Here is a 57,671-nt window from a genome sequence, read left to right on the forward strand (position 1 = left end):
TTCAGTGGTGAACGCAGTGATGATGCGGTACATGCGCTCATACAGCGACTGCATGATTATGCCCGTAGCCATCCTTGGCCAGAGCAGTGGCTTCGTGATACCGCAGCTGATTTCTCATTACCAGACACAGATAGCTTAGGTCGAACTCCTTGGGTGCTAAGTATTCTTGAAGAAGCGAAGCTGACCCTTGCGGGTGCAGCCAGTCAGCTTATCCAAGGCCGGGAAATCGCGCTACAGCCGGGTGGTCCTACGCCTTATGCCGAGAATTTGACGACTGACCTTGAGATGGTAAATGCATTGCAGGAGGCTGTGAATGAACGGCCATGGGCAGAATTATATGATATTTTCATGGAAGTATACTTTGGAAAATTGAAAGCTTGTAAGAAGGATTCGACAGATCCTGGACTGCAGGAAATGGTTAAAGAACTGCGCGATAGTGTGAAGAAGAGTATTTTAGATCTTCAGAAGGCATTGTTTGGCCGTCCTGCTGATGTTTTTTTGAGAGAACTGAACGAGGCGGCTCCTCTTATGGCAGAGCTTGCTGAGACGGTGATAGCGTTCGGTGAACGTTATAGAATCGAAAAAGCAGGACGGGGTCTCGTCGACTTTAGTGATTTGGAGCATTATTGTCTGCAAATTTTGCGCCATCCTGATTCCCTGCCGGGACATTCCCTGCCTTCTGATGCAGCGATGGAGTACCGTGCTCAATTCGATGAGGTTCTGTTAGATGAATATCAGGATACGAATAGTGTGCAAGAAGAGATTGTGCGGCTTATATCCCGCGAAACACCTGGTAACCGATTTATGGTCGGAGATATGAAGCAAAGTATTTATCGGTTCCGTCTGGCAGAGCCGGGGCTGTTCCTGGATAAATACCGTAGCTTTGGCTCTAAGAATGCCGGAGGTGGCAGCAATACAGTTGGCGAATCCGAGTTAAGCGAGTTATCTGAGAAGCCAAATGAATCGTCCGGCGGTTCGGTTATCGATCTAGCCCGTAATTTCCGTAGTCGTATGGAGGTTGTGAACGCCGTAAATATGATTTTTCGGCAGATTATGAACGAGACGGTGGCGGAGATTAATTATGACGAACGTGCTGAGCTTGTGTATGGTGCGAATTTCCCGGGTGCAGCAGAGAAGGGGCCAGATACTTTTTTTGCGCCAGAGCTATTGTTAATCGATCGCGGAGCGGCAGCGGGTAAAGTAGAAGAGGCTGCTGAGGACGGTGAGACTCCACTTCAGGAAAGTGAAGCCATTGAGAGTGAGACTGCGCAGCTGGAAGCACGGGCGATAGCTCGGCGTATATCACAGATGACTGGCCAGAATGGCGGATCTCCGCTGCTGATTTATGATAAGGGGCTTAAGATTATGCGCCCGGTGATTTATGGTGATATCGTGATTTTGCTTCGTTCGGCGAGAATATGGACCCCTTTAATCATTGAAGAGCTTCGTATGGAAGGAATCCCTGCTTACGGAGATCTGAATAAAGGATATTTTGAAGCCACAGAAGTAGAAATTGCACTCTCACTCTTAAAAATAGTCGATAATCCTCAGCAGGATATTCCACTCGCTGGTGTGCTTCGTTCACCTGTTGTTGGTCTAACTGAAGAGGAACTGGCTACAGTTCGGATGTACAGCCATGGTTCTTTCTATCGTGCTGTACAAGTGGCAGCGAACATACAAGATACAAAAGAAGCAGAGGAAGAATACGATCTTTTCTCGGCTCATGTGATAGAAACAGCAAGTGCGGCGGAAGAGAAAGTTACCTCAGATAATAATAACGATGAAATCATTAATGAGGTAGAAGCTGGAAGTGGAGCTTTACCGCAAATCAGCCTAAAGCTGAAGCATAAGCTTAAGAGTTTTCTAGAACGGCTTGAAAGCTGGAGAGATGCGGCTAGACAAGGCAGTCTCAGTGAGTTGATCTGGCGTATTTATGGTGAGAGCGGTTATCTGGAATGGGTTGGAGGCTTGCCTGGAGGCTCACAGCGACAGAACAATCTTAAGGCTTTGTATGATCGGGCTGTTCAATTTGAGAATGATACTGCGGCGCGTGGGTTGTTCCGTTTTCTGGTATTCATTTCACGGCTTCGTGAGAATGGCGGAGATCTTGGTGTAGCTGGTGGTGGCGGTGAAGAGGGGAATGGGGTCAGAATTATGACCATCCATAAATCCAAAGGCTTGGAATTTCCTGTTGTTTTTATAGCGGGTATGGCGAAGCAGTTTAACCGGCAGGATTTGCATTCTCCTTTCCTGATGCACAAAGAGCTTGGCTTCGGACCACGTTTTGTGGAGCGGGAAACACGGGTCAGCTACCCAACGCTTCCTTATTTGGCTATTAATCGTCGTACACGACTTGAATTATTGGCTGAGGAAATGCGGGTATTATATGTAGCTTTGACTCGTCCGAGAGATAAGATGATTCTAGTCGGTACCGTAAGAGATTTACCACGGAAAATTGCCAGCTGGAGCAGTGTGCAGAATCGTGATGAGCTACTGCTTGCTGATCATTTACTAGCCCGGGGTCGCAGCTATCTGGATTGGGTTGGTCCGGCATTGATCCGGCATCCGGCGGCGGCTATTCTTCGTAAGCTAGGCGGTTCTGAAGGTACCGTTTCGACAGTGCTGCACAGCGATGTCTCGAACTGGAGCATCAGTGTGCAGAATGCTTCCGAACTGAATTCCGGGGCGTTCCTTCCTTCGGATAACTCTGAGGACAAAGCAGAAGAACGTCAATCTGTCCTCAAGGCGCTGCAAAAAGGTGAATCTGTAAGTGTCTATGGATCAGAGAATAGCGATGAAATTGCTAGAAGACTAGAATGGCCTTATCCGTTTGCGGCTGCCTCTGGTATTCCTGCCAAAACCTCCGTTACGGAGTTAAAAGCTTTATTGTCGATGCAGGACCAGCCTTCTTATGATCTCCTAGAGGAAGGCAGCTATCCTGTTAAATCAACAGAAAACAATAAACGTCCAAATGTAGCAGGAGCAGACAGTCTTCATTTGCGGCGTCCGAAATTTATGGAAAAGCGCAGCCTAACCCCAGCGGAGCGCGGGACAGCTTACCATACGGTTATGCAGCATATTCCGCTGGAGGGTTCAGTTGATCCTAAAGTTGTGGAAGAAACATTAGCCCGCCTGCATAGAGTGGCTATTCTAACTGCTGAGCAGGTGGAGGCAGTGGCTCCCGAGCAGATCGAGGCTTTTTATACGAATGAACTTGGTCGTAGATTAATAGATTCTACTTGGAAGCTTAGAGAAATGCCGTTCAGTTATATGGTTTCCGCAGGGGAAGCTTATCGAGGGCTTGATTATATGAATAAAGCCATCTCAGAGCTAAGCCCTGAGAATAATAATGAAGGCTTTAGTGAAGCTGTGCTGATCCAAGGGGTGATTGACTGCCTGTTCCGTGAAGAAGACCGGATCATTCTGCTAGACTATAAGACGGACTCTGTTTTAGAACATCAGGGTGGGTTAGAAGCGCTTAAGGAAAAATATCGTTTTCAGCTAGAGTTATACAGCAAGGCATTACATGATATTTTGGGAGAACCGATCAGCGAGATTTGGCTGTACTTTTTTGACGGCGGACATGCTGTGAAATTATAAATCTATTCATTACCGCATAGGAGCGGGGAAAGAGGACGAAGATGCGGATATTGCATACGGGAGATTGGCACCTCGGCCGAACGCTGGAAGGAAGAAGCCGGCAGAAGGAGCAAGAGCAGTTCATAGATGAATTGGTGGAGATCGCCGATTTTCATAAAGTGGATTTGATAATGATGGCGGGAGATGTGTACGATTCCGTTAATCCACCAGCGGCTTCAGAACAACTATTCTATGAGGCTGCCGCAAGGCTGACTTCAGGGGGCAGGCCCCTTGTTGTGATCGCCGGAAATCATGATCAACCGGAGCGCGTATCTTCAGTTTCACCGCTTGTATTAAGGCAGGGGATTACATTAGTGGGGCTTCCTACCTCAGAGCCAGTGACTGTTCATGCTGCACGCACGGGTGAGATCGCTAAAATCGCAGCTCTTCCTTATCCCTCCGAGGCACGTCTCGGTGAACTACTTGCAGGAGATAGCGGAGAAGAGGAGCTTCGACTGGCTTACAGCGCACGGGTAGGCAAGCTCATGCAGCTGTTGGGACGGGAATTCACACCGCAGACCGTAAATTTAGCGATGAGCCATATTTATGTGCTCGGTGGGGTGGAAAGTGATTCAGAACGTCCGATTCAAGTAGGCGGAGCGTATACCGTTGATCCTTCTGCTTTGGCTTGTGGAGCGCAATATTCTGCACTTGGTCATCTTCATCGCGCTCAGCGTGTCAAAGGGGAAGGAATGATCCGTTACAGCGGCTCCCCGTTGGCATACAGTTTTTCTGAAGCAGGACAGGCCAAATCGGTAACGCTGATTGATGTTGCGCCGGGCGGTGAGCCAATCTTCGAAGAAATTTACCTCCGCTGTGGACGTCCGCTTGTAAGATGGAGCTCCACTGGTGGATTGCAGGAGGTATATAACTGGCTGGATGAAGGTAGAGATGCTTCTGCTTTTATAGATTTGGAGATTCGGCTTAGTGAAGCCATGTCGATGAATGATATACAGCGCCTGCGCAAGTCACGCGAGGGAATCATTCATATTCGTCCAATTTACCCGCAAATGGAGATGGAGCTTGAACAGACTTCCCGTTCGCGTATGCCGGTGCAAGAATTGTTCCGTAAATTCTATCAGCGTCAGACAGGTGGAGCGGAACCGGAAGATAGCTTGATAGAGCTGTTCTTACAACTAACTGAAGAAGAACGGCGTCAGCCAGAGGAAGGAGAGGAGAACTAAGGTGAAACCTATTCTATTAAAAGTAGCAGGATTACAGAGTTATAGAGAAATGCAAGAAATAGATTTTGAAAGTCTGTGTGAGACGGGTCTGTTTGGAATTTTTGGACCTACGGGCAGCGGCAAGTCTAGCTTGCTGGATGCTATTACTTTGGCGATGTACGGGAAAGTGGAACGTGCAGTTAATGGAACACAGGGGATTATGAACCACTCTGAAGATTCACTCAGCGTAGCGTTTACCTTTGAGCTCACTTCTTCCGCGGGAGCACACCGTTACCGGGTTGAACGTAAATTCAAACGTACAGGAGAGCAAACCGTCAGCAACACGATTAGCCGTTTCATCGAAATTACATCTGACGGAGATAACGTTATGGCGGATAAGCTCGCAGATGTTACGCGCTGCGTGGAGGAGCATATCGGTCTGAAAATGGATGACTTCACGCGAGCGGTTGTATTGCCGCAGGGGAAATTTGCCGAATTCTTATCACTTCGTGGCGTAGATCGACGGCAAATGCTGCAACGCCTGTTCCATCTGGAACAATATGGCGATCAGCTGGCAATTAAGCTTAGTCGCCGGGTGAAGGAAAATGAGGCTGCGCTCCGCGCGCTGGAAGCTGAGCAGCAGGGTCTTGGCAGCGCAGGCAAAGGGGATGTAGAGGCAGCGGCGGAGCGCCTCGAGCAGGCCACCCTTTATGCTGCGGAATGCCGCCGCAAACTGGAGGCGGCGCTGCAGGTCTCGGAGCGTTTCGCGCGTATACGCGAGCTCCAAGAGGAACGGACTCGCCGCGAGTTACAGCGGCAGGGGCTGCTCGCCAAGGAGGAGGAGATCCTCCTCCTTGAACGGAAGCTCGGCCAAGCTGACGAGGCCGAGGCAAGGCTTCCTGCACTGAAAGCATGGCGCAGCGCGGAAGAAGCCTTTAAGAGCCGATTGGCCCGCGCGGAGGGCCAAGAGGTGCTGGCCGCCGCCGCCGAGCAGGAGGCGGCGCGTGCCGCTGCCGCCGCGGCTGCTGCGCAGGCCGCGCTTGCGGCGGAAGAGCCGGCCCTCCGGGAGGGGGCCGGCACCTACCGCCGCGCGCTCGAGCTCGAGTTCGAGCTCGGGGCGCTGCGGCGCGAACTCGCGGCTCTGCGCGAGCGCCGCGAAGAGGCCTCCCGCAAGCTGGCGGAGCTGCGGGAGGGTATGGACCGGGAGCGTGAGCTTTTGGCCAAGGGCCAAAAGCGCCAGCAAGAGCTGCAGCTGAGCTTGCAGCCGCTCGGTGTCCGCTCCCAGGAGCGGCAGTCTCTGCAAGAAGCGATGCAGAGACTGCAAGGGCTGCACTCCGCCGAATCCCAGTGGGATAAGGCGGAGAAGGAGCGCCGCGAGCGTGCCGCTGCCCTCGCGGCTGCGCAGGCGCGGCTCGCGGAGGCCGAGGGCCGTCGCGAGCTGCAGGAAGCTGCTCGCGGGCAACTGATCCGCGAGGCGGCGCTGCATCAAGAGAAGCTGCTGGCGACAGAAGAAGATGCGCGTGCCGCAGCGGAGCGCCTGGAGCAACATGTCAGCACTTTGGAAGCGGCTATGAAGGATCAAGAGCTTCATAGACTGTCGTTAGCACTAGCTAAGGAGCTGGAAGAAGGACAACCCTGCCCTGTATGCGGCAGCGAGCATCATCCTGCACCTGCATTATTGCAGGATAGCTTAGAGCAACAAGAACTGGAAATGAAGCTTCAGCAAGTCCGGACATTGTCTAGACGGGCTTTGGAAGCTCGTCATCTGTTCCGTGGTCTTCGTGAACAGGATCAAGTATGGCTGGAGCAGGTATTTGGAAATGAAGTCATCGAAGCGGCAAATCACCCTGCAGCTGCAGGTTCAGAAGTAAGTAGTGCAGTTACTTCCACCGATTTAATCATTCCAGATGAAAAAGTCTTGGCAGAACTTGAAGCTGCACATTTGGCATTAAAAGGACAGTCAGGTGAACTACGCCGTACTGCGGTACAGTGGCAGCAATCGATGCAGGAGGTCCAGCAGCTGTGTCTCAAAGAAGCGGCAGGTGTCGCAGGTGAACGGAGCTGGGTAGAAGGAATTACTGCCAAAACTGAGGAACTCAGCGCCCAGCTGACGGCTCTACGGCAGAGCTGGACACAGCAGTTCCAGGATCTGGCACCGGGAGAAGTGGAACAAGCTTACCGTGATCTGTTAGCTAAGGATGCACAAGCTGAAGAAATTAGATCTCGTCTTGATATCAGTGTCAAGTTTCTGGAGGAGAAAAGTGCTTCAGTGCAGAACCTTCAAGAGACCATAACGGGGCTGGATAAAGAGCTGGCTCAGTGGATCACACAGATCGAAGGCAAGGAAGAATTGCAGCGTGAAAAAGATCAGCGTCTACTGGAGTGGACGAATGGTCGTGCTGCTGCTCCTCTTCTAGCGGAATGTGAAGGACGTCTGCAGGAATTGTTAACTGCTCTGGAGACAAGCAAGCAGTCACATCTTGCAGCGGCGGAGAAGGCTCAGCATGAGGTTAAGGAAGCAGCAATTACTCGCCAGGCTGCAGAATCTGCGCGTGAACATTACCTAGCAGCTACCAGTCATTGGGAACAAAGCTTGGCTTCTTCACCATTTAGTTCAGCCACTGAGATTGAAGGAGCAGCGCTCACATCCGAAGCAAGGGAAATGGCTTCTTCCCGCGTACGTGCTCATCGTGCCGAAGAAGCTGAGGTCTTGTTGCAACTGCGTAATATTGAGGAGAAGCTTGACGGAGCCAGCTTAAGTGAAGAAGAATGGCAAGAAAGTCAGGGGATCTTAAGAGAAAGCAGGGCTGAGGATGAAGTATCTCTTCAGGCAAGAGCACGTGCAGAGCGTGATCTGGAGGACCTGCGGCATCGACATATTCGCTGGATGGAGCTCGAAGCTAAGCGGATTGAGCACGCATCTATGCAAGATCAACTCTCCAAACTACAGACGGTCTTACGTGGGAACGCCTTTGTTGAGTACATTGCGGAGGAACAATTGATGCAGGTGTGTCAGTCCGCTTCCCAGCGGCTTCGATTCCTGAGTAAGCAGCGTTATGCATTGGAAGTTGATTCGGGTGGCGGCTTTGTGATCCGTGATGACGGGAACGGCGGGGTGAGAAGACCTGTCTCAACCCTGTCTGGTGGAGAGACCTTCCTAACATCCCTTTCGCTGGCACTTGCTCTTTCAGCTCAGATCCAACTGCGTGGGCAATATCCGTTGCAATTTTTCTTCCTAGATGAAGGGTTTGGTACTCTCGACCCAGAGCTGCTGGATACAGTGATTACTTCACTTGAAAGGTTGCATAATGACCAGCTGTCTGTCGGCATTATCAGTCACGTTCCAGAGCTTCGTGCAAGGTTGCCACGCAAGCTGGTGGTAGTTCCTGCTGAACAAGGTGGAGGGGGATCTCGTATCCTTTTGGAAAAAATGTGAAGCATTTTATACTGTGTGATCGATATCACAGATACAGCATCAACGCGCTGTTATAATACAGCTAAGCCGACATTACTTTAGAAACACCTCGGCGGACGTATGACCGGGAATGTACTCCTTTTCATACGTCCGCCGCCGAATCAGCTTTATAAGCTGTGAAGGGTGTTTCTCTTTTTTTTGCCTTTTTAGGCCCTACGGGTATATATATAGCTCAACTTCATTTGTAAACGGATTTCATTCTGTTATAGATACAGTTTTAGAGTGTGGATGTTGAATCTTCTAGCGTCTTTCGTAATTGGTGATTATCCTGTATGATTGTCTTATGATGAAGTGAAATTTCACCAATTTTTAGGAGGCAAGCACTCTATGGAGACCGTGTTTAGCAAAATTATTGAGGGTACTATTCCTTCCAAAAAAGTATTTGAGAACGAACGTATTCTTGCATTCTACGACATCGAGCCGGCTGCACCGGTACATGTGTTGATCATTCCAAAGAAGTTCATTGCTTCCATGAATGATGTCACACCTGAGGATCTTCCGCTAATTGCAGAAATTCACAGTGTAGCGCAACAGATCGCTATCGACCTTGGGATTGCCGAGTCTGGTTATCGTTTGATCAATAATTGTGGTCCAGATAGTGGACAAGCTGTGCCTCATCTTCATTATCACTTGCTTGGTGGGGCCAAGCTGGGAGCTCTCACAGGAAACTCAGCTTCTCACGCATAGTACAATCATTAAATGTTGAAGAACTTGCCAGAAAAAAAGAATAACACGAAGGTTGACACCCTATTTCCGTTTGACCTATAATGGAATTTGATAAACCGTGTTATGCTCTTGGACGGTATGGTCGGAGGGAGGGGAAACTGTGTCTGAAACGAAAGTTCGCAAAAACGAGACAATTGATGCTGCACTTCGTCGCTTTAAACGTTCCATCGCAAAAGATGGTGTCTTGGCTGAGGTGAAGAAACGCAAACATTACGAAAAGCCAAGCGTTAAGAAAAAGCTGAAGTCTGAGGCTGCTCGTAAGAGAAAGTTTTAGGAGGATTACCCACGCATGAATCTTAGCGAGAGATTGAACGAAGATATGAAGCAAGCGATGAAGAGTAAGGACAAGTTCACGCTCTCCACGATTCGAATGGTTCGTTCTACAATAAAGTATCTTGAAATAGATTTGAAGAGAACATTGGACGACAACGAAGTGCTTGATATCCTTAGTCGTGAAATCAAACAGCGCAAAGATGCCCTCCAAGAATTTGAATCAGCGGGTCGCGATGAGCTTGCCGCGAGTACGAAGGCAGAAATCGAGATTATTATTAAGTATCTTCCCGAGCAACTTTCCGAAGAAGAAATTAAAGCAATTGTACAGCAGACCATCCAGGAAACCGGTGCTTCTTCGAAAAGTGAAATGGGTAAGGTCATGAGCGCACTGATGCCTAAGGTCAAAGGTCGCGCCGATGGTAAACTCGTGAACCAAGCGGTTCAGCAATTTCTGCAATAATATAGCGCCAGCACCCCTTGTAAAAGGGGTGCTTTTCTTTGAATTATAAGAATTATTAGTTTCACACCACACTTTATCCTTATAATTCTCGCATAAACGCTTACCGTCCCTAATTGGACGTTGTAGGCGTTTTAGCTTGTTTTGAAACGTAATTACGCTTACAACGTAATAAAGTTTATGTGTCCCGGGTCAAGTTGAAGAAGGGAGGTAAAAACATTGAAAAGATTACGGAAAATTATGTTAGCCAGCATTCCCGTTGTTTTACTGTTACTGCTCTTAACACCGTTTATCCCGAATGTAAGCGCTGATGTAACAGCACCAAAAGCACCGAAAGCTACGAATGGCGAGATGAAGAAAGGCCCTGTGTTTATTATTCCGGTTGATCAGAAAATTGAAAGAGGTCTGCAAAGCTTTTTGGAAAGAGGGTTCGCAGAAGCTGCTAATTACGGAGCGGTTCTAATTTTACTGGAGGTGGATACACCGGGTGGACTGGTGAGTTCAGCAGAACAGATTGGGACGATGGTAAGAGATAGTGACATACCTACGGCTGCTTTTATTAAAGGTGATGCCGCTTCCGCAGGCAGTTACATAGCACTTAACGCAGGTGCAATCATCATGAAGCCGGGCAGCATGATCGGTTCTGCATCTCTAGTAGATAGTAGCGGCCAGAAAGTAGATGACGCGAAGATGGTGTCCTACTGGAAATCAAAAATGATTGGAGCCGCTGCTCTAAATGAGCGTGATCCTGATGTTGCTGCGGGAATGGTCGATAGTAATTTGGTTGTGGATAAGCCAGATCTTGGCGTATCTAAAGCGCAGGGCGAAATTATTGCCTTGTCTAGTGACGAAGCTTTAAAAGCTGGTTATGCTGATCAAATTACAACCACTCCAGAAGATGCAATTACTTGGCTAGGGTATACTACAGATGACATTTTTCGTGTGGAGCATACGGGTGCCGAGAAAATGTCGCAATTTCTGACGAATCCGATTATTATGACGATTCTGTTGTTCATCGGGATTACAGGCATTGTGATTGAGTTAATCGTTCCGGGCTTTGGTGCACCTGGGATTATTGGGACATTAGCCTTTGTTTTATATTTTTTCGGAAATTCTGTAGCAGGGTTTGCCGGATCAGAGACTTGGCTTTTGTTCATAATCGGACTTGTCATGCTTGTGCTGGAGCTATTCGTGCCGAGCTTTGGGATATTGGGGATACTCGGTTCCGTGAGCCTTGTGGCAGGTGTCGTACGCGCAGCATACAGCTTCACACATGCATTGTTTAGTCTCGGTATCGCATTCGCGGCTGCAACAGTAGTCATTGTGATTGTGGCTGTCGCATTTAAAGAACGTGGAATTTGGAATAGGTTTATTTTAAAGGATACGCTCTCTAAAGATCAGGGATTTGTACCTGTTGAAGAGAAGTTAAGTTTAGTTGGAGCTATAGGAAACAGTATTACTCCACTTCGTCCAGCCGGAACGGCTATGATTGGCGGCGAGCGAGTAGATGTCGTTACTGAAGGCAGCTTTATTAGCGTTAATGCACCGGTCTCTGTTGTAAAAGTTGAGGGCGGACGGATTGTAGTGAAGGAAATTAAGGAATAAGGTAAAAGATAAAGGGTATGGCGAATAGTAGCTCCACAATAATTTATTGGAGGTTGTAAAGTTATGGAAGCATCTTTAATTACTTTTTTGTTGATTGCGGTAGTCGTAGTCATTTTGTTGAGTGTCTTTTTAAGCTTCTTCCCGGTCATGCTCTGGATTTCTGCATTGGCGTCGGGCGTTAGAATTAGTATTATTACGCTGGTGGCGATGAGATTGCGTCGTGTAACACCAAGTCGAATCGTTAATCCAATGATTAAAGCGACTAAGGCAGGTCTTGGACTGAATATTAATCAACTGGAGAGTCACTATCTCGCAGGTGGTAACGTAGACCGGGTGGTTAATGCGCTTATTGCAGCACAACGTGCAGATATTCCTTTGGAATTTACACGCGCAGCGGCTATTGATCTTGCAGGACGCGATGTGCTTCAGGCTGTGCAAATGAGCGTTAACCCTCGTGTAATTGAAACACCAGTTGTTGCTGCTGTCGCTAAAAACGGGATTGAAGTCAAGGTAAAAGCACGTGTAACTGTACGTGCCAATATCGACCGTCTCGTGGGTGGTGCGGGTGAAGAAACGATCATTGCCCGTGTTGGTGAAGGGATTGTAACGACAGTAGGTTCAAGTGATTCACATAAAGATGTCTTGGAAAACCCGGATTTGATTTCTCGGACGGTATTGTCCAAAGGTCTGGATTCAGGTACTGCCTTTGAGATCCTCTCCATTGATATTGCGGATATTGATGTCGGCAAGAATATCGGTGCTTATCTGCAAACCGAACAAGCAGAAGCGGATAAACGTATTGCACAAGCCAAGGCTGAAGAGCGCAGAGCAATGGCTGTCGCTCATGAGCAAGAGATGAAGGCACGCGTAGTTGAAATGAAGGCGCTTGTTGTGGAAGCCGAGTCTCAGGTACCTATGGCGATGGCTGAGGCGCTCAGAAATGGTCAAATTGGTGTGATGGATTATATGAATATCAAAAACATCGAGGCCGATACTCAAATGCGCGGTTCCCTCGGTAAAATGAATGATCAGGACGACAATAACCGTCCAAACAATAATAAATAAAGGGGATGTGAATCTCCATGAGCTGGATCTATATTGTTGCGGTTATAATCTTCGCGATTGTATCCAATGTGAACAAGGCCACGAAGAACAAACCCAAAGGGACTACACGCGGAGGGATGCCGACTTTTGGTGGAGGTGAAGGGAATCCTCTCCGCCGTAATAAGGATGTAGACGGGAACAAAGAGCAACCAGAGCAATCTAGTAGTGGGTTTCCTACTCCAGTTACTACATCCTCCCGTGAGTATGATGCATCACCTGCCTTTCCAGAGCCTGCGTACATCCCAACACCAGATTATTCTACTGGAGAAGGTATGTCTTTGGAGTACGCTGATGACGGAGTTGAATTGCGCACGCAAAGAATGCAGGAAGAGGTGCGGCGTCTTCAAGCTGCTTTCGATGGAATTGCAGGAGCGGATTCCAAGTCGAAGAAGACGAAGAGTTCATCCTCTGACACAGCTGTTCAGTCAAATCGAACAGGGAATAGGGATGAGCTGCGCAATGGTGTGGTTTGGGCGGAAATTTTGGGACCTCCGCGCGCTCGCCAGCCGCATTCCAGCCGAAGATCGTAATTTTCGGTCATTGTAACAATTAAGTCTTGGCTTTCCTTTCTTTACGATAGGACGCCAAGGCTTTTTTTTGCATTTTTTATACCTGAAAGGTGCTCCTTTATGAGTTCTTCTCATAAACAAAAGCGTTGCCGCATAAGGTGTACAGAAGGCAGGAAGGGGGAGCGTCTACTTATGACCCGTATTGGCCGCAGGCTGCGGGGATGGACAAACGGGGTGTTGGATTTACCACAGGATTTACTACAGGAAATGCCCCGGATCACCCTGATCGGCAATAAGGAACTGTATATCGAGAATCATCGCGGCGTGCTGCATTTTTCCTCAGGCCAGCTTAAGCTCGCGTTAGCTAAAGGATCGCTTGAAATCACAGGCGAGGATCTTGTCATTCGCAATATTCTTGGTCAGGAGCTGGCAGTAGAAGGCATTATCGGAGAGATCAGATATAAAGAAAGCGAGGGGAAATCATGAAGGAACCACCTCTTTCATCACTGCGGGGATTCGTTACACTGCATGTGACGGGGCCTCAGGTGGAGAGATTCATTAATGTCATTTCTGAAGCAGGTATAGTGATTTGGGATGTGAGGCCCGCTGAGGGCGGCGCTTCCCTTAAGCTGCTTCTGAATGATTTTTATGTCCTCCGTCCGATTTTAAAGAAGACAGGCTGTCGGATGCACGTTACAGGAAGAAGCGGACTGCCTTTTTTGATGGCGCGGCTCTGGAAACGTAAATTTTTTGGCATGGGAATATTGATATTCGGGATTATGCTCTTTATGTTATCCACGATGGTATGGAGCATTAGAGTCGAGGGGAATGAAAAAATTGCCTCCGAGGATATATTGGCAGCTGCTCGCCAGGAGGGGGTGTATCCTTTTCAATGGATATGGCGTCTGGATGAGCCGGACAAGCTCTCTAAGGGGCTCCTAGCCCAATTACCTGGCGTTTCATGGATAGGGGTGCAGCGGACGGGGACGAGCATTAAAATTCAGGTGGTAGAATCTAAACAGCCGGATATCAAACCTCTACTTAGTCAGCGGCATTTGATTAGCAGAACAGATGCGGTGGTAACTGAAATATATGCGGAGCAGGGCAGACCGGTTGTAGCGCGTAACTCACGGGTTAAAAAAGGGGATATCCTGATCTCAGGTGCTTTAGGCGACGAAGAGAATGTACAGTATGTGGTGGCTAAAGGTGAGGTTAAGGGTCTAGTGTGGCATGAATACAATATAGAGGTGCCTCTTACAACAATAAATAGCTCATATACAGGGGAGCGTAAAGATCGAACCTATCTGGTGCTTGGTAAATGGGCTATCCAGCTATGGGGCTATGGCGATTCTCCTTTTGAGAAATCACGAACACTTACTGAGCAAGATCCGCTGTCCTGGCGGTCCATTAAGCTGCCGCTGGGCCTAATGACTGAGAAAGAAATGGAGATTAGTGAAACAAGTGAGACATTAACTCCAGAGGCTGGATTTGAAAAGGGAATAGAGCGAGCGAAGAATGATATTTTGGCGCGTTATGGCGTTGATAGCGTCATCAAAAGTCAAAAAGTTTTGCATGAGAAGAAAGAGAATGGTAAAGTTTATATGAAAGTGATCTTTGAAGTAGAAGAAAAAATTTCCGAAGAACTGCCAATAGTAAACAATTGAGGAGAATGAGGCTACTTGTCAGAACAGACTGCAAGCATTCGTATTACTTTGCAAAATGCGGGAGAAGCGCAATCGCTGTTCGGCCCGCAAGATGGATTCCTAAAAATCATCGAGAGTGAAATTCCTGCTATTATTGATTCCCGTGAAGCAGAGTTAACGATACGTGGTGCGGAGCGGGAAGTAGACATGCTGGGACAATTGTTTAATGTGTTGCTGTCCCTCATTCGGAGCGGTTACATACTTACTGAACGTGATGTGCAGTACGCTGTGGAGCTGGCGAAAGATTTTCGGGTCGATCAATTGCTCGATTTGTTCAAGGGAGAAATTACAACAACTTTTCGTGGAAAGCCTATCCGTGTCAAAACGATTGGCCAGAAGCATTATGTGACAACAATCAAGAAGCGTGATATTGTATTCGGAATCGGTCCTGCAGGAACGGGTAAGACCTACTTGGCGGTAGTGCTTGCAGTTACGGCACTTAAAGAAGGTTCTGTTAAGCGTATCATTCTTACGCGCCCAGCAGTAGAAGCAGGAGAGAGTCTAGGGTTCCTCCCAGGGGATTTGCAAGAAAAGGTAGATCCATACCTCCGTCCGTTATATGACGCCTTATACGACGTTATGGGGCCCGATCAGGTGGCTAAGGCACTTGAACGGGGATTGATTGAAATTGCTCCGCTCGCTTATATGCGTGGTCGTACGCTGGATGATTCATTTATTATTTTGGATGAAGCCCAGAATACAACGCCTGAGCAAATGAAAATGTTTTTGACTCGACTCGGCTTCGGGTCCAAAATGGTGATTACGGGTGACGTTACCCAGATTGACCTGCCTCGCGGCAAGAAATCCGGTTTGATTGAGGCTAAAGCGATTTTATCCGGCATAGAAGAACTCGGTTTTGTTTATTTTGCGGAGCAGGATGTAGTACGGCATTCCCTGGTGCAGAAAATTATCGTTGCCTATGACCGCTCTGCCGAAAACCTCCAATAAAGGGGATTGTCTTCATGGCTTCAAAGCAACCATCTAAATTAAGCGGATTTGTATATACGAACAACGGATGGAAGTATAGCGCGGTGACACGCTATGCTCTTTTCCTGTTACTCGGACTTGTGTTCTACTTCAGTCTGTCGCCCGATCTACTACCTAAGCGGTACGATATAAAAGAGAATACGCTCAGCGCGAAGGAGATTATTTCGCCTAAGCAAATTTTGGACAAGAAGGCAACGCTAAAGGCGGCGGAAGAAGCTGCTGAGAGAGTGGATCTGAAATACAAGATCATCCCCATGAGGGCGGATAACCTTGTGACTTCTTTACTGGATCGGATTGATCGTCTCAATCAGGATGATCTGATTTCACAAACGGATAAGACAACTATTTATCGTGAGGAAATTCCGCGTAGAGCCAGTGACTTTGTCTTGAACTTCGTAGCTTCTAATCGGGGAAATGGGACTTATTCTGATCATTTGTTGGAGGAAATGCAATCTGTCATCAAGGATCAGGCTTATGTCATTCCTGAGGAGACCTACATCAAGATTCCGCGTCTGACCTCTCAAGACATTATCGAAATGAAGCCGGTCGCTCGTGACATCGTAACCAGGCTTATGAATGATCAAATCATGGATGCTCAGACTGCGCGTGCCAAGGTAGCAGAGCAAGTCAGTATTAGCTCCCTCAGTCAGCGTACAGCACGTGAGGTTGTACAGGAGCTGGTGCGGTTAGTGATTTCAAGCAACAAGTTCTATGATGAGGATGCTACGAAGGAAGCTAAGGTGCAGGCTCGTGAGAACACACCTAATGTGTTCATTGAGCAAGGAGATGTGCTCGTCGCTAAAGGGCAGAAAATTACCCCGGAGCTATATACCCTTTTAGATGAAAATGGCCTTTTAAGTAATGTGGTCAATTATTGGCCTCAGGTTGGATTGCTATTACTTGCTACCATGCTATCTGCGGGTCTAATGGTGTTTATCCGTTACTCTGGCGGAACCGCCGGCTTCAAGTATAATAATTCCCAGTTATTAATGCTGGTGCTTGTGTTTGTTATTACGATCATCTCCATGCGGTTGACCGCAATTTTGCAGACGGATGTCCATTCCTATCTCGGGTATCTGGCTCCAGTAGCCATTGGTGCTATGCTGATTACCATGCTTCTGGATATGACATTAGCGTATTTCTGTTCTATTCTGATCAGTATACTCGCCAGTATCATTTTGAATGTTCAGCAGAATTCGGTGTTTGATTTTACCTTTGGCTTCTTTTCAATTGTTGTTTGTTATGTAGCTATTTTTGCCACTCATCGTGCAGGCCAGCGTTCCACATTATTAAAAGGCGGGATTATGGTATCCCTTTTTGGCTGTGTGACCGTCTTTATGCTGACCCTCTTAGCTGGTGGTGAATGGAAAGATGTAAGCACGCTGTATGCCGTTGGTTTTGCTTTTGCGAGTGGGCTTTTGACTGCAGTGCTTGTGATTGGTCTGATGCCTTTCTTTGAAGCTACCTTTGGTATTCTATCTGCCCTGAAGCTGGTAGAGTTGTCTAATCCGAACCATCCCTTATTGCGCAAGCTTCTTACGGAAACACCAGGAACCTATCACCATAGCGTAATGGTAGGTAACCTGTCAGAAGCGGCCGCAGAAGCGATTGGAGCAGATGGCCTATTGTGCCGGGTAGGATCGTATTATCATGATATTGGTAAAACAAAACGTCCGTTTTATTTTATTGAAAATCAGAATAATATGGAAAACCCACATGATTCTATTGAACCGAAGCTTAGTAAATCTATCATTGTAGCTCACGCCCGCGATGGGGTGGAAATGCAACGAGAATATAAGCTGCCCAAACCGATTCGTGATATTGCTGAGCAGCATCATGGGACGACGTTCCTGCATTATTTTTACCATAAAGCCCTGAAGCTGGCGGAAGAAAAAGGTGTAGAGCCTGATTTTACCGAGGAAGATTTCCGTTATCCTGGCCCGAAAGCTCAGTCGAAGGAATCGGCTGTTGTAGGAATTGCCGACAGTGTTGAAGCTGCGGTGCGATCCTTGCGCAAACCAACCGTCCTTCAGGTGGAAACGATGATTGAGAAAATAATTAAAAGTCGACTGGATGATCATCAGTTTGACGAATGTGATTTAACGATTAAAGAATTGGACATTATTGCACGGACGCTGAAAGAAACGGTCATGGGGATCTTCCATTCACGGATCGAATACCCAGAAGATGTGCGTAAGCCGAAAAAAGAGGAAGGGGCAGCTAACCCATGAGTTTGGAGATCGTTTGGGATAACGAGCAAGAAGAATACGAGATAAAGGACGATCTCATAGCACTGCTGGAGAGCATTTTGCAAAAAGCAGGTGAAGCGGAAGGGATCGATCAGGGAGAGGTTGCGCTTACTTTTGTCGATAACACTAGTATTCATGAGTTGAACTTGGAATACCGGGGAATTGACCGTCCGACGGACGTACTTTCTTTTGCGATGAATGAAAGCGGAGAGGACGAGATGGACATTATATACGAAGTAGAAGAAGGCGAAGCGCTGGAAGATGTTCCGGATGTACTGGGAGATATTATCATTTCCGTAACTCGTGCTCAGGAGCAAGCACAGGAATATGGTCATTCGCTGGAGCGTGAGCTTGGTTTCCTCTTTGTGCACGGATTTCTACATTTGTTAGGATATGATCATCAGGATGAAGCTTCAGAGGCTGAAATGATGTCTAAGCAAGAGAAAGTACTAGCTCAGGTTGGGTTGACTCGCTAATGGTGAAGAACACGGCGGTAGGACATAAGAAGTTCTGGCACTCTTTTCGGTTTGCATCGCAAGGCATCGTGTCGGCATTCAAATCCGAGCTTAACATGAAGGTGCATTGCTGTTTGGCTGTGGTTGTACTTCTTGCCGCTGCCGTGTTCAGACTTCCGCTGGCCAGTTGGATGTTGCTGCTCTTCTCCATCACGCTTGTCTTAACCGCCGAGTTGCTCAATACAGCAATTGAAGCGACGGTAGACCTGATCTCGCCGGAGATTCACCCACTGGCTAAGAGAGCAAAAGATACCGCCGCAGGAGCTGTGCTTCTTACGGCGGTGTTTGCTGTCTTAGTCGGGGTCTATGTTTTTTACCACCCGGTGATGGACTGGATTACCGGACTTATGTCATAATCAGGTTACAATTCAATTCAGGGGAGAGGCGGACCCGCGTTTTGCGATTCCGTCTCTTTGGTTACTGGATGTTTAGGAAGAAAGTTTTGTACGAAGAAAATTCAATGAAGTGATGCCAACAAAACTAAGTGGATGCTTCCGAAGTGAGTTTTGTACGAAGTGATTCCACGATGTAGCGCTAAACAAAACCTTAGGAGGACCCAAATATGGATTCCGCTCTTCTCATGCAAGAAGCGATAAAAGCACGTGCTAAGGCATATATTCCTTACTCCCGATTCGGAGTAGGAGCCGCCCTCCTTGATCAGGATGGTCATATTCATCACGGGTGTAATGTAGAAAACGCTGCTTTTGGCCCAACGAATTGTGCGGAGCGGACAGCTTTATTCCGTGCTATCGCCGACGGTCATGCTATCGGTTCTTTCAAGGCAATTGCCGTTGTTGCTGATTCCGATGGTCCCGTATCACCTTGCGGTGTGTGCCGCCAAGTTATGATTGAGTTGTGTTCACCCGACATGAAGGTTATCCTTGGAAACATGAAGGGCGATATAGTTGAGACCACGGTGGGAGAATTACTTCCCGGCGCTTTTGGTCCCGTAGATCTGAAGCAAGGACAAGCTCCAGAGTAAAATGAGAGTTTGATTTAATGCCTGTTTAAAGGCAAATCAGGTATAGTTAGACGAAGGTTGCTACTTTAATTGCACAGAATACAACTAAAACACCGAAACATAAACTCAAACTCAAACTCAAATTAGTTGTACAAAGTACAATTAAAAGTGTACAGTCATCATCAATTAAGGCAGAATGATGCAAATTATGTGTTGTTAGAGTAACATTACGAGGTAAGCGCCGCGGCAACGCCGCTAGCGATTCTTTGCACATCGTAACTTGAAACACTGCCTGTAAGCTGCATCTCAGTAATCTTTATCCATGGTGAGCTTAATGCGAACCGTGTTAATAAGCGACAGTGAAGCGTGTCCCCAACAGGGGACGAAAGCGCTCATGCAACATCGTCCCTCTAATCCCGCCAAACGTTGCAGGTACGCCTATTTCCGGGTGTCTAGAGGGCCGGGGCCCTTGGGGTCCCCCTTGGCTAAGGGGGATTTAGGGGGATCGATAAAGGTTTTAAAAAAAGATTGAATGATTGAAGAAGATTGTATGATTGAAAAGGATTGAACTAGAAGGAAAGTATGGAAGGAAGATAATATGAAATTCAAATCAGGCTTTGTCGCAATTATCGGCAGACCGAACGTAGGTAAATCGACACTCATGAACCAGGTTATTGGACAGAAGATTGCAATCATGTCGGATAAGCCACAGACCACTAGAAACAAAATCCATGGGGTCTATACAACGAATAATTCGCAAATCGTGTTCCTGGACACACCAGGTATTCATAAAAGACAGTCCAAGCTAGGCGACTACATGAACCAAACTGCAATGAGCACGCTGGGTGAAGTTGAGGCTGTGCTGTTCCTTGTGGATGCTGCAGATGGTTTGGGCGGTGGAGACCGATACATTGCTGAGCAATTAAACGGACTTAAGACGCCAGTTATTCTTGTACTCAACAAGATCGATAAAATAGAGCCGGAAGCATTGCTCCCACTTATGGCTCAGTATAACAAGCTGCATAACTTTGCTGAAATCATTCCAATTTCTGCTAAGATGGGTAGCAATGTTAACACGCTGTTAGAGCAAGTCGCTAAGTATTTACCAGAAGGTCCGCAATACTACCCAGAAGATCAAATTACGGATCACCCTGAGCAATTTGTGTGCGCAGAACTAATTCGTGAGAAGATTCTGCATTTGACGCGCGAAGAAGTACCGCATTCCATTGCTGTGGCTATCGAAGATATGAGGGTTGAGCCGAATGGTGTAGTGCATGTGTCTGCCGTTATTTTTGTTGAACGTGATTCTCAGAAGGGGATCATTATCGGTAAGCAAGGTGCGCTGCTTAAAGAGGTTGGTAGACGCGCTCGGACAGACATTGAGAATCTTTTGGGTTCGAAGATTTTTCTGGAGCTATGGGTAAAAGTGAAAAAAGACTGGCGTAATCAGGACCGCGTTCTGCGGGATTTGGGCTTCCATAAAGACCTTTAAGATTATCCGTCATTCCTTGTTTGGCAGGAATTGCAAGGATAGAACCTGGCTCATCGCACATCCTAATTCATGAAGAGACATCGTCTTTCCCAAGAAAGGATGAATACGAATGCGAAACTTTTCGTGGAAGTATTTTGCAATGACAGGAGACGTCGATGCTTACCTGCTATACAAGGAAGCTGGCTATCCACTTGAAGACAGTGGATTACAGCTAGTGGAAGAAGAGAAGGTCTGTGATGAAGAAGCGCAATAAGGACTGGTTGCTTGCCGAATGGTTGGGGGAAGAGGCATGCTACACAGGGTGGAAGGGATCGTCATCCGCAGCATGGACTACGGCGAGGGGAACGCAATTATTACGCTTTGCACCGAGAACGCCGGGAAAGTAGGAGTTCTGGTACGAGGTGCTAAGAAGGTTAAGAGCCGCCATGCTGCCCTGATCCAGCTGTTCACCGTCGGGGAATTTGTTTTTTTTAGAAATAACGGAGGTCTTGGAACGCTGAATTCCGGCGAGATCACGAAGTCTCACCACCCTCTGCGTGAGGATTTGATTAAAGCAGCATATGCATCATACGCTTGTGAACTGCTTGATAAAGTCCTGCATGATGAGGAGACGGGGAGCTTCTGGTTTCGCCAGCTTACGGCCTGCTTGAACGCACTTGAAGAAGATAAGGAACCTGGAGTTATCATAAATGTTTATGAAATGAAGATTTTGCAAGCAGCCGGTTATGGTCCAGAATTCGACACCTGTGTAATATGTGGAGCTGAAAAGCCTGATGAACAACTGCTGATAAGCCCTCGCCTTGGTGGAGCGCTCTGCCGCAGCTGTAAACATAATGATCCTCCAGCAATGGAGGTCTCTGCTCGTGCGTTGAAATTACTACGCTTATTCGCCAGACTTGATCTAACTAGATTAGGGAATGTCGATGTCAAAGAAAGTAGCCGTGATGAGCTGAAAAAAATTATGCGAGCCTTTATGGATGTGCAGCTTGGATTAAAGCTAAAATCACAGAATTTCCTGGATCAGCTCGACAAGTACAAGATTTGACGAAATCTGATTTTTCCGTTACTATAGGAACAGTTTAATTATAAGATTATCGCCGTTTTGCTCCACTTCGGGAGAACGTGCACTGATCGGGAAAGTAATGAGCGATATTGTCGCGATTCAGCGAGCTGGGGGTAGTGAGAGCCTGGCGTGACAATGTTCATGAATATGGCACCCGGGAGTACGGATACGGCGAATGAAAGTGGATTTCGTTCTTGTCTTTAGCAAGTGATATTGCTGAATCAAGGATTGGAATCAAGTAGGGTGGAACCGCGGGAGAATAAGTTAAGCTCTCGTCCCTATGTCTGTTAATCAGGCATGGGGGCGGGGGTTTTTTGTTGCTGTCAGAGCGAAAAATGCCGCCTCCATGGTAAGAAGTTTTAAGCAAGATGAACTAAAAAACTTGTAAAGCGAAGGAGACGGTATTATGAACTTTCAGCAGATGATTTTGACGCTGCAGCAGTTCTGGGCTGAACAGAACTGTATTATCGTACAGCCTTATGACACTGAAAAAGGCGCCGGCACGATGAACCCTATGACATTTTTACGCTCACTAGGTCCTGAACCATGGAGAGTTGCGTACGTAGAGCCTTCACGTCGTCCATCCGATGGACGTTATGGGGAGAATCCGAACCGTCTGTATCAGCATCATCAATTTCAAGTCATTATCAAACCATCGCCTGATAACATTCAAGAGATTTACTTGGATAGCTTGAAAGCACTCGGCATTGATCCGCTCTTGCATGATATCCGTTTTGTTGAGGATAACTGGGAGAACCCTTCACTGGGTTGTGCAGGTCTAGGATGGGAAGTATGGCTAGATGGTATGGAAATCACTCAGTTTACGTACTTCCAACAGGTCGGTGGAATTGAGGCCAATCCAGTTGCCGTAGAAATTACTTACGGAATGGAGAGGCTAGCATCCTACATTCAAGATAAAGAAAATGTATTTGATCTTGAATGGGTTAGCGGCATGACTTATGGTGATGTTTTTCATCAACCGGAGTTTGAACATTCTACTTACACCTTTGAAGTATCTGATGTAAAAATGCTATTTTCACTGTTCAACATGTACGAAGAAGAAGCGCGTAGAGCGATGGAGCAGCATCTTGTGTTCCCTGCCTATGATTACGTGTTGAAATGCTCACATAGCTTTAATCTGCTGGATGCACGTGGAGCCATCAGTGTTACTGAACGGACTGGATTTATTACCCGAGTGCGTAATCTTGCCCGCTCTGTAGCGGCAACATATCTTGAGGAACGCGAGAAGCTTGGCTTCCCGCTGCTGAAGAAAGAAGGTGCTGACCGTGTCTAAAGATATCCTGTTTGAGATCGGTCTGGAGGAAATTCCTGCACGTTTTATCCGCGCTGCGATGGAACAGCTGCAAGATAGAACATCCAAGTGGTTGGATTCTGCACGGATTACCCATGCTGGAGTTACTGCTTATGCAACGCCACGTCGTCTCGCTGTTTTTGTTAAGGATGCAGCTGAGAAGCAAGAGGATATCAGCGAAGAAGTCAAAGGACCATCACGCAAAATCGCACTGGATGCAAACGGAGACTGGAGCAAAGCTGCTTTAGGATTTGCCCGTAGTCAGGGTGTGTCTCCGGAGCAATTTACGTTCAAAGAGCTAGCTGGAGTAGAGTATATATATGCTACTAGAAATAGTGCTGGGGTAGAGACAGCTTCGCTTCTTTCAGAAGGGCTTTTAGGGATTGTAAATGCGATGACTTTTCCGAAAAACATGCGTTGGGGAGCTTACGATTTTAAATTCGTGCGTCCGATCCGCTGGTTAGTTGCTCTTTTCGGGAAAGATATTATTGATTTGGAAATTACGGATGTAAAAGCGGGTAATGTGAGCCGTGGACATCGTTTTCTGGGTACAGATACTGTAATTTCGGAGCCTGCACAATATGTTGAGAGCATGCGTGCGCAGCATGTCCTTGTAGACGTGAAGGAACGGGAAGAATTGATCCTGAAACAAATCAATCAATTGGCTGAAGAAAAAAGCTGGACGATTGCGATCAAAGAGGATCTTTTGGAGGAAGTACTGTTCCTAGTTGAAACACCAACCGTGTTATTCGGAACCTTCGACCCATCTTTCTTGAACATTCCACAGGATGTGCTGATTACTTCGATGCGTGAGCATCAGCGGTATTTCCCGGTATTTGATGCAGCGGGCAAACTTCTACCTTTCTTCGTAACGGTGCGTAACGGGAATGCAGTATCTTTGGATGTTATTGCTAAGGGTAATGAGAAGGTACTCCGTGCTCGTCTATCAGATGCCAAATTCTTCTATCAAGAAGATCAAAAAATGAAGATTGATGATGCACTAGCCAAATTGGAGAATATCGTCTACCATGAAGAGCTTGGCAGTGTTGGAGATAAAGTGCGTCGTATTCGCCAAATCTCTGATCGTCTTGCTGTAAAGTTGGGATTGTCTGATATAACCCTTTCTGAAGTAAGTCGGACTGCTGATATTTGCAAATTCGACCTTGTGACTCAAATGGTTTATGAATTCCCAGAACTTCAAGGCACCATGGGTGAAGATTATGCACGCAAAGCAGGAGAACCTGAAACTGTGGCAAAAGCAATCTTCGAGCATTATCAGCCAAGGTTCGCGGGTGATGCAGTACCATCGACGGATGCCGGTTCAGTTGTCAGCATTGCGGATAAGATCGATACGATTGTAGGTTGCTTCTCCATCGGTATTATCCCAACAGGCTCACAGGACCCTTACGCACTGCGTCGCCAGGCTGCTGGGATTGTTCAAATCGTGCTGGAGCATAAATTGCCGATTACGCTGCGCGAGATTTTTGAAGCAGCCATTGAAATTCATAAAAATTCAGGGAATTCGAAACATTCTGATGATGAACTACGTATAAACCTGTACGAGTTCTTCGGTCTGCGTGTTAAACGACTTTTATCCGACAATGTACGCTATGATGTTGTGGACGCTGTTACAGCAGCTGGCTTTGACAACGTGGTAGATGTTGTGGGCAGAAGCCGTGCGCTTATGGGTGCTGTGTTAGACCAAGCAGACTTTAAAATTACAGTAGATTCACTCACTCGTGTCAGTAACTTGGCAGCTAAAGCAACCAGTGAAGTGATTGATCCTTCTTTACTTAAAGAAGATGCTGAGCTGAAGCTGTACAATACATGGCAGGAATTACACACACCGTATCTTGAAGCGATGTCCGCGAATAATGCCGAAGAAGCACTCCGTATTCTCTCGGGTCTAAAAGATGCTGTTACAGCATTTTTCGATTCCGTTATGGTTATGGCAGAGGATGAGCAGGTACGTGCTAACCGTTTAGCTTTGCTAGCTGGTATTGATGCTGACTCCAAGGCGTTTGCTGATTTTGGTAAGCTCGTCTGGTAAAGGACTGAGCACCGCTGTTCCCGGCTGAATTCAAGATTCGACATCGATATTGCTTCTTAAGATTAGACTTCGTGATCAAAGGGCAGCTTTTTGAACAACATCTATAAAATTGAGGTTCAAAAAGATGACCTTTCAGCACCAAGAAGGTTGGATGAAGCTAGGGAGGGAGGAGCGGAGCGTAGGCATTATCTACGTGAGCACCGGAGATCCCGGCTGAATTCAAGATTCGACATCGATATTGCTTCTTAAGATTAGACTTCGTGATCAAAGGGCAGCTTTTTGAACAACATCTATAAGAAAAGTTTGTGTCTTATGGTATAGAACGTTGGTTTGGGGTATAAATATACGGAACGGTGCCAATGCGTCATTTGACATCCGTTCCGTATTTATGCATAGAAAGAAGGATTTCTTGCGGTAAGGGCGTATATATATTACACGGGAAATTGGTGATGATCATGGAGAAGAAGTCCCGGTCTAGAACTATAGTCGTGGATGGGGATGCTTGTCCGGTCAAAAAAGAGATTGCTGAAGTTGGCCGCGCCTTTGGTGTGCCGGTACTGATGGTATCTTCTTATGACCATCTACTTCAAGCTGAAGAGGGTGTAACGGTTGTGCAGGTGGACCGGGGAGATCAGAGCGCCGATCTATATATTGCGAATCATATTTCTGCAGGAGATGTGGTATTGACTGGGGACTATGGTCTAGCAGCGCTTGCACTCGGGAAACGTTGCAGTGTTCTTTCTTTTCGTGGCCAGGAATATGACGATTCCAAAATGGATTTTATGTTGGAAGGCAGGCATGCCAGGGCCGTGGACCGAAGACGGGGACATTATTCTAAGGGTCCAAAACCTATAACGGCAGAAGAAAAAATATATTTTCAACATAAAATGACAAAACTTTTAATACTTTTGCAGGAGAATGTGGAGCAATAGCGAATTATATTTATTTGTTAAGAATTGAAGGTGGTTGAAGTGGCTAGCGGACACGGGAATATTCCGGAAGAAGTTATCGAAAGCGTGCTTGCACGTCATGATATTGTCGATACAGTCGGTAAGGTAGTCCATTTGTCCAAGCAGGGGAAATATTTATGGGGCCTCTGCCCGTTCCATTCGGAGAAAACCCCTTCTTTTACAGTTACCCCCGACCGGGGAGTATTTCATTGCTTTGGCTGCGGCATGGGTGGAAATGCCATCAAATTTAGGATGGAAATCGAAGGATTAACCTTCCCCGAAGCCGTCAAAATAATGGCTGAAGAAAGTGATATTCCCGTTCCTGAAGGTAAGGGAGGCCTAATGTCTCCTCCTGATCCGGAACGCGATCGGTTGATTCAAGCTTATGAATGGTCTGCAAAGTTTTATCATTACTTGCTGAAGAATACGGAACATGGCAAAGCCGCAATGGAGTATTTAAGAGCCCGGAACTTCAGCGATAAAATGATTGACCAGTTTCAGATCGGATATGCTCCGGACCGCTGGGATACTTTGCTACAATTTTTGGAGAAACGGAATTTTGACCTTGCTGAGATGGAGAAAGGTGGACTCTTGTCTGCCCGAGGTGAGGGTAAAGGCTATATAGACCGTTTCCGTGGTCGGATTATTTTCCCGATTGCGAACCGCACAGGCAAGGTGATTGCGTTTGCCGGAAGAATTTTTGGTGAAGGACAACCCAAGTATCTTAATTCTCCAGAGAGTAGATTGTTTAACAAAAGCCGGATTTTATACAATTTGCACCAGTCCAAAGCATCCATCCGCAAAACGCGGCAAATCGTCCTCTTTGAAGGATACGGCGATGTCATTTCGGCCTGGGAAGCAGGTGTGCATAACGGTGTAGCAACAATGGGAACATCTTTAACTGAAGGTCATGTGGCACTGATGAAGAGTCTGGCCGATGAAATTGTACTGTCTTATGACGGTGACCGGGCAGGACAAGCAGCTGCTATGAAGTCCATTCCAATGCTTGAAGGCAGTGGTTTGCGTGTAAAGATTGCCTTACTGCCAAGCGGGCTAGATCCAGATGAATTCATCTCCAAGCATGGCGGAGAAAGGTTTATGGATCAGGTTATTGATTCAGCGGTTTCATCCATAAAATTTAAGCTTATATATCTGAAAAAAAACCATATACTCCTAGAGGAAGATGGCAAAATTGCCTACGTCAAAGAAGCTTTGGAGGTCATTGCTTCGTTACATTCCTCGACCGAGAGAGAGGTTTACCTAAGGGAAATCGCTTCTGAGCTGGAACTTTCATATGATAGTTTGAAGCAGGATTGTAATTTACTTAGGGCATCGATGCAAAAAAACATCCCTGAAGGGGATAATAACGACAAAAGGTGGAATAATGGTAGGCATAAAAAAGGGCAAGTGCAGACACCAACTTTGCTGCCCGCTTATCATGTCGCGGAACGGCGTCTACTGTCCTTTATGATTCAGGACCCGGAAGCTGCCACGTATGTGGGCGAACGCCTCGGAGAAGATTTCAACATCGATGATCATGCGGCAATTGCCGCTTATCTATATGCCTATTACGCGCAAGGCAAACCACCCGGCATTAGTCGGTTTCTATCATCGCTTCAGGATGATCGTCTAGAGAAAACTGCAACATCAATTTCCATGATGGATACACCTCCAGACTGGAATATGCAGGTGCTGGATGATTGTATCCGTGAAGTACGGAAATACCCACTGCAGCGCAAGATGGATCAGAAGCGTGAAGAGATGATTCAGGCGGAAAAGTCAGGTGACTTTTTGCGTGCGGCACAAATAGCAAGTGAGATTATAGCCCTAGAGAGACAATGAAATGTTGACAGGATGTACCTAGGGAGGAGGGAGTCGAATTATGGCGAACGATCAGCATACTGAATTGGAAGCAGAATTTACTTTGGATCAGGTTAAGGATCAGCTTATTGAGCAAGGCAAGAAAAGATCATCATTGCTATACAAAGATATTATGGAGAAATTATCGCCGTTTGATCAAGACCCCGAGCAAATGGAGGAGTTCTATGAACAACTCAGTGATTTGGGAATTGAGGTTGTAAACGAGAATGATGAGGAGGTTAACAGCCTCCGGCCAAATGAGGACAATGAGGACAAAGAGGGCGATGAGTTCAGCTTTGATGATGATTTGTCACTGCCGCCAGGGATCAAGATTAATGACCCTGTCCGTATGTATCTGAAAGAAATTGGACGCGTTCCGCTGTTGTCGGCTGACGATGAAGTAGAGCTTGCTATGCGGATTAAGAATGGTGACGAGGAAGCTAAACGTCGTCTTGCTGAAGCGAATCTTCGTCTCGTTGTAAGTATTGCTAAACGTTATGTTGGACGCGGTATGCTGTTCCTTGATTTGATTCAGGAAGGTAACATGGGTCTGATCAAAGCGGTAGAGAAATTTGACCATAACAAAGGGTTCAAATTTAGTACGTATGCAACTTGGTGGATTCGTCAGGCTATTACCCGCGCGATTGCGGATCAGGCACGTACGATTCGTATTCCTGTACACATGGTCGAGACGATTAACAAGCTGATTCGTGTCTCACGTCAATTGCTGCAAGAACTGGGACGTGAACCTTCGCCAGAGGAAATTGCGGCTGAGATGGAGCTGACGGTTGAGAAAGTTAGAGAAATCATGAAGATTGCCCAAGAGCCAGTATCGCTCGAAACACCGATCGGTGAAGAAGACGATTCTCATCTGGGAGATTTCATTGAGGATCAGGAAGCCTTGGCTCCTGCGGATGCAGCAGCTTATGAACTGCTGAAGGAACAGCTGGAGGATGTACTGGACACGCTCACGGAGCGTGAAGAGAATGTACTTCGTCTGCGTTTTGGCCTAGATGATGGCCGGACGAGAACACTTGAAGAAGTGGGCAAAGTGTTCGGTGTTACCCGCGAACGGATTCGCCAGATTGAAGCTAAAGCATTGCGTAAGCTTCGTCACCCTAGCCGCAGTAAACGGCTTAAGGATTTCCTTGAATAGTATTTCATGAACTGGACCTTCTGCTGCTCAGTAGCAGGAGGTTCTTTTATTTGAATTACGACCCTAAAAGTGCTGACCCTGTGTATCTGGAAAGAAGGATGAGCCAGTGAATTTGGAAAAACGCGAAATTATTATAAAAGAGATTCAGTATTGGAGAAACAACAGATTGCTACCAGAGCAATATTGCGACTTCTTAACCAACCTGTATGATGATGAAGCTGCGGCGAAGGATAGAAATCCGATTTCGCTGAAGAATCTACAGCAGGGAAACATCAAAATTTGGCTGTTTGGTTTTGGAATTATTTCCTTGATTTTCTTGATTAGTCTTTATTTTAGCGTTTTTCCCTGGCCTTTGCAACTTGCAACAGCACTATCCGTATTAATTATTTGTTATGGATACTCAGCGGTTTACAGGAACCGAAATCATGTTATTAGTCTTATCCTGGCGGGGCTTGGCAGTGTGTTATCGCTTGGTTTTGGGCTATGGCTGATTGCTTTGCATGATCTTGATCCTCAGCTCTGGAGACCGATTCTGATTGGGGCTTGTGGCTTGTTATGGTGCATTTTGGGATTTGTGCTCCGTATAGGCTTGCTGCAGTACTGCGGTTATGCTTTTTGGGCCTTATTATATGCGGGATTCTTCGGTGGAAAACGCCCTGAGGCTTCGATGCTTGAGCTTGAGCTCTTATGGCTTCCACTCAGTATAATGATGGTGTGGCTGAGCTGGCTACTACATCACAAAGTTAAAGGCGTTGCCAGTGTTTTTTTTGCAGTGGGAGTATCACTATGGATGATGCCAGAACTCGATGCTCTTTTATTGAGGCAGGATTATCCACAGTGGATTTCGTTTATGCTAATTTTAAAAATTGCGGTAGGCTTGGCCCTGCTGTTCTTGTTTCGAAAAAAATGGATAACGTGGGTGGCAACATGAACAATGTGAAATTATCAGATCGACTTCAGCAATTGCTGGAACAAATTCCGCAAGGAAGCAGGTTGGCAGACATCGGCTCTGATCATGCTCTGCTTCCTGTGGCTGCTGTAGAAAGCGGTAAGGCTGTATTCGCAGTAGCAGGTGAGGTAAACCCGGGTCCCTTTGATGCTGCTTGTAAGGGCGTTGCAGAGGCCGGACTAGGGAAGATAATCTCGGTGCGTCGAGGAGATGGCCTTGAGGTACTGGAACCTGGTGAAGTTAATTGTATCACGATCGCTGGCATGGGAGGGGCTTTAATTGCCTCGATTTTAGACCGTGGTCAGAGTCAAGGCAAGCTTAAGGATGTTACAACACTGGTACTTCAACCGAATGTGGGCGAGGATATTTTGCGCCGCTGGCTGTTAAATAATGAATGGGTTCTTACCGCTGAAAGTATTCTGGAAGAAGACGGCAAGTTATATGAAGTATTAACAGCTGTACCAGAGGATGCAGGTGCCGGAATTACAAATGCCAATGTATATCGAGAGGTAACGTTAGGCAATTCCGCTATGGTTCGTGGTCAGGATACTTTGCTACAGATGGGACCTTTTCTGATTCAAGCACCGAATGAAGTGTTTTTTGCCAAATGGCAGGGAGAGGTTCAGAAATTGGAAGGCATTCTGACTTCATTGTCACGTTCAGAACTTGAATCTGCGGAGAATAAACGGAAATTAATTCGAGATCAGATCAAGGAGATTACGGAGGTGCTGCAATGCTTGCCAAAGGACAAACAGTAATTCAATATATGGAGCAGCTGGCTCCGAAGCATTTAGCTGAAGATTGGGACAAAGTCGGGCTGCAACTAGGTTCCTTACAGAAAGAAATAACCAATGTTCTGGTTGCACTGGATGTTAATGATGAAGTCGTCGAAGAGGCAATTCGTCTCGGCTGTAATCTAATCATTGCCCACCATGCGATTATTTTTCGTCCGCTGCAAGGGATTCAAACAGACACTCCTATGGGCCGAATGTATGAAAAATTGATTAAAAATGACATCGCGGTTTACATTAGTCACACTAATCTGGATGTTACCGAAGGTGGAATGAACGATTGGATGGCGGAAGCACTTGGCATAGAAAACGGAGTGCCTATCAAAGACATTCATTCAGAGCAATTGTCAAAGCTGGTTGTGTTTGTGCCGAAGGATCATCATCAGAAGGTACTGGATGCCATCCTGAATGCAGGAGCAGGGGCAATCGGCAACTATAGTCATTGCAGCTTCAATATCGAGGGATACGGGACTTTTATTCCGGGAGAAGGCACAGATCCTTATATTGGGGAAAAAGGGAAGCTGGAGCGTGCTGAGGAGATCCGTATTGAGACAATCGTGCCACACAGTATCCGCAATAAAGTGGTACAGGCTATGCTCAAGGCTCATCCTTATGAAGAGGTTGCCTATGATTTGTACACGATGGATCTTAAAGGTCGCAGTTTAGGGCTTGGGCGGGTTGGAAAGCTCAAAGAGCCTACCACACTTGGGCAATTCGTTGAGACGGTAAAAAAAGGTCTGAAAGTTGACCATGTACGTGTTGTGGGTGATTTGGATCGTCCAATTCGTAAAGCGGCTGTTCTCGGCGGTTCGGGTGGAAAGTATTATAACAGTGCTATTTTCCGCGGTGCGGATGTGCTGGTTACGGGAGATCTTGATTACCATACAGCACAGGATGCCGTGCTCGCTGGGATCACTCTGATTGATCCAGGACATAATGCAGAGAAGATCATGAAAGAGAAAGTAGCAGAGTGGATGACAGGGAAGCTTGTGGAGCATAAGTACGATACAGCTGTACATGCTTCGCAGGTGAATACGGAGCCATTTAAGTTCCTATAAAATTGCCATTTAATAATGCTTGTGCCAGACAGGTGATGTCTGTATAATATATAATGTTGTTCGGAAAGTTTGACAGACAATCGCCGGTGACGTGAAGACGTCACGGGAGGAAAGTCCGGGCTCCATAAGGCAGGATGCTGGATAACGTCCAGTCGGCGCGAGCCGAAGGATAGTGCCACAGAAATGGACCGCCGATGGCCGCCTTAGGGCGGCACAGGCAAGGATGGAACCGAGGTGTAAGAGACCCCGAGGAACGCTGGTGACTTCGTTCCTGGTAAACCCCATCTGGAGCAAGACCTAATGAGACGCAGCAGATTCCTTTATTGGAATAGGCAGCCTTAGCCTGAGGCGCGTCTAGGTTGGTCGCTGGAGCTGTGCAGTAATGTACGGCCTAGATAGATGATTGTCGCTTATGGTGGGAGGGTAGTTCCCGATTGAACCACGACGAGCACAGAACCCGGCTTACGGCAAACTTTCCTAACTGCAACGTTATGATAACAACAACAACCATACAAGCGGCGGCGTATCTCGGGAAACCGGATCACGTCGCTTTTTTAGAATATAAGAAAGTATAAGTTTCACTATATACATTATCCTTATATTTCTCGCAACGCTTACCATCCTTATAAAGACGCCGAAGGTGTTTATGCTCGTGGCAAGAAGATATGTAGAAAGTGGGAAACGTGTAGCATGGGTAATTATCAGATTTGCGGGTTCTGCGGACATTTATATGAACGAAACAATAAGAGGATGTGCAATAGTTGTGATGAGATGTATCAGAGAATCAGGCGTATCGTAGAGACTTCACCAGACACGATGGTATTAAATATATCCCTTCAAACAGGAGTAAGTGTCAGTCGAATCATGTCTTTCGTTGAAAATGGATATTTTAGGCTCAATAAAGATAGCATACAAGTATCTAAGAAGTAAATTACTCTAAGCATGGCTGAGAAATAAAAATAACCCGGCTTCCTCATCCCATACAGGATGAAGAAGCCGGGTTTTGTCATGCTCATGATCGAATGCCGGTCTGACTCTCCCGCCATTGTACCAACGCCTTCTCCAGACGCTGAACAGCAACGGTTACAAGCTCAGGTGGCGTATGTGTGAAATTCAGACGCATTTTATTCTTATGGGGCTGTGATGAATAGAACACTTCACCTGGAACAAAAGCAACACCATTCTCTACTGCAAGAGGAAGTAATTCCTTCGTGTTGATCTCTTGGGAAAGTGTTAGCCATAGGAACATACCGCCTCGTGGCTCCAGAAAATGAGCTCCTTCCCAGTTCTGCGATCGGAGTTCCGCTGATAAGAGTTTCATTCGAGAATAATATTCTCGTGAGATGACACGGATATGCTGCTCGATATCGAAATGCAGCAGCAGTTCATCTAAAGCGCGTTGGTCAATGGTGCTAGAATGCAGATCAGCTGCTTGCTTTGCTTTGGCGATGGTCTTGATTAGATTGGAATTGCCGATAATCCAGCCGGTACGCAGGGCAGGGGCTACGATTTTGGAGAAGGTTCCAGTGTAAGCGACACAATAACCGCCGTCATAACTTCTGTCGATGGACGCTAGTGAGGGTGGATAAAGATCTTTATTCTCCTCAAAGGTTATTTCTCCGTAGGGATTATCCTCCAAGATAAGAACATTGTAGCGGCGGCAAATTTCCACCACTTTCTCACGGCGTTCCTTACTCCAGGTTGCTCCTGAAGGATTGTTGAAGGTCGGAACAGCATATAGGAGTTTGGGCCGTAATTTTTGTATTTGATCTTCCAGGTGATCTGGCAGAATGCCTTGCTCGTCATTATTTATCGTATGAATATCAGCTCGGTAAGAGCCGAGTACCTGTAAAGCTGCTAGATAAGTGGGGGCTTCAACAAGTACAGCATCACCGGGATCAAGTAGTATTTTACATAGTAAATCTATGGCTTGCTGGGAACCTGTAGTCAAGATCATCTCAGATGCTGTAACAGGGATTCCTTGCCGAGTAAGTCTTTCAGCGATTTTGTCACGTAGTGGAGTAAAGCCCTCGGTTAGTCCGTATTGAAGCGCTGAGGTATCGCTGGAGAGTACACGGTTATAAGCGTCTCGTACTGCCTCCAAGGGAAACAAATCCTCCCCAGGCAGCCCGCCTGCAAGTGAAATAATGTCATTGCCCTGTGTAACCTTTAGAATCTCACGAACGGCTGATGATCCTAGATGATTGGCTACGGCCGAGTATTTGATATCCATAAATGAGTTCTCCACCTTTCAATTTGGTGCTATCATAATAGGAGTACTGTATAACAGTAAAGCGTTGAATATAACAGTGGAGGTGAAGGGTTCATGCATATCGATTTGATTCGCACCAGCAGTAAATCTCTGCCTCATCAAATCAGTGAAACCCTAAGTCAGCGGATCTCATCAGGATTGCTCCAGCAAGGTGTCCGGCTGCCCTCCGTAAGAAGCTTGGCTACAGCTTTGAGAGTAAGCCAGGTTACAGTAAGCAAGGCATACGATGTGCTTGAGACGCGGGGACTTATTTATTGCAGACAAGGAAAAGGCTGCTTTGTAGCCGACCCTGAACACAACAGACGTCAGGAAGATGGTCGCTGGCAGGATGTATATGATGATTATTTGCCGCGAGCTCAGCTTTGGCGCAATTTTGATTACTCTGAAGTTAAGTATCCCTTTCATATAGCTGCAATTCATAGTGAGTTACTTCCTCTAAAAAATATTGGTGAGTCCTTCGCATCTTTAGTTACGCAGCAGCCGGAGCTTATGGCAACCTATGGGAACTTCCAAGGTGATCTGGAGCTGCGAGGAATTATGAGAGATCATTTAAAAACACGTGGAATTGCACTTACTTCCTCTGATGTAATGATCACAAGCGGAACTCAGCAAGGCATTGATCTGGTGGCTCGTACCTTTGTCGGACCTGGGGACACAGTGTATCTTGAGGCTCCTAGTTATACAGGGGCTATAGATGTTTTTGCAGGACGAGGTGCAGAGATGATTTTTGTACCTACGGACAGTGACGGTATGCGGCTGGATGTTCTTACAAGAATGTGTGATCAAAGACCGCCTAAGCTAATTTATACAATCCCTACTTTTCAGAATCCAAGTGGAGTAACCATGAGCATAGCAAGAAGACAACGTCTGCTGGAATTAGCCCGCAGTTACCGTTGCCTTATTGTTGAGGATGATCCATTTAGTGATTTATACTTCCATGCGCCTCCGCCGCCTACGATCAAATCGATGGATTCCGAAGGGCATGTAGTTTATATGAAGAGTTTCAGTAAAGTTATTGCACCCGGCTGCAGAATTGCCTGTGTAGCCGCTGGTGGGAATATTCTGTCACGGCTTATCGCCGCCAAGTCCGCAAGTGATTTAGGGAGTCCGCTGCTCACACAAAGGGCGGTACTGCCATTCATAGCGGGCAAATATGAAACCTATGCTGCTCAGTTACGAGTTACACTCCGTGGTCGCATGGAAAAGGCGGCGAAGCTTCTGAAGCTTTACGCGCCGCCTGGAGTAAAATACATTCTCCCAGAGGGTGGTCTTAATCTCTGGCTGGAGTTGCCGGATTCACCTGATATCGGGAGGCTACATGAGCTGGCCGAACAGGAGAGCATTTCTTTTTTACCGGGTGATGTTTGTTACTCTGCGGAGACCCCTTCACGGCATATCCGTTTGTGTTATTCACAAATGAATGAAACAGATATGGAGGAAGGCTTACGATTATTTCTCCTTTTGCTTGGTAGATTTTTGCAGATGGGTGGTTAAGGTTGTTACTTAGAGTTACTTAATCTTTGTTTCAATTGATTCATTTGTTTTTGGACATGCTGTGGCCATAGCTGTAGTGGAACCTGATTGCCGCTAGCGGCTTGCAATGTTTTATAGATATCGACCTGGCCCCAGCCAAAATATTTGTCATGCCCGGGAGTGCCTAAATCAACAGCATTTTTGGTCATAAGATCCATAACTTCCGTATTCGTTAGATTAGGATTTAGTGAACGCACCAAACCCGCCAGCGCAGCGACATGAGGACTGGCCATCGATGTACCGGATAAAGCGGCATACTGGCTATCTGGGTAAGTGCTTGCTATGCTTTCTCCTGGTGCTGCGACATCAATATAATCGCCGTAGTTGGAGAAGGAAGCTTTTTCCCCTGAAGCATTTGTTGCAGCTACTGCAATCACTTCGGGATACGCAGCAGGAAAACCTGGTCGTTCTGTATTATCGTTGCCTGCAGCAGATACGAGGACGATATCTCGGTCGTAGGCATATTTGATCGCGTCATGAAGAAACTGGGAATCCGCATAGTTACCTAAACTCAAGTTTATGACTTTCGCACCGTTGTCCGCAGCCCAAATGATTCCTTCTGCAACAGAATAAGTGGTGCCTGCTCCTGAATTATCGAGTGCTTTTACCGGAAGGATCTTGTTGTACCAGCTGATTCCAGCTACTCCCTCACCATTATTGACCAGAGCGCCTATAATTCCAGATACATGTGTACCATGTCCTACATCATCTTCTGGAGTGGAGCCATTGGTGATCGCGTTATATCCTGTCAAAAGCTTACCCTTCAAATCCGGATGATTGATCTGGACTCCGGTATCCACTACGGCTACGATCACTTCTTTACTTCCCTTAGAAAGATTCCAGCCCAGCTCCGTTTCGATCGCTGGCAGATTCCATTGATAGGTGGAGAATAACATGTCATTTGGAGTAACTGTTCCCTCTGCGTTTTTAGATATCGTATCATTGGTTAAATACATATAGTGAGGCTCCGTATATTCGGGGTGCCATTTATTGGTGAAATAGTCTTTGAGCTCATAATAAGTCATCTTCTCCGAACGGAAAATATAGGCATACCCAAGCTTACGTGGCTTCTTGCCGTTGATATCAGCGGTTATCGTTTGAAGCTGCCCCGGAGTAGGTGAGTTGTTGCGGAAACGGACGACAATTTCATTCTCATAAAAATGGCTGGCGTTTTCGTTATCATGACCGGTCTTAACGGTGATATCTTTTAAATTATCGGTATGAACGGATTCTACACGGTACTTACCTTCCTTCGGATAAGGAATGAGACGCAGGTTCTTCAGCTGATGGTCTGCCACACGACCAAGCACCTTTTGGTTAATAAGTGCAATGATGCCTACATTTTTTTCTTTGTTCCGCTGAGCGATAAAATAATATTTCTCTTTACCGATTGTAAACGTTGGAGATTCATAGGATTGATGACCATGGATCGCTGATTTCGCCGTCTTAAGATATTTTTGCAGCTGCTGATTCTCCTGTTCGGTTCCTTGAGGAAATGAAGAGGACTTAAAGGTTTCCGTTTTATGCTTGCGAAAATCAATCCACATAAGCATAGTGATAAATCCGTGGTTCTGCTGCAAACGTTTTGCATACACTGATTTATCATGAAGCGAAGCGATTCCATCCGTTTCAGTGAGGAGTTTAGTCAAATGTCTGCTGACATCCACTCTATTCAGATGATCCGTCGCATCAACATCTTGAGATAAGGAGCTTTTCTTCAATGATTTTTCCTGTGAAGGGTTTGGCGCTGAATGTAGGGCTGAAGTTGGAGCAGGATTTGGTACAGCAACATTAGCGACTTCTCTGGTCGTCGTCCCATTAGTGGCAGGACGTAGCGCAAAGGTAAGTAATACAACTGTGAATGCAGCTGTTACCAAACCTGCAACCGTTAGATTTTTACGTGACATGATTTCCGCTCCTCTACGCATTGTAATGCCTATAGGTTTAGAAGAGAGCGTATGTTTTATGCATCTTAGAAAAGGATACCTTCCTAACGTTTTTTATGATAATATCAGAGAGAATAAGCATCTTGAGTTCGCATCCTGATATTGCAGGAGATACGTCGATAGATGTTCTTTTAATTTTCAGAAGGTTAGACTTCTCTGTGTTTGCATCCTGATATTGCAAGAATAAAGAGATATGTCTAAAGACTATTTCTTCATAAGATTAACTTTATTGACTACAAGAGCAGGGAATAATAAGGGGGAGCAACCGCCATGTCAGCAGCCAATGTGCAGAAATTATGTGAATCGACGAGAGACAAACTTAAAGATGTAATTGATAAGATGGAAATTTTTCTGAACGAGCATGCATTGCCTCAGCTTGTAACAGAAGATGATGAAGAAACTGTACAATTTTATCAAGGATTTCTGTCCGATGTCCGTCATCTGTTAGTGTTCTCGGAAATGTCTTATGAGAAGCTGGGAGTTGCGCTGCGTCGTGCTACATTCGATGAATCTTTTGCGCAGAAAGCGCTTTATAATGTATATCACTATGGCGTGAATAACTTCTTCTATCCAAAGAATGAAAGCTATTCTGAAGATGGACGTTATGCTTATACTGGACAGGATGCTATCCGTTTCCGTAAAAAACCAGTTCGTCCGGCGCGTGATATCATTCTAGAAATTACCAAGACCTATGAAGAGCTACGCGATGACCTTACTTATTATGAGAACGACTATTTGACTGAGAAACGTATGCAAAATCAGGTTTAACAGCTAACTAGTTCGTGTAAAGGATCAGCACTTCGTCATAATGACGAGGGCTGATCCTTTTTTGACGTATTAGAATTTATATATTTTGGGCCCCCACAAAGTACCTGAGTACGCATCAAAGCACCCCCCACTTTGTGGGGGTATTTTGCGTGGGCATCATTACATCAACTGGAAACCAGCCTGTCGAATAGGGGGTAAATCATGCGGACATAATGAAGCCGAGGTGATAAATATGTCGAGTGTAAAGCCATTAGTCAAATGCAGTGTAAGCAATTGTCATTATTGGGGCGAGCATAATTTATGCCGGGCAGAAGAAATTATTATTGAGATCGACAAGCACGCAGGTAGTGGATTTAAAGAAGAATATGCTGAAGAAATGACGAATGAAGGTCACCACGATCAAGTCGCAACATCGTCTGCAACATGCTGTTTAACATTTAAGCCGAACTCCTAGGAGGCCGCCCTAATGGACAGAGAAAAGGAACATGAATCAAGTTCATCAAATGGACAATCCGGTCCGAGAAAAGTTATTTTGCGTCCGCGCAGAGTAGACTATCCACGCCGGGACAGAGAACATCAAGAGGAATATGCCGCAGAGGTGAATCCGGTTTCGATGCCGATCCGGGATACAACACCACGCGTGGTGAGTGAAACTAAGGAGCATGAAGAGGAATATAGTGGAGGCAAAGCGATAGGTTATACTGGGCTAGCTATGGGTATTGCCTCCTTGTTTCTCTGGTCCATCATACTTGGACCCATTTCAGTTGTGATTGGTTATTATGCATATGCCAAGGAGCAAAAAACGCTTGGGGCATGGGCGATGGGGTTAGGGATTGTATCCACACTTAGTTACTTTGTGATGATACCCTTTGCTCGCTAAGAATGAACTGGTAAGTTTGAATTATAACAGGCTTTAGACCTAAATATCAGGGTCTGAAGTCTGTTTTTTATTCCAGCATATAGCAATAATCTCGGATAAAATGTAATATTAAGCCGTAATTCATCGAAATCCAAGCTTAGACCAATAGATATGATTCAACAGGATCAAAGGAGTGCGCCAGTATGGAGATTAATCCCGCTGTAACCAATGGGTTAGGGCAGCTTAAATGGGTAAGCTTAAAGAGTGCAACCGACAAGAGTAGCTCAGCAAATGAAACTGTAAGATCGGGCGCGTCAGCCTCTCAATTTGCAGCAATGCTTCAAGCTGTATCTTCTAACTCGTCTAATGGCGGGGATACAAACTTCTTGACGTCACTTCCGGATGCTTCATCAGTTAGTAGCTTGTTATGGCAACAGATAGGCGGAACAGCTGAAAGCATCGATAGTGTAATTTCCGGGGGAAATACGGATACTAAACCAACAAGCTATGATGATCTGATTCAAACGGCGAGTGCTAAGTACGGGGTTCCAGTCGATTTGATAAAAGCTGTGATTGATACAGAATCTTCCTTTAATCCAAACGTTGTCTCTTCGGCTGGTGCTAAAGGATTAATGCAATTAATGGATGGAACAGCGCGTGGGTTAGGGGTTTCTGATTCATTCAATCCTGCGCAAAATATTGATGGTGGTGTACGCTATCTGTCTTATCAATTGAAACGCTTTGACGGACAGGAAAAGATGGCATTAGCGGCTTACAATGCAGGGCCTGCAAGGGTAATTAACCTTGGCGTAAGCAATGATCAGGAATTATTGGAGAAACTTACACTGCTCCCTAAAGAGACGCAGTCTTATCTCACTAAAATAGAACGCGCTCGCGCGGAATACGCTGTATAATAAAAAGGATCAAACGGGTATTTCCCTTAAACCACATGCTGGTATTTGGGATCACCGTTTGATCCTTTTTCGAAATTTAAAAAAGAATGATTCTGTACTTTAAAGAAGTAAAGGAGACAATCGCTATATGCTTTACTGGGACTATGCCGCCGCTACACCACCCTATGAAGACGTGGTGAAGACGATGGAACAAATTATGAAGCTGCATTATGCTAACCCGTCCTCCTTACACCGTGCCGGTAGTGAAGCGGCAAAGCTGATCAGGCGTTCACGAGAAGTATGCGCGGCTGCGTTATCTGTACAACCAAAGGAGATCCTATTTACATCTGGGGCTACGGAGAGTAACAATTTAGCCATTAAAGGTGCTGCTTTGCAATATCAGTCAAGAGGACGTCATCTGATAACTACGGAAATAGAGCATCCCTCTGTGTATGAAAGTTGTCTGCAGCTGCAGCAAAATGGCTGGGAGATTACTTTTGTAGCGCCTGACAGCACTGGAATGATTGATCCAGAGCGAGTGGCTACTGCAGTACGGCGTGATACCGTACTTGTAAGTGTGATGCATGTAAATAATGAGATTGGAACAGTACAGCCGCTGATGGAGATTGGCAGGCTAATTAAATCCGTAAATCCACGAACCTTATTTCATGTGGATGGCGTTCAGGGATATGGTAAGCTTGCTGTTGACCTTAATGGATGGAAAGCGGATCTTTACAGCTTGTCTCCTCACAAAATTCGAGGTCCTCGCGGAGCGGGGCTGCTCTATATTAAAGAAGGAATCCAACTGTTCCCCTTACTTTCAGGTGGTTCTCATGAAGAGGGACTACGTGCTGGAACTGAGAATGTACCTGCAATTGTTGCTTCTTCCAAAGCCGTGCGGATGGGTGTTGAGCAGCGAGAAACCTTCTATGCCCAATTGCTCCCACTTCGGGATCGGCTGTTACGCTTCTTGCACAGCGTTCCTGAATTTGTTATAAACAGCAGAGAGGATGGGGCCCCTCATATTGTGCATTTCTCATACCCTGGCATGAAAGGGGAAGTGTTCGCCCGTAAGCTGGAGGAACTAGGGATGGCTGTTTCTACTCGATCGGCTTGCTCCTCCAGGCTGGCAGAACCTAGTCGTGTTCTATTGTCTATGGGGAAAGATGTCTCTGTAGCTTCAGGAGGCATCCGTATCAGTTTCGGTGATAGTCACACTGAAGAAGATGTCGCGGCGCTTGAGAAAGCACTAATTACTGCGGTACGAGCTTTAAAGATTGCTGAAGGAGGTATGAAGTAACTAATGAGTGCGATGAATCAAGAATCTGCTAAAGGCAGTGCCAATAGTATTGATTATGCCGATATGCTGCTTTTGCGTTTCGGGGAGTTTACATTAAAGGGCAAAAACCGTGCCAGATTTGAAAAAACGGTACTACGTCATGTGAAAGAAATGATTAAGCCATATCCAAAGGTGGTTCTAACCAAAGAATTTGGAAGAATTTACGTGGAACTGAATGGAGAAACTGCTGCCCCATTGGTAGAAGCATTGAAGAATGTATTCGGAATCGCTTCTATCAGTCCGGTAAAGGTGGCCAAGTCAGATCTCGAGGATATTGTGGCTGTTAGCCGTCATTTTTTGGAGATCATCGCTCCTGCACCGGGAACTACATTTAAAGTTAATGCACGCCGGGTATGGAAAGAGTTCCCATATGGCTCCATGGAGATGAATAAGCTAGTCTCGACACCACTGCTGCAAGGCTATTCCGGACTTACTGTGGATGTAAAGTCACCTCAATTGGAGCTGAAAGTCGAAATTCGTCAAGGTCATACTTTTATATTTTGCGAAAATATTGCTGGTGTTGGTGGATTTCCGCTCGGTACGAATGGAAAAGCGATGTTATTGCTGTCCGGAGGCATTGATAGTCCTGTAGCCGGTTGGTCATCCATGCGTCGTGGACTCGAAGTGGAGTGCGTACATTTCTATAGTTATCCTTATACGAGTGAGCTTGCCCGGCAAAAGGTGGTTGATCTTACGCGGGTATTGTCACGATATGCGGGAGTCATCAAACTACACTTAGTACCTTTTACAGAGGTGCAGACATCTTTTACTGGAATAGGTCAGGATAATCTGATTATTACGTTGATGCGTCGAGCTATGCTGAGAATTACTACACAGCTTGCTGAACGTGAGGGTGCTCTCGCGATTGTAACCGGTGAAAGTCTTGGACAGGTTGCTAGCCAGACGTTACCAAGCATGAATGTGATCGGTCGTGCGACAGAACTTCCTCTTTTACGTCCGCTGGTAATGATGGACAAAAGTGATATTGTGGAGCTGTCTAAGAATATCGGCACCTACGATCTGTCAATTCTTCCTTATGAGGATTGCTGTACATTATTTGTACCTAAATCACCTACAACGAATCCGAATTTACGGATTGTAGATAAGATTGAAGCTACGCTCCCAGGTTACTCTGCATTACTGGACGCAGCGATTGAAGCCACGGAGACCGTGCTGATCACTCCGTATGGAGATGAGAAGCCTAAAGATGTAGTAAGTGCTCAGGCTGGATTACAGGAAGAATGGTTCTAATATTATAAACAAAAGGCTGTCTCATTCGTAGCAACATCTACGGTTGAGGCAGCTTTTTTGAATTATTATGGCTTGATTGGCGTCTCCAGTGTCCTCCAATTAAGATGCCAACAATGATCACAAATATAAACAGAGCTCTCAATAGTGGATGCTGCTCAAAAAATGGGGATAGCTGCTGTTCATCTGTAATCATGCTTGAGGCTGTAAACCCTAGGACTGCTGAGCCAATATAAATAATCCATGGATATTTGTTGATTAATTTAATAAAGAGAGTGCTTCCCCAGACCACAATTGGAACGCTGATTAACAGTCCTATGACAACTAGAGAGATATTGTGCTTAGCGACTCCCGCTATGGCGATGACATTATCCAGTCCCATCGCAGCATCGGCTAGAATGATTGTACCCACAGCGCCCCCTAAGCTTTGACCAGCCTTGATATTCGTTGAATTGTTCTCATCTGTTAACAGCTTATAGGCAATTAGAATAAGTAAAATCCCGCCTGCCAGCAGTAACCAAGGGATTTTTAATAACCATACGACCAGAACCGTTGCGAAAATCCGTAATACGACGGCACCTGCTGTTCCAAGCACAATTGCTTTTTTTTGAGTGCTGATCGGCAAATTACGCGCAGCAAGTCCAATGACTATGGCATTGTCTCCCGCTAGAATGAGATCTAGAAAAATAATATTGAGCAGTGATAATACAAACTCCCATATGGATGTATTCAAGGCATAGTCACCCCTAAAGTTAGTTAAGATGAGCACGAAGATATGCTTAGTTTTGTATACGCAAAAAAAGGGGCATACATGCTTTCATCCTCAAAAAAAAGTTGGACAGGAAGCATAGCTTGTCACTTCCGAACATACATGTAGTTACATGTGATTCGGGGAGGTAAAAGCGAATGGAATCATTATTGCTCCTTGGTGAAATATTGATGATCAATCTTGTGCTGAGTGGAGATAATGCTATGGTCATCGCGATGGCCAGTAAGGACCTTCCGGAGAAGCACCGGAAGATTGCGGTATGGTGGGGAGCTGCGGGAGCTGTTATTCTGCGCTGCTTGCTAACTTTTGTTGCGGTATTACTGTTGAAAATCCCTTATATCCAGGCTGGAGGAGGAATTCTGCTGCTATGGATTGCGTTCAAGCTGCTTCTGGAAGAAGAGGAGGACCTTAGAGTCGCGGAAACATCCTCCGTATGGAAATCCATCCGAACGATTCTCGTGGCTGATTTTATTATGAGTCTTGATAATGTCCTGGCAATTGCCGGTCTAGCCAAAGGGGATTTGGCTTTAATTGTCATCGGGATTGCGCTCAGCATTCCGATTGTAGTATGGGGAAGTGGCCTCATTGTGGGGTGGCTGCATAGATTTCCGCTACTCGTATTTATCGGCGCTTATATTTTAGCCTTTACAGCAGGTGATATGATGCTTCAGGATGCAAAATTAGGGACAATGCTCTCCTTTTTGCTCCCATCCACGCATTCCACACTGCCGATCGCTTTAGGAATATTAGTAGTTGTTACAGGAGCAGTTAAACGAAGAACAACATCAGTAGGTTAATAAATTGCAATAAAAGGCAATACTACAAGGACATCTCCACAAATTGGAATTGTCCTTTTTTGACGTATCAGAAAGTATATATTTGGGACCCCCGCAAAGTACCTGAGTACGCATCGAAGCAAAGCGCCACTTTGTGGGGATATTTTACATGGTCAGTGATGGCATTTTGTGTATGTTTCAGATAATATATGAATAAGAATCCTGTCGTTTTCTGGGTATGAGACGGCAAGGTAATGAGGTAGACGTGAATTTGAAGGGATGGGTGAAGGATGTCTTCCAAGAATGACATGAGACTAGGTGTATTCATTGTAGCTGCGGGCGTCTTGATTTTATTCGGTAAGCTGGGGGTCTTCGGATTTTTGGGACGAGCCCTTTGGCCGCTAGTGATTTTACTTCCAGGATTGGTTCTACATATGTTATTTTTTAGCCGCCGCGCTTCGGCAACAGTATTGATTCCCGCGGGAATATTAACGGTATATGGTTTATTGTTTGGTCTTTGCAATATATGGGGATGGGGGCTTATGAAATATTTATGGCCTGTGCTTCTGCTCGGCATTGCCGTAGGTCTGTATGAATATTCCATAAATTCTCCAAGACGGTCAGGGGGACTATCTGCAATTGCTGTAATATTAGGCGTTCTAAGCATAGCGCTTTGTATTTTCAGTCTTATGGGTACGGGTGTGATCTATCTAATTGGTATTGTATTCATCGCGGCAGGAATTTGGCTGATTACAGGTCGGGGTAGAACTCGTGGCCGAAATAGATGGTATCGAAGTTAATTAATGTTGGATCTTGTGAAAAAAAACGAAATTTGGCAACTGTTTTTTTCATAAAAAGACTTGCTTTTCATAGTGCTTTCACTATAATATTAATGTTATGTTGAAGCGTCGGCTTTCTGCCTGGCGCTTCTTTTGTGAGACTGCCGTGACATGCTAAGAATTTTAACAGTTTTAATTTGATAAATGAGAGGATTTGGATACAAATCATGCATTCAAGAAAAGATATTCGCAACATTGCGATCATTGCCCACGTTGACCATGGCAAAACAACACTCGTCGATCAGCTTCTTCAGCAATCGGGAATCTTCAGCGCACACGAACACGTACAAGAACGCGCTATGGACTCTAACGATATCGAGCGGGAACGCGGAATTACAATCCTAGCTAAAAATACAGCAATTACTTATAAAGAGTTTTTGATCAATATTGTGGATACACCTGGACACGCTGACTTCGGTGGCGAAGTAGAACGGATTATGAAAATGGTTGACGGTGTATTGCTGGTTGTTGATGCTTATGAAGGCTGCATGCCGCAAACGAAATTCGTTCTGCGTAAAGCATTGGAACAAAAACTTACACCGATCGTTGTCGTGAACAAGATTGACCGTCCAGCTGCTCGTCCTAAGGAAGTTATTGATGAAGTGCTCGATTTGTTCATCGAGCTTGAAGCAAATGACGAACAATTGGAATTCCCGGTTGTCTATGCATCTGCTCTTAATGGTACATCAAGCATGGTTCCTGAGAAGCAAGATGAGACAATGCTTTCACTTTACGAAACAATCGTTGAGCATATCCCAGCTCCAACTGAAAGTGTAGAAGACCCGCTTCAATTCCTCGTAACGTTGATGGATTATAACGAATACTTGGGTCGTATTGCTATTGGCCGTGTAAACCGCGGTGTGATCAAACAAGGTCAATCTGTAACTGTAATTATGCGTGACGGTAAGAGTAAAACCGCACGTATTGAGAAATTGTTCGGGTTCCAAGGTTTAAAACGTATTGAAACAGAAGAAGCGGGCGCAGGGGATATCGTTGCTATCGCAGGGATCAAGGACATTAACATTGGTGAGACCATTGCTGATCCAGCGAATCCAGAAGCACTGCCTGTTCTTAAGATCGACGAGCCTACGATGCAAATGACTTTCCTTGTGAATAACAGTCCTTTTGCTGGTAAAGAAGGTAAATGGGTAACTTCCCGTAAACTGCGTGAGCGTCTCTTTAAAGAACTTGAGACAGATGTGAGTTTGCGTGTGGATGAAACGGATAGTCCTGATGCATTTATCGTTTCTGGACGTGGTGAGCTTCACCTTGGTATTCTGATCGAGAATATGCGTCGTGAAGGTTATGAAATGCAAGTTTCTAAACCACAAGTAATCATTAAAGAAATCGATGGTGTTAAATCGGAGCCACTTGAGCGTCTTATGATTGACATTCCTGAAGAAAGCATGGGCTCTGTTATGGAAAGTCTGGGCACTCGCAAAGCTGAAATGGTCAACATGATTAACAACGGTACGGGTCAAGTACGTCTAGAGTTCCTGATTCCTGCACGTGGTTTGATTGGTTACAACACTTACTTCTTGACTTTGACACGCGGTTACGGCGTTATGAACCATGCTTTTGACAGCTACGCTCCACTGGTTGCTGGTCAAGTTGGCGGACGTCATCAAGGTGTGCTTGTAGCCAGTGAGACTGGATCAACTACACAATATGGAATAGTGGGCGTTGAGGATCGTGGTATTCTCTTCTTGGATGCAGGTACAGAAATTTATGAAGGTATGATCGTAGGCGAGCATACCCGTGATAACGATATTATCGTTAACATCTGTAGAGAAAAAGCACTTACCAACATGCGTACTTCAGGTAAGGACGATACTGTAAAAATGAAGACACCACGTACCTTCTCTTTGGAAGGCGCACTTGAATATTTGAATGATGATGAATATTGTGAAATCACACCTAAATCCATTCGCTTGCGCAAAAAGATTCTGAACAAAGGCGAACGCGAACGTGTAGAGAAGCAACGTAAAATGGCACAAGCAAACGCGTAAGATCAGCTTATTATAGTAAAGAGCCGTCGGAGGTTTAACTTTCGGCGGTTTTTTTTATAACAAAAACTTCCCTTACTGATGATATAATGTAAACGTATCTTAAATTTGGGAGGAGTGCGGTATCTATGCAAGTCTGGTTTGCTGAGCATCCAATCGTCGCTTATATTGTTATTTTTATATTGCTTACATTTGTGTATAATCAGGTATTTCGTGTGAATCAAAAATTATCGATTGGCAAAGAGATTATGCTGTACATAATGATGGCAATCGGCTCCGGCATGCTCCTCATTTTTCAACATGATAAGCTACCGATCATTCAGTGTCTGCTGGTTGCCGTTGGATTAATGCTGATGGTACGGATACGTTATATCGTAGAAGCTCGACAGAAGAGAAAGGCTGCAGCTGCAGCAAAAAGACAGTAATCGAAACTTTTACCGCTTATGCAACGTCTATTTAAGTGTAGCAATTTTAATTCCAAATGAAATGAAGAGGACTTTATTCTACTATGAGTACACGAAACAGCAGTTTACCTCCACGAGCAAGTGGTCAACAACCGAATAATAGAAAACAGCCTGTGAAGGGTGCTCCTAAGAAAAAAAAGAAGAAACCGCAAAAGAGAGGCTTTTTTGGCAGATTAGTTAGAATCCTGTTAACCATACTCATTATTGCGATTCTTGGCGTATTGGGCTACGGGGGCTATCTGTATTGGAAGCTTGAAAATGGGGTCTTTAATGCAGGTAGTAAAGGAACGGTTGCCCCAGGACATTCGGCTACAGAAAAACCACTGACGATGCTTATCCTAGGTACGGATAATAGACCAAAACATCAATCTAGATTGACAGATGTTATTATGGTTGCAGCGCTTAATCCTAAGACAAAATCAGCAACCATTGTCTCTCTTCCGCGCGATACCTTAGTTGAGCTCAATGGATACAAGCAAACGAAGATTAACGAATTCTATGCTCGCTTTAAGGGGAAAGAAGATTCTTCTGGTATTTTGGCAGAAGATGAGATGAAGACAATGATGGGGAAATATCTAGATATTGACGTAGATTATACAACGATTCTGGATTTTCAAGGCTTTCGCGATGTGGTGGACGAGCTTGGTGGAGTCAAAGTCAACATTAGCGATAATATGTGTTATACAGACAGCGTTGACGGTACGAATATCAATTTGAAAAAAGGTCCGGCGGAGCTTGATGGAGATAAAGCGCTAGATTATGTGCGATACCGTAAATCTAATTGCAAGCCTAAGACTAAGGGTTCAGACGATTTTGATCGGAACAAACGTCAGAATGAGGTCCTTCATTCACTGGTGGATCAGATGCAATCGCTTGGTGGAGTATTAAAAATAGGCAAGGTACTTGACGCAGTGGATAGTAATATGAAGACTGATATCGAAAATTCGCAGATTAAAGATATGATTGCGACTTATTGGAAGATTTCCAAAGATGATATCGAATTCAAGCCCGTGACTGGAACGTGGCGAAGTCCGTATGTATATATTAATGATGAGGAGCTTGAGGCTGCCAAGAAAAGCTTGCAGGATCGATTAGCAGGAGTTTCTGATAATTCCACTTCAGAATCCACTGAGGCGCCTTAAAGTCCTTAATAACACTTCGCCCTAAAATTGAATGCAAGTTTCAGCCTGTGCTATAATATAATAAATTGAATGAATTTACGCCGCATAGGGGGCCAGTACTTATGTCCGAAGCCGTTGCTCAGCTGAACGAAACCTTGTTATCGATGCTGCAATCGGAAACTTTTGTTCTTCTCAACACAGTTGATGCGGAATCAGGAGGTCCAACGTCCACGGCTATTTCGTGGATTTATGCAGTTAGTCCTAGTACTGTGCGTCTGGCTGTAGATCATCGTTCCAGACTCGTGAACAACATGAAGGTCAACCCGTTAGTAACCGTCACTGTGTTCGGTGAGGGTACTGTCTATGCTATTAACGGCAGTGCCGTTGTAAAGCAGGATCCACTTCAGGATGTACCTTTCAAGATGTGCTGCTTTGATGTTGAAATCATGGCGGTGCGTAACGCGCTTTTTTATGGAGCGCAGCTTGAATCCGCCCCAAGATATGCAAAGGTTTATGATGGACGTGCCGCTGAGAAGCTGGACGGACAAGTATTTGCAGCCATGAAAAAAGCCTAGTGAGAATATCACTGGGCTTTTTTTGTCCTCTACTGCGCATTTTTAATCGGCTTAGTATCCTCTGGCAGCTGCGGCATGATTCGACCGATGATATCAGCCAGTTCAGATGAGAATCCAGAAATCGGATTTCCCTGAGAAATATGGCGGCTCATGTCTGCTAAGCGGCTGGAGAGATCCATATCGGCTGTGACAAGTGCGCGTACACTTCTCGGGTCTTTGCGGATAGCTTCCGCTACAGTATATTTAATGCTTCCAACACGTGATCGGTCTAAAGAACCTTCTACGTCAAGACCTACAATGGCTACCTTGTTCATGACTACACAGTGTGCGCCATTCACACCAGGAACTCTTTTGGCCAACTGTTCAAAATGGTCCTTAAGTGCAATTTCACTTTCGCCCTTAACACTGACGGTGTGACCAGCTTTCGAGGTGGCCTTAGGATTAGTTGCACCATCGTTGGCCAATTGCCGAACCGCATGGTTTCCCGTACCCTTTACAGCATTCGCAGATTGTTTATTCTGAGGAGAGGGTGATGTCTTTTTATTAGCGATACCGCAGCTTGTCAATAGCAGCAGTACCAGCAACAGACACATTGATTTTCTCATATGTGATTACTCCTTTCAGCCAAGTTCGTTTCTGTACCTTATCTTTTCCCTTGGCGGAAAGAGTTATGTATGATCAATCAAACCAGGCGCTGTGGAGGGGATAATATGAACAAGATATTTGTGCTAGATACCAACGTGCTTTTGCACGACCCCAATTCGATTTTCTCTTTCAAGGAGCATGAGGTGGTTATTCCAGCGGTTGTGCTGGAAGAAATCGACTCCAAAAAGCGCAACGCTGACGAAATCGGTCGGAATGCCCGCACGGTTTCCCGATTGCTCGATGGACTTCGTGAGCTAGGTCATTTGCATAGTGGTGTGGAGCTGGAGCATGGAGGCAAGCTGAAGGTAGAACTTAACCATCGCAGTTTTGTGAAGGTACAGGAAATGTTTGGTGAGGTATCTAACGACAATCGGATTTTGGCTGTAGCTCTCAATTATTTAATCGAAGAGAAAGAGAAGCCTGATCCGCGTCCCGTAGTGCTTGTGAGTAAGGATGTGCTGGTCCGGATTAAAGCGGATGTGTTAGGAATTACGCCAGAGGATTACTTGTCAGATCGTACTGGAGATTTAAATGAACTTTACACTGGTTACCAATCTCTGCAGGTACATCCAGCATTGATTGATGAATATTACAGTCACCGCTCTTTAACGGTTAAACAGCTCGCGTTGTCGTATCCATTGTACCCTCATGAATTTGTGATCCTCAAGGATGAAATAGGCACGGGTAAATCAGCTCTTCTCAAAGTGAATAGTGATGCGACCCGTCTGGAGCCGCTCTATCTGGGCAATGATTCAGTCTGGGGGATCAGCGCCCGAAATGCTCAACAACGAATGGCATTGGAGCTGCTTCTCAATGATGAAATCCCGCTTGTAACCATTACGGGTAAGGCTGGTACAGGGAAGACATTATTGGCGCTTGCTGCCGGATTATTCAAAGTTGAGGATGAGCATAAATACAAAAAACTGCTCATTGCTCGTCCAGTAGTTCCTATGGGTAAAGACATTGGTTATTTACCCGGAGAGAAGGATGAGAAGCTCAGACCTTGGATGCAGCCTATTTATGATAATCTGGAGTTCCTGTTCGACACCAAAAAAGCTGGCGATATCGATAAAATCTTAATGGGCCTAGGCAGCATACAAGTTGAAGCCTTAACTTATATTCGTGGCCGTTCAATCCCTTCGCAGTTCATTATTATCGATGAGGCTCAGAACCTTTCCCGTCATGAGGTGAAGACAATCGTCTCCAGAGCGGGTGAAGGAAGTAAAGTGATTCTTATGGGTGACCCGGAGCAAATTGATCATCCATATTTGGATGCTGCGAGTAACGGACTTAGCTATATTGTTGAGAAGTTTAAGCAGCAAGGGATTAGCGGACATATTACATTGGAAAAAGGGGAGCGTTCCCGTCTGGCCCAATTGGCAGCGGATCTTCTCTAACCATTAATCCTCTTTTCAGCCGGGAGAAGCATAACTCCCGGCTTTTTCCTGCCCGCCCAGAAACGGCGGAGGAATAAAAGGTTGTGTTGGTGATTTGAGCCATGGAAAGAAAGTTTGGAACTGTAGAAGCGAAGCGTTCGCCTTTATCCTCGGATTTCAGCCGCAATATGGCGTAATTAAATCAGGAAATCTGAGGATAACAGCGATCGGAAGTCCAAAGCTTTCTTGTAATGGCGGATGGATCACCCTAAGCTATTAATTGTCTTCGTCGTTTCCCCTTATATAATAGAAAGAGAACGTTTTCACATTCTAAAGACAAGCAGCGGCGGGTTTGGTAAAATAGGGGTGACGAATCATGGGAAAGGCGGGGAATTGTGCTGAAACGCAAAAATTATTGGCTGCTTTTTGCAATTTTACTACTATCGCTGACAAGCTTGTCACCCAGTATGGAATTGAGTACCAATAACGACCCACATCCTATGAAAAAACCACAAAGTCAGTCGACAAACCCCTCTTCAGGGGAAGAGGGAACTATAGATAGCCTGCGCATAACAGTATCGTTAAATAGTGAGGAATTCAATGAACTGGAGCTTTTAAGCAATCGTTATACTTTAGAAAGTGGAGTAAAGGTAATATTAAGAAATATTGATAGCGAGGATGCAGACGAAGTTTTGAAGCATGATCTTACCATCGGGGATAGCCCGGATATCGTTATGGCGGATGGACGAAGTATTCTCGACTGGGCTACACGTGGATATTTATTGCCGGTGGATGTGTATCAGAGCATTCCGGGAACTGCACCGTTAACTCAGTTAATCCCATGGATGCAATGGAACGGATATAATTGGGGAGTGCCGCTGGATATTGATCCTTATGTACTTGTTTATTCACCACAGCGTCTTGCGGAACTGGGATTCACTACCTTACCAAGAAGTCTGGAACAGTGGAACACATTGCTTCAGAATGTGCTTAAAGAGCAAGGAAAATATTTGCTCGCAATGGATACACGTAATCCATATGGATTGTCCGCTGTTATGGAGAGTATGAACAGCAGCTTGCTATCGGATAACCAAGAAGTGATAAATTGGACTCAGAATGCTCGTAGTTATTTTTACCTTACCAGTCGATATAACAAAGATGTTTGGGATATGATTCAGAGCGGAAGCGTTGCTGTTGCTGCTCTACCGCTATCTGAGTGGAAAAAACATGGGAATTCGTCTTTAGTTGCTGAAGCACCACTGACCGCAAGTAACGGGAGAGGACTTGAATCTTATTACAGCCGTTCCTTTGCACTTCCGGCTCAATCCCCAAATCCAAAGGAAGCCGTGAATTGGCTGACGTTTATCACTTCTGAGGATTCTCAAATGGATTGGCTAGAAAATACGGGAAGCTTGCCTGCGCTGGATGTCCTCTATCGTTCAGAGCATGATTTCAAATATAGGCTTCCTTTTGGAGTCGAATTATTACTGACAGAAGAAACCGCCCCGGAGGTTGAATTCCAAGGCGGCTGGAGTAAGATTGTTGAAGCAGTATCCTTACTGCTTACAGGAAAAATGGATGCGGCTGGGTACAAAGATTTCATCAAGGAAGGCTTAGAATGAGATTGAAAGTTTAACTTGGAGGACGCCTTCTTTACTATCTACTTCTGTGGCACGGAGGAAAGAAACAATTTTTCCAGGGTAAAAGCCTAAATCAAATTCCTCCTCAAGTGTTCTTCTAGTGGTGTCAGGTAATTCGAGACCATTAAATACAACATGATCTACTTGGAATATAAGTCCGTTGATGGGTTCTTCCTGTATGATGTAGTGACCGGTTAATGAAAGGGCTAAAGCTCCACTTTTTCCTGTGGCAGTAATCGTTCCGTCATTAAAATGAAATGCGAAATCGTTAAATAGCTTATTCTGGGACTGAAGGAATTCGTTTAAATCCTCTTCCTTCAGATTCAGAACATAAGTCATCCCCTTACGAGTAAGAACTCCCTCTCGATTCTGGACAAACTGCGGTAATTTATTCATTGCGGAAGACAATGCTTTGAAGTAGGTCTTTACCTCGCGCAAACCAATATTCTCCCAATATAATGTGAATTCTTGAAGTAGAGCGCTCATATTATCAGGATCACTACTGTCTTTAATCCCACCTTCAATTTCTTTATTGAGCGCGGCTACCCGAATTTTCTGTTCCTCCAGAGCGGTTCGCAGCTGTGCAAGATCCTTAGAGCTGCGCTGTGCAGTCTGGAGGGTCTTCTTTAGATCCTTATATTGGTCCTCGTATTGTGTGAGAATGTTGCGGTCATTTCCGATAATAATTTCATAATAATCGAATAGTGCCAGGAATCTGCTAATGCTCTTCGCGGATAGAAATGCGGCCAAGAGACCGTCTCTATCCCCCATATAATAAGAACGAAGGACCGCGCCTGCACGCTCTTGTTGGTTTGCGATGGCAGATTTTTTCTGGATAGCTTGCTCTTCTAGGTAATCTACCTTTTCTTCAAGCGCTTTTTGTTCGGCTGTAATCTTGATGATCTCCCGTTCGATTTCTGCGGAAGATAAGGTTTGCTCCAGAAGTTTACGGGTTTCTTCATTATCTGGTATAGAGGAATTGAAAAAAGAACCGCTAGGATCGGCAGACAGGTACATCGTAGATTGTAACGGAAACAATGTACAGCAGAAGAGAATTAGTATGGTTGCCATCATGCGGCTTTGGGCATTGCGGGAGCGCACCACACCACCACCTTTTTTTGAAATTTAAGATAAGAATTTATCTGTTTCACTCCATAAATCATCCTTCTATTTCTCGTAGAAACGGAAACTGTCCGTAAAAGACGGCAAAACCGGTTCTTCTTGAATGGATATATGTATGTACTAATAATATGTTTAACCCTTCTAAAATAGCATACATACAAAAAATCCCCACAAAGTGAGGCTATCCTTCAATGCGTACACAGATATTTGGGGGACCTCATATATAATATATTAACTGATAAACAAAAAAACGGAAGTGATCCTTATTAGATAAGGACCTCATCCGCTTCAAGAGAGCACTGCAATTTATAGTGGAAGACCCATTTGAAAGATCGTCCAATAGCTGAAACCGGTGAAAGTCAAAATCATGTATGCCCAGAAAAGTAGGACATAAGTTTTTTCAGTAAACTTCAAATAACCGAGAATTACGAAAAAAGCGGTTTGCAAAAAGAAAAGCAAGGCCATTTCTGTCAGACCTCCGGCGAAAGCCATCAATCCAATAGCCAATGTAAAAAAACCTAATACCCGAAACATGCGGTCCAAGAGAGAGTCCCCCTTCCAGTATGTATCTCACGAATATTCCTTCGACTTATTATACCCGTTCAGTAAAAATGTGTAAACGAATTCATTGAAAAAAATAAACTAATCTTGAAAAAATGTGATTTTTATAATTGACTGAAGTGATTAGTACTTGAAAAAAGAGAATTTATTACTTAAAGCGTATGATGTGGGCAGATAATGGAAATACAATTTAGTATCAAATAGATTCTATGAACTCTATGAGAAGCATAGAAATGGAGTAAGCAGCTTTTATCCCTATTCACTACCCGGCAGAGCTGTCGGTTATGGAGATGGTTATTTCAAGATGTTGTTAGGAGGTTTGGTTGGATGACAGCCGTTAGACAGGATGCTTGGAGTGCAGAAGATGATCTAATACTGGCAGAAGTAACCTTGCGCCACATTCGGGAGGGCAGTACACAACTTGCTGCTTTTGAAGAAGTGGGTGAGAAAATCGGCAGAACGTCGGCAGCTTGCGGATTCCGCTGGAACAGCTGTGTTCGAAAAAGCTATGAAGGTGCAATTGGAATCGCTAAAGGTCAACGTCAAAAGAGAAGTTACCTGAAAAAGCAGCCGTCGGTAAGAGGAGCGCAGGTAGCGGGTCTGATTCTCGGGGATACCGATGAGGAATTCGGGCGGGGCGAAGGATTAAGTGAAAACACATTATCCATTGATGCGGTTATACGTTTCCTGAGACAATGGAAAGGTACGATCCAGGAGGCAGGACGCCAGCTGAAAATGCTGGAGAGAGATTTGCGCGAGAAGGAAGATGAATTAACAGAATTAAGATCTGAGAATGAGCGGTTGTCAAAAGAGGTTAATCTTGCTCAAAGTGACTACCGGGTAGTCAATGATGATTACAAAGCTTTAATTCAGATTATGGATCGTGCGCGTAGGCTAGCTTTCTTAAACGAAGAAGAAGAAGAAATGAAGACTCGTTTCAAAATGGATGGGAATGGAAATTTAGAACGTATTGAATAAAAGATAGGCAAACTAAAACACCCGTAAGTGGTTCGCTTTATTAGCGCCATTTGCGGGCGTTTTGGTTTTGTATTGTCATTTATGGAGGACGACAACGGCGGTTCTTCTTGGTATATTAAGGCTATACTTAGAAAATTTGCGTTTGAGATCAACAGGAGGATCAGATGAAAATCGATATAATCGGTGCGGGTTCACTTGGGCTGCTCTTGGCAGGGAGGCTGACCCAGTCCGGGAATGAAGTGAGATTGTGGTGTCGAGGGGTAGAGCAGTGCCGGAAATTAAAAGATGAGGGATTAACTGTGAGCTATGAGGATGGGCGCGATCCAATTTCGATTTTGGGGGATCGATTTGTGTCCGCGCCAATAGAGGGATTTGCAGATGCCTATCTCCGTGAGCCCAGTGATTGGATCATAGTAACGGTTAAACAGGACATACTACATAATGTTTTACCTGGATTTCTATCCCCTCTTAGGGAACAACAGGTACACATCATTTGTTTTCAAAATGGCATTGGACATATGGAGATGCTCAGTAACTTGCTGCCGAAAGCAAATTTATATGCTGCCGTAACAACAGAAGCTGCGAAGCGAAAGTCTTTAACTGAGGTCATTCATGCAGGAGCGGGGGAGGTGTGGATAGGGAAATGGAGCTTAAAGAATGGACAAGCCCATAGTATACATACTGATTTACAAGTGAATTATTTAATAGAAGTTCTCATTATGGCAGGATTCTCAGCCTTTTTGTCGAATGAAGTGGATACCATGATTTACCGGAAGCTCCTAATCAATGCCGTTATTAATCCGCTCACAGCGATTTGGCGTATTCCAAATGGTGAACTGCTTGCTTCAGAAGAGCGCCTGCAGTTAATGAGAGAACTTTTTAGAGAAGCTACTATGGTATATGATGCCTGCGGAATTACTTATGATCATGATGCGTGGGATAACATCCTTAAAGTGTGCAGGTCAACGGCTGGCAATACTTCGTCCATGCTGGCAGATGTTCTAGCTTCAAGAAGCACAGAAATTCATTGGATCAATGGAAGTCTTGTAGAAATGGCAGAACGCACTGGAACATTGGTTCCTTTACATCGCTTGATCTGCCAATTAGTAGAGGGAATATAGGTATGATCTCGGAGGAGAGGTGAAGCTATGGGATTGCTGATGAATTCGGTCGTTACTTTAAGCTTGATTCCAATAATACCGTTTTTAATTGTTTATTTCATTGGAAGAGGCTTGAAAAAAGATAAAAAGAAAACTTTTATGCTCGCTATGGACGTGACTACATTTTTTTTATTATTATCGGTCTCCGCATTATTTAACAACTTGTTTAATAACGGTTTTGGGTTTTATCTTATACTACTTATTGTATTAATATCCACTGGATTGATTGGCGGCGCTCAGAATCGACTGAAAGGAAAAGTAGATGGGAAGCGGTTATTTCGGGCAGTTTGGAGACTTTCCTTCTTTTTTATGAGCGTCGGATATTTATTATTTATGTTTGTAGGGCTAATTAAGTACATATCACAAGCGATGTAATGTTCCACTGCTCCGGTGAAGCGGCAACGTCACAAAAGTTTAAAGTTTTAATAAAAAAAGAATTTTCTGAAAACATACCACTAGATTTTTTTGACCACTGGTTGTATAATCATAAACCATATACCACATTCTATTTAGGGGGAACTGCTAGATGAAGAAGAGTAAAAGTCTATTGCTAATGCTTGCATTAGTACTTGTTATCGGCACAGTGCTTGCTGGCTGCGGCGGAAACAACGCGAACAGCGGCAATAAAGGTAATGCTGGTAACACTGGTAACACGGGAACTGGTAATGCGGCTACAGAAGAGAAATTGGCTGCGGACCAAACACTGAGAATCAACCTAAGCTCTGAGCCTCCAA

52 protein-coding genes and 1 other RNA gene (2 of these 53 cut by a window edge) are annotated in these 57,671 nt (G+C 45.4%); 47 read left to right on the top strand and 6 right to left on the bottom strand.

From position 1 onward, the window contains the following. From addA to rnpB, 28 genes are all read left to right on the top strand, one after another. Positions 1–3,600, top strand: partial view of a helicase-exonuclease AddAB subunit AddA gene (gene addA, locus ACWNM1_RS07230; protein ID WP_449600515.1) — the 3' portion only. It extends 525 nt beyond the left edge of the window; the window shows 3,600 of its 4,125 coding nt (coding positions 526–4,125); its start codon lies off the left edge, out of view; the stop codon is at positions 3,598–3,600. Between the two features lie 41 nt (positions 3,601–3,641). Then, positions 3,642–4,823, top strand: coding sequence for an exonuclease SbcCD subunit D (locus ACWNM1_RS07235; protein WP_449600487.1), 1,182 nt, complete (start codon positions 3,642–3,644; stop codon positions 4,821–4,823). 1 nt (position 4,824) lies between these two features. After that, on the top strand, positions 4,825–8,238 hold the full coding sequence (locus tag ACWNM1_RS07240) for an AAA family ATPase (protein WP_449600488.1): 3,414 nt from the start codon (positions 4,825–4,827) through the stop codon (positions 8,236–8,238). Between the two features lie 366 nt (positions 8,239–8,604). After that, positions 8,605–8,964 (top strand): histidine triad nucleotide-binding protein, encoded by a 360-nt coding sequence (locus tag ACWNM1_RS07245; RefSeq protein ID WP_042130338.1) that lies wholly within the window; start codon positions 8,605–8,607, stop codon positions 8,962–8,964. A 139-nt stretch (positions 8,965–9,103) separates the two neighbouring features. Next, the gene (gene rpsU, locus ACWNM1_RS07250) at positions 9,104–9,277 is read left to right on the top strand and encodes a 30S ribosomal protein S21 (protein WP_036657994.1); all 174 of its coding nucleotides are present in this window, start codon (positions 9,104–9,106) and stop codon (positions 9,275–9,277) included. A 15-nt stretch (positions 9,278–9,292) separates the two neighbouring features. Next, a complete protein-coding gene (locus tag ACWNM1_RS07255; RefSeq protein ID WP_042190953.1) occupies positions 9,293–9,736 on the top strand; it encodes a GatB/YqeY domain-containing protein in 444 nt (147 codons plus the stop codon). A 237-nt stretch (positions 9,737–9,973) separates the two neighbouring features. Beyond that, positions 9,974–11,338, top strand: coding sequence for an NfeD family protein (locus tag ACWNM1_RS07260; protein ID WP_449600516.1), 1,365 nt, complete (start codon positions 9,974–9,976; stop codon positions 11,336–11,338). A 63-nt stretch (positions 11,339–11,401) separates the two neighbouring features. Next, positions 11,402–12,403 (top strand): flotillin-like protein FloA, encoded by a 1,002-nt coding sequence (gene floA / locus ACWNM1_RS07265; protein WP_042190951.1) that lies wholly within the window; start codon positions 11,402–11,404, stop codon positions 12,401–12,403. Between the two features lie 17 nt (positions 12,404–12,420). Then, entirely contained in the window at positions 12,421–12,972 is a 552-nt protein-coding gene (locus ACWNM1_RS07270) for a hypothetical protein (RefSeq protein WP_449600489.1), read from the top strand. 171 nt (positions 12,973–13,143) lie between these two features. After that, positions 13,144–13,437 (top strand): sporulation protein YqfC, encoded by a 294-nt coding sequence (yqfC, locus tag ACWNM1_RS07275; protein ID WP_060621997.1) that lies wholly within the window; start codon positions 13,144–13,146, stop codon positions 13,435–13,437. Beyond that, the gene (yqfD, locus tag ACWNM1_RS07280) at positions 13,434–14,615 is read left to right on the top strand and encodes a sporulation protein YqfD (RefSeq protein WP_449600490.1); all 1,182 of its coding nucleotides are present in this window, start codon (positions 13,434–13,436) and stop codon (positions 14,613–14,615) included. The genes yqfC and yqfD overlap by 4 nt, the downstream gene beginning before the upstream one ends. 15 nt (positions 14,616–14,630) lie before the next feature. Continuing rightward, positions 14,631–15,602, top strand: coding sequence for a PhoH family protein (locus ACWNM1_RS07285; protein WP_042190944.1), 972 nt, complete (start codon positions 14,631–14,633; stop codon positions 15,600–15,602). Positions 15,603–15,616: 14 nt separating this feature from the next. After that, positions 15,617–17,872, top strand: a complete 2,256-nt coding sequence (locus ACWNM1_RS07290) for an HD family phosphohydrolase (RefSeq protein ID WP_449600491.1) — start codon at positions 15,617–15,619, stop codon at positions 17,870–17,872. After that, on the top strand, positions 17,869–18,366 hold the full coding sequence (gene ybeY / locus ACWNM1_RS07295; RefSeq protein WP_449600492.1) for an rRNA maturation RNase YbeY: 498 nt from the start codon (positions 17,869–17,871) through the stop codon (positions 18,364–18,366). The genes ACWNM1_RS07290 and ybeY overlap by 4 nt, the downstream gene beginning before the upstream one ends. After that, the gene (locus ACWNM1_RS07300) at positions 18,366–18,761 is read left to right on the top strand and encodes a diacylglycerol kinase family protein (protein WP_449600493.1); all 396 of its coding nucleotides are present in this window, start codon (positions 18,366–18,368) and stop codon (positions 18,759–18,761) included. Before ybeY ends, ACWNM1_RS07300 begins: the two co-directional genes overlap by 1 nt. Positions 18,762–18,967: 206 nt before the next feature. Next, positions 18,968–19,387: a cytidine deaminase gene (locus tag ACWNM1_RS07305; RefSeq protein WP_042130321.1), complete on the top strand. Its 420-nt coding sequence runs from the start codon at positions 18,968–18,970 to the stop codon at positions 19,385–19,387. 577 nt (positions 19,388–19,964) lie between these two features. After that, positions 19,965–20,858 carry a GTPase Era gene (gene era / locus ACWNM1_RS07310; RefSeq protein ID WP_042190933.1) on the top strand — a complete coding sequence of 298 codons (894 nt, stop codon included), beginning with the start codon at positions 19,965–19,967 and terminating at the stop codon, positions 20,856–20,858. 109 nt (positions 20,859–20,967) lie between these two features. Then, positions 20,968–21,111, top strand: coding sequence for a YqzL family protein (locus tag ACWNM1_RS07315; protein WP_076117313.1), 144 nt, complete (start codon positions 20,968–20,970; stop codon positions 21,109–21,111). Between the two features lie 36 nt (positions 21,112–21,147). Continuing rightward, the gene (gene recO / locus ACWNM1_RS07320; RefSeq protein ID WP_042190931.1) at positions 21,148–21,903 is read left to right on the top strand and encodes a DNA repair protein RecO; all 756 of its coding nucleotides are present in this window, start codon (positions 21,148–21,150) and stop codon (positions 21,901–21,903) included. A 424-nt stretch (positions 21,904–22,327) separates the two neighbouring features. Beyond that, positions 22,328–23,215 (top strand): glycine--tRNA ligase subunit alpha, encoded by an 888-nt coding sequence (gene glyQ / locus ACWNM1_RS07325; protein WP_042130314.1) that lies wholly within the window; start codon positions 22,328–22,330, stop codon positions 23,213–23,215. Then, positions 23,208–25,283, top strand: a complete 2,076-nt coding sequence (gene glyS / locus ACWNM1_RS07330; RefSeq protein WP_449600494.1) for a glycine--tRNA ligase subunit beta — start codon at positions 23,208–23,210, stop codon at positions 25,281–25,283. The genes glyQ and glyS overlap by 8 nt, the downstream gene beginning before the upstream one ends. Before the next feature lie 455 nt (positions 25,284–25,738). Further along, positions 25,739–26,215: a YaiI/YqxD family protein gene (locus tag ACWNM1_RS07335; RefSeq protein WP_449600495.1), complete on the top strand. Its 477-nt coding sequence runs from the start codon at positions 25,739–25,741 to the stop codon at positions 26,213–26,215. Positions 26,216–26,254: 39 nt separating this feature from the next. Continuing rightward, the gene (gene dnaG, locus ACWNM1_RS07340; RefSeq protein WP_449600496.1) at positions 26,255–28,075 is read left to right on the top strand and encodes a DNA primase; all 1,821 of its coding nucleotides are present in this window, start codon (positions 26,255–26,257) and stop codon (positions 28,073–28,075) included. Positions 28,076–28,115: 40 nt separating this feature from the next. Beyond that, a complete protein-coding gene (gene rpoD, locus ACWNM1_RS07345; RefSeq protein WP_042130309.1) occupies positions 28,116–29,249 on the top strand; it encodes an RNA polymerase sigma factor RpoD in 1,134 nt (377 codons plus the stop codon). Positions 29,250–29,355: 106 nt separating this feature from the next. Further along, on the top strand, positions 29,356–30,180 hold the full coding sequence (locus tag ACWNM1_RS07350; RefSeq protein WP_449600497.1) for a hypothetical protein: 825 nt from the start codon (positions 29,356–29,358) through the stop codon (positions 30,178–30,180). 5 nt (positions 30,181–30,185) lie between these two features. Then, on the top strand, positions 30,186–30,956 hold the full coding sequence (locus tag ACWNM1_RS07355; protein WP_449600517.1) for a tRNA (adenine(22)-N(1))-methyltransferase: 771 nt from the start codon (positions 30,186–30,188) through the stop codon (positions 30,954–30,956). After that, positions 30,932–32,047, top strand: a complete 1,116-nt coding sequence (locus ACWNM1_RS07360) for a Nif3-like dinuclear metal center hexameric protein (RefSeq protein ID WP_042190922.1) — start codon at positions 30,932–30,934, stop codon at positions 32,045–32,047. Before ACWNM1_RS07355 ends, ACWNM1_RS07360 begins: the two co-directional genes overlap by 25 nt. Before the next feature lie 64 nt (positions 32,048–32,111). Next, an RNA gene (gene rnpB / locus ACWNM1_RS07365) (RNase P RNA component class A) lies at positions 32,112–32,527 on the top strand. Positions 32,528–33,059: 532 nt separating this feature from the next. Here rnpB and ACWNM1_RS07370 read toward each other — a convergent pair. Next, on the bottom strand, positions 33,060–34,280 hold the full coding sequence (locus ACWNM1_RS07370; protein WP_449600498.1) for an aminotransferase-like domain-containing protein: 1,221 nt from the start codon (positions 34,278–34,280) through the stop codon (positions 33,060–33,062). A 93-nt stretch (positions 34,281–34,373) separates the two neighbouring features. Between ACWNM1_RS07370 and pdxR the strand changes: the two genes are divergently transcribed. After that, positions 34,374–35,813, top strand: a complete 1,440-nt coding sequence (gene pdxR, locus ACWNM1_RS07375) for a MocR-like pyridoxine biosynthesis transcription factor PdxR (protein ID WP_449600499.1) — start codon at positions 34,374–34,376, stop codon at positions 35,811–35,813. Between the two features lie 5 nt (positions 35,814–35,818). On the opposite strand, the gene ACWNM1_RS07380 is transcribed toward pdxR, so the two are convergent. Next, complete coding sequence (locus ACWNM1_RS07380) at positions 35,819–37,759, bottom strand: S8 family peptidase (protein ID WP_449600500.1); 1,941 nt, start codon at positions 37,757–37,759, stop codon at positions 35,819–35,821. Positions 37,760–38,068: 309 nt separating this feature from the next. Between ACWNM1_RS07380 and ACWNM1_RS07385 the strand changes: the two genes are divergently transcribed. The 6 genes from ACWNM1_RS07385 to thiI all read left to right on the top strand — a co-directional run bounded on the left by ACWNM1_RS07385 (position 38,069) and on the right by thiI (position 42,908). Continuing rightward, positions 38,069–38,566, top strand: a complete 498-nt coding sequence (locus ACWNM1_RS07385; protein WP_042190914.1) for a YpuI family protein — start codon at positions 38,069–38,071, stop codon at positions 38,564–38,566. A 232-nt stretch (positions 38,567–38,798) separates the two neighbouring features. Continuing rightward, positions 38,799–39,020 carry a DUF1540 domain-containing protein gene (locus ACWNM1_RS07390; RefSeq protein ID WP_042190912.1) on the top strand — a complete coding sequence of 74 codons (222 nt, stop codon included), beginning with the start codon at positions 38,799–38,801 and terminating at the stop codon, positions 39,018–39,020. A gap of 12 nt (positions 39,021–39,032) precedes the next feature. After that, positions 39,033–39,446, top strand: coding sequence for a hypothetical protein (locus ACWNM1_RS07395; protein ID WP_449600501.1), 414 nt, complete (start codon positions 39,033–39,035; stop codon positions 39,444–39,446). Between the two features lie 182 nt (positions 39,447–39,628). Then, positions 39,629–40,339, top strand: a complete 711-nt coding sequence (locus ACWNM1_RS07400; protein ID WP_449600502.1) for a lytic transglycosylase domain-containing protein — start codon at positions 39,629–39,631, stop codon at positions 40,337–40,339. 127 nt (positions 40,340–40,466) lie between these two features. Next, positions 40,467–41,618 (top strand): cysteine desulfurase family protein, encoded by a 1,152-nt coding sequence (locus ACWNM1_RS07405; RefSeq protein WP_449600503.1) that lies wholly within the window; start codon positions 40,467–40,469, stop codon positions 41,616–41,618. Between the two features lie 3 nt (positions 41,619–41,621). Continuing rightward, positions 41,622–42,908 carry a tRNA uracil 4-sulfurtransferase ThiI gene (gene thiI / locus ACWNM1_RS07410; protein ID WP_449600504.1) on the top strand — a complete coding sequence of 429 codons (1,287 nt, stop codon included), beginning with the start codon at positions 41,622–41,624 and terminating at the stop codon, positions 42,906–42,908. A gap of 37 nt (positions 42,909–42,945) precedes the next feature. Here thiI and ACWNM1_RS07415 read toward each other — a convergent pair whose 3' ends face one another. Next, a complete protein-coding gene (locus ACWNM1_RS07415) occupies positions 42,946–43,638 on the bottom strand; it encodes a TerC family protein (RefSeq protein WP_449600505.1) in 693 nt (230 codons plus the stop codon). Between the two features lie 173 nt (positions 43,639–43,811). Here ACWNM1_RS07415 and ACWNM1_RS07420 point away from each other — a divergent pair, with 173 nt between their 5' ends. From ACWNM1_RS07420 to ACWNM1_RS07445, 6 genes are all read left to right on the top strand, one after another. Beyond that, positions 43,812–44,471: a TerC family protein gene (locus ACWNM1_RS07420; protein ID WP_449600506.1), complete on the top strand. Its 660-nt coding sequence runs from the start codon at positions 43,812–43,814 to the stop codon at positions 44,469–44,471. A gap of 269 nt (positions 44,472–44,740) precedes the next feature. Further along, positions 44,741–45,250 (top strand): hypothetical protein, encoded by a 510-nt coding sequence (locus ACWNM1_RS07425; RefSeq protein ID WP_449600507.1) that lies wholly within the window; start codon positions 44,741–44,743, stop codon positions 45,248–45,250. A 206-nt stretch (positions 45,251–45,456) separates the two neighbouring features. Beyond that, the gene (gene typA / locus ACWNM1_RS07430) at positions 45,457–47,298 is read left to right on the top strand and encodes a translational GTPase TypA (RefSeq protein ID WP_042190900.1); all 1,842 of its coding nucleotides are present in this window, start codon (positions 45,457–45,459) and stop codon (positions 47,296–47,298) included. A gap of 125 nt (positions 47,299–47,423) precedes the next feature. Further along, a complete protein-coding gene (locus ACWNM1_RS07435; RefSeq protein ID WP_042190898.1) occupies positions 47,424–47,720 on the top strand; it encodes a YlaH-like family protein in 297 nt (98 codons plus the stop codon). An 83-nt stretch (positions 47,721–47,803) separates the two neighbouring features. After that, a complete protein-coding gene (locus ACWNM1_RS07440) occupies positions 47,804–48,901 on the top strand; it encodes an LCP family protein (RefSeq protein WP_449600508.1) in 1,098 nt (365 codons plus the stop codon). Between the two features lie 101 nt (positions 48,902–49,002). After that, positions 49,003–49,455: a PNPOx family protein gene (locus ACWNM1_RS07445; protein WP_076299659.1), complete on the top strand. Its 453-nt coding sequence runs from the start codon at positions 49,003–49,005 to the stop codon at positions 49,453–49,455. A 29-nt stretch (positions 49,456–49,484) separates the two neighbouring features. Here the strand turns inward: ACWNM1_RS07445 and ACWNM1_RS07450 are convergent, their stop codons facing one another. Beyond that, the gene (locus ACWNM1_RS07450; protein ID WP_449600509.1) at positions 49,485–50,060 is read right to left on the bottom strand and encodes a YhcN/YlaJ family sporulation lipoprotein; all 576 of its coding nucleotides are present in this window, start codon (positions 50,058–50,060) and stop codon (positions 49,485–49,487) included. Positions 50,061–50,165: 105 nt separating this feature from the next. On the opposite strand from ACWNM1_RS07450, the gene ACWNM1_RS07455 reads away from it, so the two are divergent. Both ACWNM1_RS07455 and ACWNM1_RS07460 read left to right on the top strand, forming a co-directional pair. Next, entirely contained in the window at positions 50,166–51,497 is a 1,332-nt protein-coding gene (locus tag ACWNM1_RS07455) for a PhoH family protein (protein WP_076117287.1), read from the top strand. Between the two features lie 374 nt (positions 51,498–51,871). Continuing rightward, the gene (locus tag ACWNM1_RS07460; RefSeq protein WP_042190887.1) at positions 51,872–53,098 is read left to right on the top strand and encodes an extracellular solute-binding protein; all 1,227 of its coding nucleotides are present in this window, start codon (positions 51,872–51,874) and stop codon (positions 53,096–53,098) included. Here ACWNM1_RS07460 and ACWNM1_RS07465 read toward each other — a convergent pair. Then, positions 53,090–54,217: a coiled-coil domain-containing protein gene (locus ACWNM1_RS07465; protein ID WP_262495767.1), complete on the bottom strand. Its 1,128-nt coding sequence runs from the start codon at positions 54,215–54,217 to the stop codon at positions 53,090–53,092. The two genes, ACWNM1_RS07460 and ACWNM1_RS07465, sit on opposite strands and share 9 nt — an antisense overlap. 327 nt (positions 54,218–54,544) lie before the next feature. Beyond that, positions 54,545–54,781, bottom strand: coding sequence for a DUF2626 family protein (locus ACWNM1_RS07470; RefSeq protein ID WP_042130273.1), 237 nt, complete (start codon positions 54,779–54,781; stop codon positions 54,545–54,547). Between the two features lie 345 nt (positions 54,782–55,126). Between ACWNM1_RS07470 and ACWNM1_RS07475 the strand changes: the two genes are divergently transcribed. The 4 genes from ACWNM1_RS07475 to ACWNM1_RS07490 all read left to right on the top strand — a co-directional run. Beyond that, positions 55,127–55,777, top strand: a complete 651-nt coding sequence (locus tag ACWNM1_RS07475) for an RsfA family transcriptional regulator (protein WP_042130271.1) — start codon at positions 55,127–55,129, stop codon at positions 55,775–55,777. 164 nt (positions 55,778–55,941) lie between these two features. After that, complete coding sequence (locus tag ACWNM1_RS07480; RefSeq protein WP_449600510.1) at positions 55,942–56,898, top strand: ketopantoate reductase family protein; 957 nt, start codon at positions 55,942–55,944, stop codon at positions 56,896–56,898. Between the two features lie 27 nt (positions 56,899–56,925). Next, a complete protein-coding gene (locus tag ACWNM1_RS07485; RefSeq protein ID WP_076284770.1) occupies positions 56,926–57,312 on the top strand; it encodes a DUF3397 domain-containing protein in 387 nt (128 codons plus the stop codon). A 151-nt stretch (positions 57,313–57,463) separates the two neighbouring features. Beyond that, positions 57,464–57,671, top strand: partial view of a peptide ABC transporter substrate-binding protein gene (locus tag ACWNM1_RS07490; RefSeq protein WP_042190881.1) — the 5' end (the start) only. It continues 1,502 nt past the right edge of the window; the window shows 208 of its 1,710 coding nt (coding positions 1–208); it begins with the start codon at positions 57,464–57,466; its stop codon lies beyond the right edge, outside the window.

The organism is Paenibacillus sp. Marseille-Q9583, from assembly GCF_976954365.1.

Coding starts and splice junctions, on each gene's coding strand:
- ACWNM1_RS07420 (WP_449600506.1), top strand. CDS start 43,812: ATGGAATCATTATTGCTCCTTGGTGAAATATTGATGATCAATCTTGTG.
- ACWNM1_RS07485 (WP_076284770.1), top strand. CDS start 56,926: ATGGGATTGCTGATGAATTCGGTCGTTACTTTAAGCTTGATTCCAATA.
- ACWNM1_RS07315 (WP_076117313.1), top strand. CDS start 20,968: ATGCGAAACTTTTCGTGGAAGTATTTTGCAATGACAGGAGACGTCGAT.
- ACWNM1_RS07425 (WP_449600507.1), top strand. CDS start 44,741: ATGTCTTCCAAGAATGACATGAGACTAGGTGTATTCATTGTAGCTGCG.
- yqfC (WP_060621997.1), top strand. CDS start 13,144: ATGACCCGTATTGGCCGCAGGCTGCGGGGATGGACAAACGGGGTGTTG.
- floA (WP_042190951.1), top strand. CDS start 11,402: ATGGAAGCATCTTTAATTACTTTTTTGTTGATTGCGGTAGTCGTAGTC.
- ACWNM1_RS07290 (WP_449600491.1), top strand. CDS start 15,617: ATGGCTTCAAAGCAACCATCTAAATTAAGCGGATTTGTATATACGAAC.
- ACWNM1_RS07440 (WP_449600508.1), top strand. CDS start 47,804: ATGAGTACACGAAACAGCAGTTTACCTCCACGAGCAAGTGGTCAACAA.
- ACWNM1_RS07445 (WP_076299659.1), top strand. CDS start 49,003: ATGTCCGAAGCCGTTGCTCAGCTGAACGAAACCTTGTTATCGATGCTG.
- ybeY (WP_449600492.1), top strand. CDS start 17,869: ATGAGTTTGGAGATCGTTTGGGATAACGAGCAAGAAGAATACGAGATA.
- ACWNM1_RS07260 (WP_449600516.1), top strand. CDS start 9,974: ATGTTAGCCAGCATTCCCGTTGTTTTACTGTTACTGCTCTTAACACCG.
- ACWNM1_RS07235 (WP_449600487.1), top strand. CDS start 3,642: ATGCGGATATTGCATACGGGAGATTGGCACCTCGGCCGAACGCTGGAA.
- ACWNM1_RS07450 (WP_449600509.1), bottom strand. CDS start 50,060: ATGAGAAAATCAATGTGTCTGTTGCTGGTACTGCTGCTATTGACAAGC.
- ACWNM1_RS07455 (WP_076117287.1), top strand. CDS start 50,166: ATGAACAAGATATTTGTGCTAGATACCAACGTGCTTTTGCACGACCCC.
- ACWNM1_RS07390 (WP_042190912.1), top strand. CDS start 38,799: ATGTCGAGTGTAAAGCCATTAGTCAAATGCAGTGTAAGCAATTGTCAT.
- ACWNM1_RS07385 (WP_042190914.1), top strand. CDS start 38,069: ATGTCAGCAGCCAATGTGCAGAAATTATGTGAATCGACGAGAGACAAA.
- pdxR (WP_449600499.1), top strand. CDS start 34,374: ATGCATATCGATTTGATTCGCACCAGCAGTAAATCTCTGCCTCATCAA.
- ACWNM1_RS07300 (WP_449600493.1), top strand. CDS start 18,366: ATGGTGAAGAACACGGCGGTAGGACATAAGAAGTTCTGGCACTCTTTT.
- ACWNM1_RS07400 (WP_449600502.1), top strand. CDS start 39,629: ATGGAGATTAATCCCGCTGTAACCAATGGGTTAGGGCAGCTTAAATGG.
- ACWNM1_RS07435 (WP_042190898.1), top strand. CDS start 47,424: ATGCAAGTCTGGTTTGCTGAGCATCCAATCGTCGCTTATATTGTTATT.
- ACWNM1_RS07335 (WP_449600495.1), top strand. CDS start 25,739: ATGGAGAAGAAGTCCCGGTCTAGAACTATAGTCGTGGATGGGGATGCT.
- ACWNM1_RS07370 (WP_449600498.1), bottom strand. CDS start 34,280: ATGGATATCAAATACTCGGCCGTAGCCAATCATCTAGGATCATCAGCC.
- ACWNM1_RS07245 (WP_042130338.1), top strand. CDS start 8,605: ATGGAGACCGTGTTTAGCAAAATTATTGAGGGTACTATTCCTTCCAAA.
- ACWNM1_RS07360 (WP_042190922.1), top strand. CDS start 30,932: ATGCTTGCCAAAGGACAAACAGTAATTCAATATATGGAGCAGCTGGCT.
- ACWNM1_RS07405 (WP_449600503.1), top strand. CDS start 40,467: ATGCTTTACTGGGACTATGCCGCCGCTACACCACCCTATGAAGACGTG.
- yqfD (WP_449600490.1), top strand. CDS start 13,434: ATGAAGGAACCACCTCTTTCATCACTGCGGGGATTCGTTACACTGCAT.
- rpoD (WP_042130309.1), top strand. CDS start 28,116: ATGGCGAACGATCAGCATACTGAATTGGAAGCAGAATTTACTTTGGAT.
- glyQ (WP_042130314.1), top strand. CDS start 22,328: ATGAACTTTCAGCAGATGATTTTGACGCTGCAGCAGTTCTGGGCTGAA.
- typA (WP_042190900.1), top strand. CDS start 45,457: ATGCATTCAAGAAAAGATATTCGCAACATTGCGATCATTGCCCACGTT.
- ACWNM1_RS07305 (WP_042130321.1), top strand. CDS start 18,968: ATGGATTCCGCTCTTCTCATGCAAGAAGCGATAAAAGCACGTGCTAAG.
- ACWNM1_RS07480 (WP_449600510.1), top strand. CDS start 55,942: ATGAAAATCGATATAATCGGTGCGGGTTCACTTGGGCTGCTCTTGGCA.
- era (WP_042190933.1), top strand. CDS start 19,965: ATGAAATTCAAATCAGGCTTTGTCGCAATTATCGGCAGACCGAACGTA.
- ACWNM1_RS07255 (WP_042190953.1), top strand. CDS start 9,293: ATGAATCTTAGCGAGAGATTGAACGAAGATATGAAGCAAGCGATGAAG.
- thiI (WP_449600504.1), top strand. CDS start 41,622: ATGAGTGCGATGAATCAAGAATCTGCTAAAGGCAGTGCCAATAGTATT.
- ACWNM1_RS07270 (WP_449600489.1), top strand. CDS start 12,421: ATGAGCTGGATCTATATTGTTGCGGTTATAATCTTCGCGATTGTATCC.
- recO (WP_042190931.1), top strand. CDS start 21,148: ATGCTACACAGGGTGGAAGGGATCGTCATCCGCAGCATGGACTACGGC.
- ACWNM1_RS07395 (WP_449600501.1), top strand. CDS start 39,033: ATGGACAGAGAAAAGGAACATGAATCAAGTTCATCAAATGGACAATCC.
- ACWNM1_RS07380 (WP_449600500.1), bottom strand. CDS start 37,759: ATGTCACGTAAAAATCTAACGGTTGCAGGTTTGGTAACAGCTGCATTC.
- ACWNM1_RS07475 (WP_042130271.1), top strand. CDS start 55,127: ATGACAGCCGTTAGACAGGATGCTTGGAGTGCAGAAGATGATCTAATA.